Below are 57671 nucleotides of genomic sequence, written 5' to 3' on the forward strand. Positions count from 1 at the left end.
GTAAGGCGTCCCGCGACGGATTTTGCGGAAGTTTTCACGAATACGGTCGGAGACCACGATACTGTCGTTCAGCGAGTAACCGATCACCGACATCAACGATGCCACAATGGTCAGGTCAATCTCGATATGGAAAAGCGACAGTATCCCCAGCGTAATGATCACGTCGTGCGCCAGCGCGATGACCACCCCTGCTGCCAGTCGCCACTCAAAGCGGAAACCGACATAAACGAGGATAGAGATCAACGCCACCAGCAGCGCCATAGCGCCGGTTTGCGCCAGATCGGCGCCCACGCTTGGCCCCACGAATTCAATACGCTTCACGGCCGCGTTCTGGTTGGTGGCTTCATTAATGATCGTCACCACTTTGCTACCCAGTACCTGACCGCCGGTTTCACCTTCGGTTGGCGGCATACGCACCATAATGTCGTGACTGCTGCCAAAGTTCTGCAACTGCGGCTCTTCATAGCCCGCTTTTTGCAGCGCTTCGCGCATCACGTCCATTTCAGCCGGTTTTTCCAGCGTGATTTCAATTACCGTGCCACCGGTGAAATCCAGCCCCCAGTTAAACCCGCGTACGCCCATAATGACAATGGCCGCGATCAGCAACAGCCCGGAGATGCCGAATGCCCAGAAGTCCCAGCGCATAAAGTCATAGACTTTACGGCCGTGGTTTAGTTGTTCAACAGTGTATTCCTGTGCCACATCGCACTCCTCAGATTGACAGCTTAGTGACGCGCTTGCCGCCATATAGCAGGTTTACGATAGCACGCGTACCGATAATCGCGGTAAACATCGACGTCGCCACACCGATACCGGTCGTAATCGCGAACCCTTTAATTGCCCCGGTACCGACAGCATACAGAATGATGACTTTAATCAGCGTCGTGATGTTCGCATCGAAGATGGAACTGAACGCGCCGGCATAGCCTTCGTTTATCGCCTGCTGTACCGTGCGGCCATTACTCAACTCTTCTTTGATACGTTCGTTAATCAGAACGTTGGCGTCGACCGCCACCGCAAGGGTTAACACGATACCCGCAATCCCCGGCATACTGAGCGTTGCCCCCGGCAACAGCGACATGATGCCGACAATCAACACCAGGTTAGCCACTAACGCGCTGGTCGCAATCAGACCAAACTTCTTATAGAAGAAGATCATGAACAGGATGGAGACCACCAGACCGGCCAGACAGGCTTCCAGGCCCTGCTTGATGTTCTGCATACCCAGAGTCGGGCCAATGGTGCGCTCTTCAACGATCTGAATCGGCGCAATCAGGGCGCCCGCACGCAGCAGCAACGAGAGCTGACGCGCTTCGTTCGGGTTGCTGATACCGGTAATACGGAAGCTGTTACCCAGCCGAGACTGGATGTTGGCAATGTTAATCACCTCTTCCTGTTTCACCAGTACGGCGCGACCGTTAGCGTCTTTCTTACCGCTGTCTTTATACTCCACAAACAGGGTCGCCATCGGTTTGCCGATATTGTCCTTAGTGAAGTTAGACATGATATTGCCGCCTGCGCTATCCAGCGAGATGTTAACCTGCGGTTGGTTATATTCATCCTGGCTGGACGTCGAGTCGGTGATATGGTCGCCGGTGAGAATCACGCGTTTGTACAATACCACCGGCTGGCCTTCGCGGGTCTGTTTCACTTCGGAATCGCCCGGTACGCGCCCGGCAGCAGCGGCGGCCTGGTCAACGTTGGTATTCACCAGACGGAATTCCAGCGTCGCGGTCGCGCCGAGAATTTCTTTCGCGCGAGCGGTATCCTGGATACCCGGCAGCTCAACCACAATACGGTCTGCGCCCTGGCGTTGTACGACAGGCTCCGCGACGCCCAGTTGGTTAACACGGTTACGCAGAATATTAATGTTCTGCTGAACGGCGTATTCACGCGCTTCGCTCAGGCGCGCATCGGTCATTACCGCGCGAAGTTGATTGCCGCTCTGGCTGGAAATCACCAAGTCACGATGACGCGGCGTCAGATAGGCGATCGCCTCATCACGCGCTTTGCTGTCACGGAACGTGATGCTCAACCCATAATTATTTTCTTTACGAACGGTGGTATAAGGAATGCCTTTTTCACGCAGATCGCTGCGCAGGCTATCGATATTTTGTTCCTGGAGTTTACCTAACGCGGTATCCATATCCACTTCCATCAGGAAGTGAACGCCGCCGCGCAGATCAAGACCGAGCTTCATCGGATCGGCGTGAATAGCCGCCAACCAGCGCGGCGTAGCCGGCGCAAGGTTAAGCGCCACGACATATTTATCCCCCAGCACGCTCATCAGCGCTTCACGGGCGCGTAGCTGGGTATCGGTGGTGTCGAAGCGCGCAAGAATAGCGCCCTCTTCCAGTGCCACAGACTTAGCGGGAATTTTTTCTTCTTGTAACGTTTTCTGGACCTGGATCAGCGTTTGCTCACTGGCGGCGACGCCGCGCACGCCAGTGATTTGAACAGCCGGATCCTCACCATACAGGTTGGGAAGTGCGTAAAGCAGGCCGACGATAATTACGACGACCAGCATGATGTACTTCCACAAAGGATAACGGTTTAACACGGCAGTTCCCTTTGGGAAAACGAAATATTACAGCGCCTTCATGGTGCCTTTCGGCAGAACGGCAGCTACGAAGTCACGTTTGATAACCACTTCCGTGGTGTCATTCAGCGCGATGGCAATGTAGCCGGCTTCCGCTACTTTGGTCACTCGACCGACCAGACCGCCATTCGTCAGAACTTCATCACCTTTCGCAATGGAGTCCATCAGCTTTTTGTGCTCTTTGGTGCGCTTCTGCTGCGGGCGCAGGATCATGAAATAGAAAATCAGACCAAACACCACCAGCATTAAAATCAGAGACATCGGGCTGCCCTGCGCTGGAGCACCTGTTGCCGCTACCGCATCAGAAATAAAAAAGCTCATTCAAATTCCCTCATTATTAAAATTAATCAACGTTCAAAGGTGGAACGGGTCGCCCCTGACGTTGGTAAAACTCGGTTACGAAGCTCTCTAATTTACCCTCTTCAATAGCCTTGCGTAAACCCGCCATCAAACGCTGGTAGTAACGCAAGTTATGAATGGTATTGAGACGCGCACCTAATATTTCGTTGCAACGGTCGAGATGATGCAAGTAAGCGCGTGAATAATTGCGACAGGTGTAGCAATCGCACTCGGCGTCAAGCGGGCTGGTGTCGCTTTTATGCTTTGCATTACGAATCTTCACCACGCCGTCGGTCACAAACAGATGACCATTACGGGCATTTCGCGTTGGCATGACACAGTCAAACATATCAATACCGCGACGCACCCCTTCCACCAGATCTTCCGGTTTACCCACGCCCATCAGGTAACGCGGTTTGTCAGCCGGGATCTGCGGGCAAACGTGCTCCAGAATGCGGTGCATATCTGCTTTCGGCTCACCGACAGCCAAACCGCCGACAGCGTAGCCATCAAAGCCAATCTCTACCAGACCTTTCACCGAGATATCGCGTAAATCTTCGTAAACGCTGCCCTGAATGATGCCAAAAAGCGCATTCTTATTGCCAAGGCTATCAAAACGGTCGCGGCTACGCTTCGCCCAACGCAACGACATCTCCATCGAGCGTTTAGCATAGTCCCAGTCTGCCGGGTACGGCGTACATTCATCAAAGATCATCACGATATCGGAACCGAGATCGTACTGGATCTCCATCGACTTTTCCGGATCGAGGAAAATCGGATCGCCGTTGATCGGGTTACGGAAGTGCACGCCTTGCTCGGTAATCTTACGAATATCGCCGAGGCTGAAGACCTGGAAGCCGCCGGAATCGGTGAGAATCGGCCCTTTCCACTGCATGAAATCGTGCAGATCGCCATGCAGCTTCATGATTTCCTGACCCGGGCGCAGCCACAGGTGGAAAGTGTTGCCGAGAATAATCTGCGCGCCGGTCGCTTCCACTTCTTCCGGCGTCATGCCTTTTACCGTACCGTAAGTACCCACAGGCATAAAGGCTGGCGTTTCCACTACGCCACGATCAAACACCAGACGACCGCGACGCGCGCGACCATCGGTGGTATCTAACTCAAATTTCATTATCACTCCTGCGTCAGAAAAACAGTCCGACGTTTAACGACTCGCTACGGAATGATTCCATAGCTAATAAATTCCCGAAGGCGTCATCGGCGCAGCCAGTTTGGGGTCGACCAGCGCACAGCCACCGGAGCGTACACGCAGTACGTGAGGATGGCGAGCACTGCCCGGCGTCAAAATGGCAAGTGAGATAGCCTTCTTACGGACGCTCAGAAATAGCCTGCGGATTGTACGTGATAAACATCGCGTCCCCGTAGCTAAAAAAGCGATATTTTTGTTCTACCGCAGTCTTATAGGCATTCATGGTGTGTTGATAACCGGCAAATGCGGAAACCAGCATAATCAACGTCGATTCCGGCAGATGGAAGTTGGTGATCAGCGCATCAATCACTTTGTATTGATAACCTGGATAAATAAAGATTTGCGTATCGCCGAAGAACGGCTCTATCAAATCGCTTTTTGCCGCCTGCGCCGCGCTTTCCAGTGAGCGTACCGAGGTCGTGCCGACGGCGATAACCCGGTTGCCGCGCGCTTTCGCCGCCAGCACCGCGTCGACCACCTCTTGCGGCACCTCCGCATATTCGGAGTGCATGATGTGATCTTCAATGGTATCGACACGCACCGGCTGGAAAGTGCCCGCGCCTACGTGTAGCGTAACAAACGCCATTTCGACACCTTTCTCACGAAGCGCCGCCAGCAGCGGCTCATCAAAGTGCAGCCCCGCGGTCGGCGCGGCGACGGCGCCCGGTTTTTCACTGTAGACCGTCTGGTACAGTTCGCGGTCGGCGTCCTCGTCCGGACGGTCGATGTACGGCGGCAACGGCATATGGCCGATGGCGTTGAGAATATCCAGCACCGGACGCGGGTCATTAAACTCAACTTCAAACAGAGCGCCGTGACGCGCGGTCATGGTCGCGTGAATACTTTCGTCGTCGCCCAGTAGCAGTTCCGTGCCCGGTTTTGGCGCTTTAGAAGCGCGAATATGCGCCAGGATGCGTTTATCATCGAGCATACGTTCGACCAGCACTTCTATCTTGCCGCCGCTGGCTTTACGGCCAAAGAGCCGCGCCGGGATCACGCGGGTATTATTGAAGACCAGCAAATCGCCAGGGTTGAGCTTATCGAGCAGATCGGTGAAAGTACCGTGCGTCAGCGCGCCCGTCGGCCCCTCTAATGACAGCAAACGGCAGCGACTGCGTTCCGGCTGTGGGTAGTGGGCAATCAGGGATTCGGGTAGTTCAAAGGAAAAATCGGTAACGCGCATGACTCTGACTCAGACTAAAATAAGAGGCGGGTAGTCTAGTGCCGGGGCGTTCCCGCTGCAACCGTTACCCGCTTTTTGGACAGAGAATCAATAATGAATTTTCTTGCTCACCTGCATCTGGCGCACCTTGCCGACAGCTCGCTTTCCGGTAATCTGCTGGCCGATTTTGTCCGCGGTAACCCGGCAACGCATTATCCTCCTGACGTGGTAGAGGGTATTTATATGCATCGGCGTATTGACGTCATGACCGACAACCTGCCGGAAGTTCGTGAGGCGCGAGAGTGGTTCCGCCATGAAACGCGGCGCGTGGCGCCCATTACGCTGGACGTCATGTGGGATCATTTTTTATCGCGCCACTGGACGCAAATCTCCCCTGATTTTCCACTTCAGGCGTTTGTCGGCTACGCCCATGCGCAGGTCGCGACGATTCTGCCCGACTCCCCACCGCGCTTTGTCAACCTGAATGATTATCTTTGGTCAGAAAAATGGTTAGAGCGGTATCGCGATATGGATTTCATTCAAAACGTGCTGAATGGCATGGCGAATCGCCGTCCCCGGCTGGATGCCTTGCGTGATTCCTGGTACGATCTGGACGCGCACTACGACGCGTTAGAAGAGCGCTTCTGGCATTTTTATCCGCGTATGATGGCACAGGCCGCCCGCAAAGCGCTGTGACGGCCTGATAGCGAGGGCGTGCGTCAGATCCGCCGTTGGCAGAAAGATGGTTCGCTGTCATAAAGGGGTCATCATTACGATTTATAATGACCCGATCGATAGGCAAAAGCTGTCTCATTGATTGTCAAGACCGCATTGTTTTGTCGCTTCGCCCTCCCTATACTGCCCGCGTTGCGTTCTAAAACCCTTAATATTGCAGGAGAATTATTATGGTACTGGTTACTCGTCAGGCCCCGGATTTCACCGCTGCGGCGGTACTGGGTAGCGGTGAGATTGTTGATAAATTCAACTTCAAACAGCACACCAATGGTAAAACGACCGTTCTGTTCTTCTGGCCGATGGACTTCACTTTTGTTTGCCCGTCTGAGCTGATCGCCTTCGATAAACGTTATGAAGAATTCCAGAAGCGCGGCGTTGAAGTGGTCGGCGTTTCTTTCGACTCTGAGTTCGTCCACAACGCATGGCGTAACACCCCTGTCGATAAAGGCGGCATTGGCCCGGTGAAATACGCAATGGTCGCCGACGTGAAGCGTGAAATTCAGAAAGCTTACGGTATCGAACATCCGGACGAAGGCGTTGCGCTGCGCGGCTCTTTCCTGATTGACGCTAACGGTATTGTTCGCCACCAGGTCGTAAACGATCTGCCGCTGGGTCGTAACATCGACGAAATGCTACGTATGGTCGACGCGCTGCAGTTCCACGAAGAGCACGGCGATGTCTGCCCGGCGCAGTGGGAAAAAGGCAAAGAAGGCATGAACGCCTCTCCGGACGGCGTGGCTAAATACCTGGCTGAGAACATTTCCAGCCTGTAAGTCAGTGCATTGATAAAAGGCTCGCAATCGCGAGCCTTTTTTATGCGTGAGGTGTTACGAACCACCTCGCCTCAACGATTCATCCATACCGTCGCGGAAATCGCGGGTAAACGAAGTCTTCCCTCGCGGATGTCACCGCTTCCCGTTTTACATTGCCATCCGGCCACGTTCAGCAACGGCAACGCTTCCAGCGCCACTTCACAGGCCTCGCCCCGGTTAATCGCCACCAGCGCCCGCTGCTGCTGATAAACTCGCACGAATACCACTACGTCACCTTCGGCATACAGCGCCTGGCATCCGCCACGACGCAGCGCCAGGCTGCGCTGCCGCAGTTTCGCCATACGCTGGTACAGCGCCAGCAAGTTGCCGTCCTGCTTGCGTTCATCCCACGGGAACGGTTTGCGGCACATGGGGTCATTTGCGCCGTCCACGCCGACTTCATCGCCGTAATAAATACATGGCACGCCGGGCCAGGTAAACAGCCAGACCACCGCCAGCGGCAGGCGCGCCGCGTCTTTACCGAGCAAGGTTTTAAAGCGCGCAGTATCATGGCTGTCGAGTTGATTAAACATGCGTAGTTGTTGCTGATGTGACAGCCCGGCGCGGTAGTTATCCATCCACACGATACAGGTCCTGGCATCAATATGCTGTGGTTCGTAAGCGATATCAGTATTGGCGAGAAATCCCCACAGCGGGAAGGTGAAGCCGCGATAATTCATGGCGGCATCTTCCGCATCGGCCTGTAGCCACTGCCGCGCATCGCCGAAATGTTCCCCCACAATATAGGCTTCGGGCTGCGCTTCTTTTGCCGCCCGGGTAATACCGGCGACGTGATGCAAATTATGACGCGCCCCGCCCGCCTCGCCCAGCATATGTACGACATCCAGCCGCCAGCCGTCCATATTCCACGGAGCCTTTAGCCAGTGACGAACGATACTGTCCTCACCGCGATAGATCTCATCCACCAGCGTTTCTGATTGATAATCGAGTTTCGGCAGGCTCGGATAACCCAGCCAGTCCAGCGCCACGCCTTGTGGTGAAAAGGAGTACCAGTCGCGCCACGGCGAGTCCGGGTGATGGCACGCGCCGCCAGTGCTGCGGTTATGCCTGTCAAACCACGCATGCGAGTCGCCGCTATGATTAAACACGCCATCCAGCACCAGCCTCATGCCCTGCGCCTGGGTTTCACGCCGCAGGCGTAGCAGCGCCCGATCGCCGCCAAATTGCGGATCGACATGGCGATAATCTTCCGTGTCGTACTTATGGACGCTCGGCGCGGTAAATACCGGATTCAGATATAGCGCTGTGACGCCCAGTTTTTTCAGATACGGCAGCTTCTCACAAATGCCATTCAGACAGCCGCCGTAAAAGGTGGAACCGCCCGCCTGGGGGGTTAAAGGATCGTCCCAGTCGCGCAGCACAATCTCCTGACCTGCGGCATGATGGTAATACACCCGGTCCTGATCGGCTTCACGCGTCGCGCTGCGGGCAAAACGATCCGGGAAGATCTGATAAAAAATTTGATCGGCGACCCACTGCGGTCCGCTATCCGGCACATCAACCGCAAATTGTTCCAGACGCGCAGGCGGAAAACAGCTAAATCCCTGTGGCGTAAACCAAAGCTGGCGGTCGTGCCAAAGCAATTTAAAGCTGTAACGGCGACGGGGCTGCCCTAACGCGATATTGAGCGTCGCCCGCCACGCCGTCACGCCCGGCTGCGGCTGGCGGCGCTGTTTGCGCATCGCCAGTGAGATTTCTTCATTATCGAATTCTGAGCGCAACGTCACGCGAAACGGCGGATTTTCTCCGCTCAGCCACAGCGTAATGGTTAATTTATCGTTATGTTGCTTCACAAATGGGGCAACCGGTAAGTGCCAGGCATTCAACATCTCGTATCCCCTCTACTGAAAATGGGGCCACCTTGCCATAGAGATTTAAAGGATAACTCATCATCCAGGGGTTTATTAGGGGAGGAGACTCCAGGAGGAGAAGCGGCTCCACTTATCCGGCCTGCCGTTGCCTGCAGACCGGATAAGGCAGAGAAAAACGACTACGCCTGCGCCAATTGACGGTCGCGACGGCGTTTAAACATCCAGCCAATCAACAGCAGAACTATCCAGGCAAAGCCCACGTACAGTGAGATGCGGGTATCCGGATGGTAGCCGATAAGCGCAATAATGAAGACCAGGAAAATCAGGCCCGCTATTGTCGTTACGACACCGCCCGGCACCTTAAACTTCAGCGCTTTTACCTCTTCTGGCGGTAAACGACGACGGAAGGCGATTTGCGACAGCAGGATCATAATCCATACCCATACCGTGGCAAACGTCGCCAGCGAAGCAATCACCAGGAAGACGTTTTCCGGCATGATGTAGTTCAGGTAAACCGCAAACAGCAGCGCAATCGTCATCACCAGCACAGTGACCCACGGAATACCACGGCGTGACGTTTTGGCAAAGATTTTCGGCGCGCTCCCCTGCTCCGCCATACCATGCAGCATACGGCCTACGCCAAACACATCGGAGTTGATAGCGGAAAGCGAGGCGGTCAATACCACAAAGTTCAGAATGCTGGCGGCGAAGGTAATCCCCATATGCTGGAACGTCAGCACAAATGGACTGCCGTTTGTGCCGACCTGATTCCACGGATAGATAGACATAATGACGAACAGCGTGCCGACATAAAATACCAGGATACGCATAGGTACTGAGTTAATGGCGCGCGGAATGGATTTCTCCGGGTCTTTCGCTTCCCCGGCGGTGATACCGATAATCTCAATTCCGCCGTAAGCGAACATCACCATTTGCAGCGACATGATCATTCCCAGCCAGCCATTGCTGAAGAAGCCGCCGTTGCTCCACAGGTTATGAATGCCGGTCGGCTGCCCGCCGTTGCCAATTCCCCACACAATGATGCCGATACCCGCAACAATCATGATAATAATGGTGGCGACTTTGAAGAAGGAGAACCAAAACTCCAGCTCGCCGAACACCTTGACGCTCATCAGGTTGATGGCGCAAATGATCAGCACCACGCTAAGCACCCAAATCCAGTGCGGCACGGCGGGGAACCAGACTCCCATGTAAATGCCGAACGCGGTCACGTCGGCAATGGCGACGATCAAGATCTCAAAACAGTAGGTCCAGCCGGTAATGTAGCCCGCAAGCGGGCCGAGGTTTTCCTGCGCATAGCGCGAAAATGAGCTGGCGGCAGGGTTGTGAACGGACATTTCCCCCAATGCGCGCATAATGATATATGCCGCGACCCCGCCAATAATATAGGCCAACAGCACGCTCGGCCCCGCCATTTTGATGGCGTCCGCCGAGCCGTAAAACAGGCCGGTGCCGATTGCCGAACCTAATGCCATAAAGCGAATGTGCCGGGTGCTCAGCCCACGCTTTAGCTTATTATTGCTTTCCATCAATTTCTGACCTATCAACACAATAAAAAACCACGGGGCGTTAAGCCCCGTGGTGTACACATATGTCAGCGATTTTAGTGAGCGCTGGAGGTCACCTGCCGACCCGCCGCGCGATCCCAGATAATCGCCAGGATCACCATCACCACCGTTGGCATCAACCACGCCAGTCCCTGTTCCGCCAGCGGTAAACGCTGACTCCAGGCTGGCAGCATATCGCCAAAGGCAGATGCTTTGATGCCGTCAAGGATACCAAAAAGCAGACTGATAAACATGGCCGGCGCGATGATACGGGTGGAATTATGCCACCATGAGCGGGTAAAACTTAATACAACCAGTGCGATACACGGCGGATAGATAGCCGTCAGCACCGGAATGGAGATTTGAATCAGATGGCTCAGTCCAAGGTTTGACACCACCATAGAGAAGCCGCCGAGAATAAAGACCAGCGTGCGGTAAGACAGCGGAATATACTGCGCGAAAAACTCAGCGCAGGCGCAGGTCAGCCCCACCGCCGTCACCAGACACGCGATAAAGATCAGCGCCGCCAGCAGGAAGCTTCCCGCGCCGCCAAAGGTATGCTGAACGTAGGCATGAAGAATTGCCGCGCCGTTCGCTGACTGATCGACCAGCGTCGCGCTATCAGAACCTAAGCGGAACAAGGCAAGGTAAAGCAGCGTCAGCCCCACACCCGCCATCAGGCCGGCCCAGACCGTGTAACGCGTCAACAGGCGCGCTTCGGTCACGCCGCGAGAACGCGCCGCGTTCACAATAACGATACCAAACACCATCGCGCCAAGCGTATCCATCGTCAGATAGCCGTTCACAAATCCGTTAGAAAAGGCCGCATTCTGATAAGCGTCCAGGGCGTTGCTGATTGGACCGGCAGGCCAAACGATAGCCGCGACGGAAAGGATGACCAGCGCAATAATTTTCAACGGCGCCAGGAAATTCCCCACCGTATCCAGCAGCTTACCCGGATAGAGGGAAACCAGAATAACGATAGCGAAATAGACCACGCTGTAAATCAGCAACGGCATTGCAGAATCGCCGGTCAACGGAGCGATACCGACCTCAAACGACACCGTCGCGGTACGCGGCGTCGCAAATAACGGCCCGACGGCCAGATAGCAAACGGTCGCCAGCAGGAGTCCCGCCACTTTGCCAATCGGCGTACTGAGGCTGTCTACGCCGCCGCCGACTTTCGCCAGCGCCACAACAGTAAGAACCGGTAGCCCTACGGCGGTAATCAGAAAGCCAATAGCGGCTGTCCAGACGTGTTCACCCGCCTGCAAACCGACCATAGGAGGAAAGATAATATTGCCTGCGCCAACGAACAGCGCAAATGTCATAAAGCCCAGGGCGATGATATCGCGCGATTTTAACTGATGGGTCATAAAGTCTTACTGCCTGTGGATGGTGATGTTGTAAACATTAAAATTTTTGCCTTTCCCGGAGGATTATAAAGCGGCGTTTTTTATCAATTTCAGCGGGAAAAACTCCCGGACCGATGCGGCGAAGAATTGTTTTTCGATTTACCGCGCAAATGCAGTCGTAATGACAGCACCTGAAGCGCAATTTAAACGCTTATAACGTTTTAAAGCAAGGTGGGATCTAAAAACCAGATGAATATAGCGATATGAAATTTACAACCAGAATAAAACACCATTCTCATGAAAAAGTTATGGCTAATCATGCGAACAAAAAATCACCAAACGTTGAATGTTTCAACGAGCCCGTCTTAACTGCAAAGAAAATAAGCCAGCATCCGCTGGCTTATGGAAAGTTATACTTACGAAAGGCAATTAATCGCTATTTTTGGCAATTAAACGTTCCGGCAGCACAAAGCTAAATCGCGTTCCTTTGCCAGGCGAACTGTCGATTTCAAGGCGGCTTTCATGGTGATTCAACGCATGTTTCACAATCGCCAATCCCAGGCCGCTGCCGCCCGTTTGCCGCGAACGCGCTTTATCGACGCGGTAGAAGCGTTCGGTCAGACGAGGAATATGCTCGGCAGCAATCCCCGGACCGTTATCTTGAATGCAAAATTCAGCGCCATGCGCGGCACGTCGCCAGCTCACCGTAATATGCGTTCCCGCCGGCGTATGGTTTACCGCGTTATACACCAGGTTTGAGATCGCGCTACGTAGCTGCTCTTCATTGCCCAGAACGCTAAGACTATCGTCGACCTCAAACGTAAAGGTATGTTTCTGCTGGCTGAGCGTCTGCGCTTCACGCTCCACGACCCGCAGCATCATTGGTACATCCACTTTTTCATTTAATAACAGCGCCGGGGCCGCCTCAATTTTAGACAGCGTAAGCAGTTGTTTTACCAGCCCTTCCATACGATACGTTTGCTCGCGCATCGTATGCAGCGCTTTCTCTCGCGTCGCCCCCTCCAGCGCCTGTTCCTGCATCATTTCCAGATAGCCTTGCAATACCGTCAAGGGCGTACGCAACTCATGGCTGACGTTGGCGAAAAAGTTACGTCTGGCGCCTTCAAGCTGATGCATTTGCGTCACATCGCGCGCCACCATCAGGAGTTGTTTATCGGTATAAGGCATGACGCGGATCTCCAGATGCCGTCCGGTATTGAGCACCAAATGAAGCGGACGGGTGAAATCACGCGTTTTTAAATACTGGGTAAACTCCGGATAACGCAGTAGATTGAGAATATTCTGCCCGTTGTCATCCGGCCAGCGTAGCCCCAGTATCTGTTGCGCCAAACCGTTACACCAAAAAATGCCGCCCTCTTCTGTGGTCAGTACCACGGCATCAGGCAGCGACTCCGCGCCACTGCGAAAACGTTTAATCAGGTTCCCCAGCTCGCGGCGACGCTTCTTATTTCGCAACTGCATCTGGTGTAAACCGTATAACAGCGGTTCCCAACTTCCCCGTCCCGGCGGCGGCGTCATACTTCTGTCGACCCAAAGCCACCAGGAGAGGCGTAACAAATTCCAGAAATGCCAGACAAGCAGTCCCGTCACCGCCGCCAGTAAAAACCACGGCAGATAACCAAAAAAAGCGCTAAGGATAAGCGCGGGGATGCAACAGAGCACCAGCTCCAGCACCAGCCTTTTCCATGACAGCCGTTCCAGCACGCGTCATACTCCCTCAAGAATGGAAAGCCTTCTCCGCCAGAAACCTGTGTTCTACTGGCGGAAAAGGCATTAAAAGCGGGTCGAAAAACGATACCCTGTCCCGCGTACCGTTTGCACCATCCGGTCGTGGCCGCTGTGCTCCAGCGCCTTACGCAAACGGCGAATATGCACGTCGACCGTCCGGTCTTCAACGTACACATTGGTGCCCCAGACATGATTGAGTAGCTGTTCGCGGCTGTAAACCCGTTCCGGGTGCGTCATAAAGAAATGGAGTAATTTAAATTCGGTCGGCCCCATATCCAGCGGGCTGTCGCCGGTCATCACGCGGTGAGAGCCGGGATCAAGGCTCAGTCCCTGCATCTCGATCACCTCTTCAACCGCCATCGGCGAGATGCGCCGCATAACGGCTTTAATGCGCGCCACCAACTCTTTGGGGGAAAACGGCTTGGTAATGTAATCGTCAGCGCCGGTTTCCAGCCCGCGCACACGATCTTCTTCCTCACCTCTCGCGGTCAGCATAACCACCGGAATATCCCGGGTCAGGGCTTCACGTTTGAGATGTTTAATAAACTGTAACCCTGACCCACCGGGCAACATCCAGTCAAGAAGGATGAGATCCGGCCAGGGTTCATTAAGTTTATTCACCGCACTGTCATAATCTTCGGCTTCTACGGGCTGAAAGCCATTTTGTTCGAGCACGAAGCACACCATTTCACGGATCGGCGCCTCATCTTCTACGACCAGAATACGTCTCGCCATAATTTGCCCTGTTAGTCGTTAGTTATCAATGCCGCGCCATTATGCGTCAGATTTATGACAGATTTATGAAAAAAAAAGGCGGCATTGATAGCATGTTGATGATTTATGACACCGGTGAAACCGTGCATTACCGTGTACCGGCGGTAAATTGCGCCCAAAAATGGAGGGGATGACGTGTATAATCCCGTTCACGCTTTTTTTGCATGGAACAATTATGCGCATCCTCCACACCTCTGACTGGCATCTGGGACAAAACTTCTACAGTAAAAGCCGCGCCGCGGAGCATCAGGCTTTTCTGGACTGGCTGCAGGAGACCGCGCAGGCCCATCAGGTGGATGCCATTATTGTCGCTGGCGATATTTTTGATACCGGTTCGCCGCCAAGCTATGCCCGAGAACTTTATAACCGTTTCGTCGTTAATTTACAGCAAACGGGCTGTCATCTGGTGGTGCTGGCCGGTAATCATGATTCCGTCGCCACGCTAAACGAATCGCGCGACATTCTGGCGTTTCTCAATACAACCGTGATCGCCAGCGCGGGCTATGCGCCGCGGCTACTTCATCGTCGCGACGGTTCTCCGGGCGCCGTACTGTGCCCCATTCCCTTTTTGCGCCCGCGCGACATTATTACCAGTCAGGCGGGATTATCCGGCAGCGAGAAACAGCAGCAACTTCTTCATGCGATTGCCGATTATTATCAACAGCAATATCGGGAAGCATGCCAGCTACGCGGCGAACGAAAGCTGCCGGTTATCGCGACGGGACATTTAACCACCGTCGGCGCCAGCAAAAGCGATGCGGTTCGCGACATTTATATCGGTACGCTGGATGCCTTTCCGGCGCAGCATTTCCCCCCAGCGGATTATATCGCATTAGGACACATTCACCGCGCGCAATGTGTCGGCGGCACGGAGCATATCCGCTATTGCGGCTCGCCCATCGCCCTCAGCTTTGATGAGTGCGGCAAAAGCAAATGCGTGCATCTGGTGACCTTCGACCAGGGGAAATGGCAAAGCACCGAAAGTCTGGCTGTCCCCGTGACTCAACCGTTGGCGGTTTTAAAAGGCGACCTGGCATCAATTACCGAACAGCTTGAGCAGTGGCGCGGCGTTGAGCAATCGCCCCCCGTCTGGCTGGATATTGAAATCACCACCGATGACTATCTGCACAATATCCAACGCAGAATACAGACGCTAACGGAGTCGCTACCCGTAGAGGTATTACTGGTGCGCCGTAGCCGCGAACAGCGCGAGCGCTCGCTGGCGAACGAACGGCGGGAAACATTAAGCGAGCTTAGCGTGGAGGAGGTTTTTGCGCGGCGTCTGGCGCTGGAAGCGTTAGATCCCCCGCAGCGCGAGCGCCTGAATCAGCTCTTTTCCAGCACGCTCTACGCGTTGAATGAGGAGCATGAGGCATGAAAATTCTCAGTTTGCGTCTGAAAAACCTGAACTCGCTGAAAGGAGAATGGAAGGTCGATTTTACCGCCGAACCGTTTGCCAGTAACGGGTTATTCGCCATTACCGGCCCGACCGGCGCGGGAAAAACCACCTTGCTTGACGCCATCTGCCTGGCGCTGTACCACGAAACGCCGCGCCTGAATACGGTATCGCAGTCGCAAAACGATTTGATGACGCGCGATACGGCGGAATGTCTGGCCGAAGTGGAGTTCGAGGTAAAAGGCGAAGCCTGGCGCGCGTTCTGGAGCCAGAACCGAGCCCGAAATCAGCCTGACGGCAATCTCCAGGCCCCACGCGTAGAGCTGGCGCGGTGTTCAGACGGAAAGATCTTTGCCGATAAGGTAAAGGATAAACTGGAGATGATCGCCACGTTGACCGGGCTGGACTACGAGCGCTTCACCCGTTCGATGTTGTTATCACAGGGGCAGTTCGCCGCCTTTCTTAACGCCAAAGCGAAAGAGCGCGCAGAGCTTCTGGAGGAGCTCACCGGCACTGAGATTTACGGGCAGATCTCCGCACAGGTATTTGAAAAACATAAATCAGCCCGTCTCGAACTGGAAAAGTTACAAGCGCAGGCCAGCGGCGTCGCCCTATTGGCGGACGAACAGTTACAGCAACTGGAAGCTAGTTTGCAGGCGCTTACTGACGAAGAGAAACGCCTGCTGGCCGACCAGCAGGGACAGCAGCAGCACCTTCACTGGCTGACCCGAAAAAACGAGCTCCACACTGAATTACACGCCCGACAGCAGGCGCTGTACGCGGCGCAAGAGGCGCGAGAAAAAGCGCAGCCGCAGCTCGCGGCGTTGACTCTGGCGCAACCCGCTCGCCAGTTGCGCCCGCATTGGGAGCGCATTCAGGAACAAACCCGCGCCGTTGAGCGTGTTCGCCAGCACAGTGATGAAGTGAATGCTCGCTTACAAAGCGCGTATCGCCTGCGCCAGCGTATCCGCGCCTGCGCGCATCGACAATTCACGCAACTGAACGCCACAGGGCAGCGGTTGAAGACATGGCTGGCGGAACACGACGGCATCCGCGTCTGGCGCAGCGAACTGGCGGGGTGGCGAGCATTATTAACACAACAATCCCACGATCGGGCGCAACTGAGCCAATGGCAACAGCAGTTGCTGAGCGATACGCGTCAGCGTGATGCGCTACCGCCGCTCACGCTCGACCTCACGCCACAGGCGCTGGCGGAAGCCAGAGCATTGCATACCCGACAGCGTCCGCTACGCCATCGTCTCGCCGCGCTTCAGGGGCAAATTATCCCGAAACAAAAGCGTCAGGCGCAGCTACAGGCAGCTATCGCGCGTCATCATCAGGAGCAGACGCAATACACCCAACGTCTGGCGGATAAACGCCTGAGTTATAAGACTAAAGCGCAGGAGCTTGCGGACGTTCGCACTATTTGCGAGCAGGAGGCGCGCATCAAAGATCTGGAAAGCCAGCGGGCGCACTTACAGTCCGGCCAGCCATGTCCGCTTTGCGGCTCGACGACGCACCCGGCCATCGCCGCCTATCAGGCGCTGGAACTGAGCGCGAATCAAACCCGCCGCGACGCGCTGGAAAAAGAGGTCAAAACGCTGGCGGAAGAAGGCGCCGCGCTGCGAGGACAGTTAGATGCCTTAACGCAACAATTACAGCGGGATGAAAGCGAGGCGCAGTCGTTGTTGCAGGAGGAGCAAGCGCTTACTGAGGAATGGCAAACGCTGTGCGCTACGCTGGGCGTTCAGCTCCAGCCGCAAGAAGACCTCGCGGGCTGGCTGGCCGCCGCGGAAGAGCATGAGCAACAGTTGGATCAGCTCAGCCAGCGTCATGCTCTACAAACGCAAATCGCGGCGCATACTGAACAGGTAGCGCGCTTTACCGCGCAGATTGCGCAGCGTCAGGCGTCGCTGATGGCTGATTTGGCGCAGTATACGCTTTCCCTTCCAGCGCCAGAAGACGAGGCCGCATGGCTGAATGAGCGCGCCGACGAAGCGAAAATATGGCAACAGCGTCAGACCGAGTTCGCGGATTTGCAAACGCAGATCGACAGGCTTGCCCCGTTGCTGGAAACGCTACCGCAAACGGATACCGCGGATTCCGACGACGACGTGCCGCTGGATAACTGGCGGCAGGCGCATGATGAGTGCGTGTCATTACAAAGCCAGTTGCAAACCCTGCAGGAACAGACGACGCAGGAACAGCAGCGCGCCGCCGAGGCGATAGCGCACTTTGATGCGGCGTTAAAAAATAGCCCGTTTGACAGCCAGGCAACGTTCCTGGCGGCGTTGCTGGATGAAGAGACCGTGACCCGTCTGGAAAAACAACAACAAACGCTGGAAAGTCAGCTACAACAAGCGAAGGCGTTAAGCGCGCAGTCCACGCAGGCGCTGGCTGACCATCAGCAACAGCCGCCCGCCGGTCTGGACCCAACGTGTACGGCGGAGCAGCTCGCGCAGCGGCTGGCGCAGTTGGCGCAACAACTGCGTGAAAACACGACACGCCAGGGGGAAATCCGCCAGCAAATTAAACAGGATGCAGATAATCGGCAGCGCCAACGGGCGCTGATGGCGGAAATGAAACAAGCCTCTCAGCAAGTGGAAGACTGGGGCTATCTCAATGCGCTGATCGGCTCTAAAGAAGGTGATAAGTTCCGCAAATTCGCCCAGGGACTGACGCTGGATAATCTGGTCTGGCTGGCGAATCATCAGCTCACCCGCCTGCATGGCCGCTATTTATTGCAGCGCAAAGCCAGCGACGCGCTGGAACTGGAGGTTGTCGATACCTGGCAGGCCGACGCCGTGCGCGATACGCGAACGTTATCAGGCGGCGAAAGTTTCCTGGTCAGCCTGGCGCTGGCGCTGGCGTTATCAGATTTGGTCAGCCATAAAACGCGCATTGATTCTTTGTTCCTCGACGAAGGCTTCGGCACGCTTGATAGCGAAACGCTGGACGCCGCGCTGGATGCGCTCGACGCGTTGAATGCCAGCGGGAAGACCATCGGTGTGATTAGCCATGTGGAAGCCATGAAAGAACGTATCCCCGTGCAGATAAAAGTGAAAAAAATCAATGGGCTTGGTTATAGCAAACTGGACAAAGCGTTTGCTGTGGAGTAACGCGAGTGTCATCCTGCGCACAGCATACTGTCATGACATAGCATAATAATGAATACACAAAGACGGATAAGGAATGGTATTACCTCGCGCTTATCCGCAAGCTATACGTTGATTGGCTGTGACAATTCACAGCCACAGCGCGCAACATGCGCCTTTATTTTCGGCAGGTGGTATGAAAAAAGTTATTTTTTCTTTGGCGCTGGGTACGTTCGGCCTGGGGATGGCCGAGTTTGGCATTATGGGCGTGCTGACGGAGCTGGCACGCGATGTCGGGATAACGATTCCCGCCGCCGGGCATATGATCTCGTTTTACGCCTTCGGCGTCGTGCTGGGCGCGCCTGTTATGGCGCTCTTTTCCAGCCGCTTTTCGCTTAAACATATACTGCTGTTTCTGGTCACGCTGTGCGTGATGGGCAATGCCATATTTACCTTTTCCTCGTCATATCTGATGCTCGCCGTCGGCAGACTGGTTTCCGGCTTTCCGCACGGCGCCTTTTTTGGCGTCGGCGCCATTGTCCTGTCAAAGATTATCCGCCCCGGGAAAGTCACCGCCGCCGTCGCGGGTATGGTTTCAGGGATGACGGTGGCGAATCTGGTGGGCATTCCGGTCGGCACTTACCTGAGCCAGGAATTTAGCTGGCGCTACACCTTTTTATTGATCGCGGTTTTCAACATCGCCGTGCTCACCGCGATTTTCTTCTGGGTGCCGGATATCCGTGACAAAGCCCAAGGCAGCCTGCGCGAGCAGTTCCACTTCTTGCGTAGTCCTGCGCCGTGGCTCATTTTCGCCGCCACGATGTTCGGCAATGCGGGCGTTTTTGCCTGGTTCAGCTATATCAAGCCATTTATGATGTACATCTCCGGTTTTTCGGAGACGAGCATGACGTTTATTATGATGCTGGTCGGGCTGGGGATGGTGTTAGGCAATCTGTTAAGCGGCAAACTCTCCGGCAGATATACTCCGCTGCGCATCGCGGTAGTGACTGACCTCGTTATCGTGCTCTCTCTCATGGCGCTCTTTTTCTTCAGCGAATACAAAACGGCATCGCTGACTTTCGCGTTTATCTGCTGCGCTGGTCTGTTTGCGCTCTCTGCGCCGCTGCAAATCCTGCTGCTGCAAAACGCCAAAGGCGGCGAACTGCTGGGCGCGGCGGGAGGGCAAATCGCGTTTAATCTCGGTAGCGCGATTGGCGCCTGGTGCGGCGGGCTGATGCTGACACTAGGTTTTGCGTACCACTATGTGGCGCTTCCCGCCGCCCTGCTCTCGTTTTCCGCCATGTCGTCGTTGCTGGTATACGGACGTCTAAAACACAAGCAGCCATCGGTCACGCCGGTTGCCGGATGACGCGCCATCCGGCTAGCAACGTTACGCCAGCGGCCACAGCCAGGCCGCGCCGCGCACGCCGCTCGAATCGCCATGCCGCGCCTTACGTACCGGCGTCTCGCACTCGCCGCCAAAAACAAACGATTTCATCAGCGACGGAACCGTCTTGTACAGGCGCTCAACATTGCTCATACCGCCGCCCAGCACAATGACATCCGGATCCAGAATATTCACGACATGAGATAATGCTTTCGCCAGCCGTAGCTCATAACGGCTTAACGCCAGTTCCGCCACGGCATCCTGCGCGTCGACCAGACGAATAATCTCATCGCCTTTTAGCGCGTTACCGCTCAAACGCTGGTAATCCGTGGCGAATCCCGTACCGGAAATAAAGGTTTCGATACAGCCTTGTTTACCGCAATAACAGGGAATTTCTTCGCGGTAACGCAACTCATCGTCATCCATCCACGGCAACGGATTGTGGCCCCATTCACCTGCCGTACCGTTGCCGCCGATGTGCGCCCGGCCATTTAGCGCTACGCCCGCGCCACACCCGGTACCGATAATCACCGCAAATACCGTTTGCGCCCCCGCCGCCGCGCCATCCACCGCCTCTGATACCGCCAGGCAATTGGCATCGTTGGCTAACCGCACTTCACGCTTCAGACGACGGCTCACATCGCTATCGAACGGCTGGCCGTTAAGCCACGTAGAGTTAGCGTTTTTTACCACGCCGGTGTAAGGCGAGAGAGAACCGGGAATGCCAATGCCAACGCTACCGGTCTGGCCGGTCGCCTGTTCCGCCATGTCGACCAGCGTAGCGATGGTTTCTATCGTTTGCTGATAATCCTCCCGCGGCGTAGGCAGACGATGGCGAAACCGCTGCTCTCCTGCATCATCAAGCGCAATGACTTCCGTTTTTGTGCCGCCTAAATCGATACCAATACGCACATACCGCTCCTCATTTTTTGGGAATATCAACAGGGTAGAATTCACCGTTCTGATTGGCAATGCAAGCCTGCCGACAATTCGTTACTATACCGCCTGGATTTAACGACAAGGCCGTGGAAATTATCATGCTGTGGTTCAAAAATTTAATGGTTTACCGTCTTAGCCGCGATATCACATTACGCGCCGAAGAGATGGAGAAACAGCTCGCCTCAATGACGTTTACCCCATGCGGTAGCCAGGATATGGCCAAAATGGGCTGGGTTCCGCCGATGGGCTCTCACAGCGATGCGTTAACGCACACCGCCAATGGCCAAATTATTATTTGCGCGCGCAAAGAAGAGAAAATCCTGCCATCGCCAGTGATCAAACAGGCTCTGGAGGCGAAAATCCAGAAACTGGAAGCCGATCAGGGACGCAAGCTGAAGAAGACGGAAAAAGATTCCCTGAAGGATGAAGTGTTGCATTCGTTGCTGCCGCGCGCGTTTAGCCGCTTCAGTCAGACAATGATGTGGATTGATACCGTTAACGGCCTGATTATGGTTGACTGCGCCAGCGCGAAAAAAGCGGAAGATACTTTGGCGCTACTGCGTAAAAGTCTTGGCTCGCTGCCGGTCGTCCCGCTGGCGCTGGAAAATCCGATTGAGCTGACGCTCACCGAGTGGGTGCGCTCCGGTACGGTCGCTCAGGGTTTCCAGTTGCTGGACGAAGCCGAATTGAAAGCGATGCTGGAAGATGGCGGCGTGATCCGCGCGAAAAAGCAGGATCTGGTCAGCGACGAGATCGCCGTTCATATTGAAGCGGGTAAAGTGGTCACGAAGCTGGCGCTCGACTGGCAGCAGCGCATTCAATTCGTCATGTGCGATGACGGCTCCATTAAGCGTCTGAAATTCTGCGATGAGCTGCGCGACCAGAACGAAGATATCGACCGGGAAGATTTTGCCCAACGTTTTGACGCGGACTTTATCCTGATGACCGGCGAGCTGGCGGCGCTGATTCAAAGCCTGGTGGAAGGATTAGGCGGCGAAGCGCAGCGCTAACCAGATGGCCCCTCTCCGCCGGAGAGGGGACTCACCGTTACAAATAGCGGCACAGATACGAGGTGGGCTCAGCAACCTGGAGATGAAACTCGCTGTGGCCAGGCACGTTAAACACCTCACCGGCTGTATACACTTTCCATTCGACAGTTCCCGGCAACAGTACCTTCAACGCGCCGCTCACAACCGTCATCTCTTCGGGTTCGGCGGTGCCAAATGTATACTCCCCTTCCGCCATCACACCAACGCTGGCCCGGCCGGTGCTACTGCTGGTAAATCCAATAGACTTCACTTTCCCGGAAAAGTATTCATTGCTTTGTAGCATAATCAGGCCCCGTCTCATTATTAAATTAACACCCAATATAGAGTCCTGACGTTCGGCCTGTCACGTAAAATTAGACAAGCAGTTCTGAAGCTAACCGCGCAATCAAAACATTAGAGAGTAAAACCGGCACATCCAGCGCCTGCTGTAAAATATCCCGATGACGCTGATGAAAACCCAGACAATCCAGCATAATGACGTCCGCGCCTTGATCCAGTAGCGCCTGCCCGGCATCAATTAACTGTTGCTCAGAACCGTGAACCGGATTCGCCAGCGAATACACCGGCGGCATTTGCAATACCTGCCATTTTTTCTCCTGGGCCGCCAGAAGTTCTGCAACAGGCACAATCACGCCCACCTGATGCCCATCCACAATAGAGGCGACAAGCGGTGGAATAATACGCAGCGGTTCAAGCAAAATAGAATTACGGGCTGCCATACTTTTAATCGCCGCGGTGCTCATCAGTATAATGACGTCATAACCCTGGTTATCCAGCACCTCGACAACGCTCTGTAAATCTCGCTCCACCTTCTGGCGGGAAACATGGGCTATCTGGTTATCATTTAGCAACGTCAAAAGCGGATCGTCGCCAGGCTCTACAGCGTAATCCGCCATAACGTCTTCCCGGCTCATTTTTCCCAGCAGGCTATGATGGGTGATGTGTTGTTCGTCGATGTATTCCGTCAGAAGCGGTAACACTTCGCTCATTGGCACAACGCCGATTGTGAGGATTGCCAACGACGCACTCATTTTTATTCCACCTTATTACTTCGTCGTAATTCCCGGGCAAATATTCACACGCTCACCGCGCTACCTGCCCTACAAATCTCAGAAAGCGTAGCAGCAGATGAGCAACGTATTGTGTAAAGATTCCAAATAACTCCAATATTGTATTGTTATCGCTTAATTTACGGTTTTAGTTGCCAGTATCAATGTTTCAAGAATGTGATGGAGATACAATTTAGGGGTACTCAGAATCCCTTCCGAGTGGTTCATGCGTCTATGATTTATCCGGATCTTCGTAACGTTTTTTCGCATCCATCGCTTCTTCTGCGGTCGGATGCTCGCTGATGAGCGAATCAGGTTTCGGATGGTCAGCCCGTAGCTGATACCACGTCACCGTCTGGCCCGGCGTGCCTTTTTCAATGGTGACGATATAAGCTTCCCGCGGATAAGGTGGTCTGGTTGGCATAACGTTTCCTTTATTCTGGGTGAGCGTTAAGTATAGACATCTCCCTGTAACCGTTGCGTCGACGGCGGCAGCGCCGCAATAATTTCAGAAACGACCTGGGCCGGCGCTTTCGTCGCGTCAATAATGTAATGCGCCGTTTCGCGATACAACGCGTCACGCTGCTCAAGCACTTCCCGAACCTCTTCGCTCAACGGCTTGCCGGTGAGGGTCGGGCGCAGATCCGCTTCAGGTTCAGCCTCAAGCCGGTTAACCAGCGTGGATACCGGCGCGCACAGATAAATCACTACGCCAACACGGTGCATATAACGTCGGTTATACTCCGTGAGAATAATACCGCCTCCCGTCGCCACGACAGTCGAAGGCGCGCTTACCGCCTCCAGGGCCGCGGTTTCCCGGGCGCGGAACCCTCCCCAGCCTTCTTTTTCAACGATATCAGCGACGCTCATCTGCACGTGCGATTGCAGCCAGCGGTCGGTATCTGCAAACCGAAAACCGGTTGCCTGCGCCAGCGCCATACCGATGGTGGTTTTCCCACAGCCCCGCGGGCCAACAAGATAAAGAGGTTGCATCATAGCAGGCGTTCCCCCAGGAACTGCGCATACGCAGGATTTGATATCAGCAATGTTATAATCATATCATCTAACTAGTACAACGCATAAATGTAAATAATAATTTACACAAAGGTACTAAAGTCACAATATTAGTACTATAGCAAGAATCAGAAATGAATAAACTGTAAATTTTTCATTACAGGATTTATTTTTTACGCTGGCTTTCCAGCCACCACTTATCCAGCTCGGCGGCAAAATGCTGACGATCGCGCGGCGAGAGAGTGTTTGGCCCCCCCGTTTGTACGCCGCTGGCGCGTAGCGTGTCCATAAAGTCACGCATCGTCAGACGTTCGCGAATCGTGGCGTCGCTATAGCGTTCTCCCCGGGGATTAAGAGCCGCAGCGCCTTTTTCCAGCACTTCAGCCGCCAGCGGAATATCCGCGGTAATCACCAGATCGCCCGCTTCGCATTGACGCACGATTTCATTGTCCGCCACGTCAAACCCGGCGGCCACGCGGAGCGTGCGGATAAAACGCGAAGGCGGCACGCGCAAGGCCTGATTGGCAACCAGAATAAGCGGCAACTGCATCCGCTCGGCGGCGCGGTACAAAATTTCTTTAATGACATTCGGACACGCATCCGCATCCACCCAGATGGTCATAATGTCTCCCGTACGGTATACAATCTTTTATTGTCTCGCGCTTTAGTCTTTCATCAAAGTGCTGTTTCTCCTTCTGCCCGTTTTCAATCCGCGTTAAGCTAACCATTCCCCATAACACACAAACATAGGGAGTGACGAGATGGAGAAGAAAATCGGTTTTATTGGCTGCGGTAATATGGGCAAGGCTATTCTTGGCGGACTGATTGCCAGCGGTCAGGTACTTCCCGGCCAGATCTGGGTCTACACCCCCTCCCCCGATAAAGTTGCCGCCCTGCATGACCAGTACGGCATTAATGCAGCGCAAAGCGCGCAGGAGGTCGCTCAGGTCGCGGATATCGTTTTCGGCGCGGTAAAACCGGGCATTATGGTGAAAGTGCTCAGTGAAATCTCCTCCAGCCTGAACAAAGACTCGCTGGTGGTCTCTATCGCCGCAGGCGTAACGCTTGATCAGCTTGCGCGCGCGCTGGGACACGACCGTAAAATCATTCGCGCTATGCCGAATACGCCGTCGCTGGTCAACGCAGGAATGACCTCCGTCACGCCCAACGCGCTGGTCACACCGGAAGATACGGCTGATGTGCTGAATATTTTCCGCTGCTTTGGCGAGGCGGAGGTGATTGCTGAGCCGATGATCCATCCGGTGGTTGGCGTGAGCGGATCTTCGCCGGCCTATGTCTTTATGTTTATCGAGGCGATGGCGGACGCAGCCGTTCTTGGTGGTATGCCTCGCGCTCAGGCTTATAAATTCGCCGCGCAGGCCGTCATGGGGTCGGCGAAAATGGTACTCGAAACCGGAAAGCATCCCGGCGAACTGAAAGATATGGTGTGCTCGCCTGGCGGAACGACGATTGAAGCCGTACGCGTTCTGGAAGAACGTGGCTTCCGCGCTGCGGTAATAGAAGCGATGACGAAGTGTATGGAAAAATCAGAGGCGCTCAGTAAATCCTGAAGCCCGGCTGGACGTCATGCCGCCACTTCGGTGCGGTTACGTCCGGCATTCTTTGCTTTGTAAAGCGCCATATCCGCAGACTTTAGCCATTCCCGATAATGACCGATTTGTGGCGTTAACGGCGCCACGCCCACGCTGATACGTAACATGACCTGCGGCGCGCCCGGCAAGCGTAAGGTATTTAGCCGTTCATGCACTCGCGACATGGCGGTAATCGCGCTGTCTGCCGGCGTTCCGCACATAATCACCGCAAATTCGTCGCCGCCAAAGCGCCCGATAATATCACTCCCGCGTAGCGTTATCTGTAATTGACGCGTCAGGGCGATAATAGCCTCATCCCCAACATCATGTCCCCAAGTGTCGTTAATGCTCTTAAAATGATCGATATCGATAATCAACAATGTCGCCTCCCGATGGTGGCGTCGGCTGTGATCGAATTCATTACGTAATAAAATTTCCCAGTGGCGTCGGTTATAGACGCCGGTCATGCCATCCCGCGAACTCATCGCCTGCAAGCGTCGCTTATGTTCCGCTAATTTAATGGCCGTTTGATAACTTACCCAGGCGAACAGAAGCGGATACAACATAATGACGGGCAAAGAGAGTGTGACTTCCAGCGACGAGCTTCGCATCGCGACGGGTAGCCCGGTAAGCTGCAACGTCACCAGACATGACGCCAGCAAAAGGCCCATTCCGACAGTGAATAGCCGCCGCCCGCCAGCGCCCATCAGATTCATGCTCATCATCATAAACAGCGCGGCGGCAGGCAACATATTGACGCCCATCAACGCGATCCACATGCCGGAGAGGATCGCATCCACTTTCAGGTTGTAAATTTCCTGGCGTAGCGGATCAAGGGCTTTCGCCGCCCACTGCCACGCCAGATGCGGCCAGACAAAAGACCAGCCGACCAGCAATAGCCACCAGCCGCCAAAGACAGGTTGCGACACTAACACGGCGGCCACCGGTAAAAACATCCCCCCTAACCCCACCGCGCGCGGTAGCCTGATGCGCCGGGCGAAGCGCAATCCGGAGCGCTGACGATCATCAGGAGGGTCAGGCGGCGTTACCGCCTGTTCAACCGCTTTTCGGTAAAAATTTTCATCATTCATTATTTTTGGGAACATTTAGAAACAATTTTCCCAAATTATAGAAACAGAGCGCATGGAGGGAGTATGAAATTTCGGGTGAGTGTTTTTCAGGACTCACCCGATAGCACTACGCCGCTTTTTTCAGGCAGGCGCTCATAAACTTGCTACGGTCATCGCCTTTCAGGGATTGTTCCGTCGCCTGAACATTGCATTCACGCATTTTCTGCTGTTGCGGCGTCAGGCTTTTCTCGCCAGGGGCTGACTGACTGTTTTTCAGGCAGTCGCTAAGGTAAGTTTTACGCGCATCGCCTTTCAACGCTTGCGCTGTCGCCTGCTGATTACAGGTCGTCATGCGCTGCTGTTGCGGCGTTAACGGTTTCTCGGTTGCGCCGACGGCGGTTAAAAAGACCAGGCCAAAAAGTAAAGTCACCAGTAATGTTATTTTCATAGCACCATCCTTTTGTCAGTGTACACATTACACGTTGTCCCTTTGGGAAATATCCCAGGGACTTTATATAAGTCTGGCTGTTACTGGCAAAAATACCACCCGGCTGTAAAAGTATTACTTACCGTTAGCAATAGATGTTTTATTGATTGACAAACCGTAGGCTAATGTGCAATTCGATTATCCACAGTCACACTGGCAGGATGCAGAAGAACAGCGCATAACGTTACACTGTTATTACCATAGCCGCTTCGTTTTTATTTTGCTCTGTATTACCCAGAAGAAAATAAAAACGAAGCGGCTATGTTATTTCATAAAAGTAACGTTATAACAACTGTGTTGTTTTAAAATACGATTAGTGCCGGGGGTGTCTCAGCAACTTTTTTACATATTGGCGCAGCAATTCCGTATCGTGATCAGGAACGCTGGCATCCGGCTTTACGCCTTCAAGTGCCCCCTCTACCTGACGTATCAACATCTCCTGCTCGTTTTGCGCCATGTTACGTAACATTGCTGTGACGATAATCTCTAACGCTTCTACCTGAGCAACCAGTTCTTTCGACTCTTCTTCTTTTTGGGCTAGCTTAAGCAACAACTCTGCTATGAGATTTTTCATGACCATATTTCCTTATTAGTTCCAGGGTGACGTTATCACTATGAAGAACCACTGCCTAGAGGCTGAAAGTACTATTTTTATGATACAGGAAGAACTTTACACAAATAATTATCACTGTCGCCGCAGCGAAACGTTTCTCAGACCGAAAACGAGACGATAATAAACCATCAAAAAACAATAATCACGCTATATCATAATTTAAGGTTATGCCATCTATAGAAAAACTTCACGGATAAAGAATATATCTTTTAATTTAAACCATATCGTAACGGCAGAAGCGCCGTTACGATGCACCGCTATTGGCCTTTCGCTTTTTGCGCGTTACGCCGACGACGTAACGCCAGGGTCAGTTGCCCGATATTGATCAACACGATCGCCGCCGTAGCGATAAAAACCCAGCGGAAACCGGCCATCGCCGATACCGTCGCGCCCATCAACGGCCCAACCACGTTGCCCAGGTACATAAATGACTGGTTGTAGCCAAAAATACGTCCGGTAATTTGGTCACTGGAGTATTTCACCAATAACGTTTGTACGGCGGGTAACATCGCGCCATCGGCAAAGCCCAACAAGAAACGCAACAGCCCCAACTGGAACGGCGTGGTGACCCAGGACATCGCGAAGAAAAGCAGCACTGCGCAGATAAGCGTGGCCATCAGAATTCTTTCCGTGCCGATTCTGTCGCCAAGTTTTCCCAGGCGAGGCGCGGAGATAAGCGCAGAGATACCGGGCACCGAGGCAATTAACCCGCTAAGAAAGGCGATGTTATTACTGTCCGGCATCATTGATTTGATAAACAGCGCCAGGATTGGACTGATGGAACCATTACAGAGTTGAATGACCATCGTGGTAAAAAACAAACTGATCACCAGCGCAGGATAAGGTAACGACGCAAAAACGGCTTTACCGCTCAGGCGTTCGCTTTTCTTGATGACCGGACGCACGCCTTCTTTAATTAAAAATAGCGTGACCAGAAAGCTCACCACCAACAGCATGGCGGTAATCAGAAATACCGCCCGCAGCCCGATATGATCCGCGACAAAGCCGCCCATTAACGGCCCGCCGATAACGCCGCTGATCTGCGCGGTAGAAAGCGTACTGAGCGCCCAGCCGCTACGTTCGCGCGGTACCTGAGAGGCTACCAGCGCCATGGCATTGGGGATATAGCCTGACGTTAACCCCATGATTCCGCGCAACAGGAAAAGTTGCCAGACATGGGTCGCAAATGCCTGCAGTAGAATAGCTATCGCCATCCCGAGCGACGCGCGCAATAGCATCAGTTTACGCCCTTTACGATCGGCGAGACTGCCCCACATCGGCGACACAATGGCGGAAATAAGAAACGTGATGCTAAACGTTAACCCGGACCACATTGATAACGCTTCATGGGAAGAGACGCCAAGCTGGGAAATATAAAGGGGTAAGAATGGCAGGATTTGGCTGATTGCCAGCCCGGTAAAAAAACATCCAAACCAAACGGAAATTAGATTAACTTTCCAGGATTCCATAAGACTCGTAACGGTAAGTAGCTGAAAATACGCGTTAGCTTAGCAAGTTCTCTTTTTCCTGGTGGTTCCAGAGGTGCGATACGTCACACTTTGCTATTTTGTCTCCCCGTTCATCATTTTTGTGAAACATGTCACATTATATAGCCGCGCAAGGCAGACGTTTATGCTTTAACGACACACGCCGTAGCCCCGCATTCCAAGATGAAAATGGTTAGCATGCGCAGCGTTATAGTCAGGCCCGAGCCCATTGCCATAATAATGGCAACTGGCGTTTAACATAGCGCGTAACCAGGGCCCCGTCTCCTGACGCCCCCAGCCGCGCAGGACAGTGATTTTTCGGCCATCTGATAGCTGAAACCCGCTGACATCCAGCGCTTCTGCGCTGGCATGTTCACTGCGACGCGCATCCGGGCGGTGATAAATATTACGGCAGGCATAGCTACCCAGATGTTCGATGCGGGTCAGGCGGCGCTTCATCCACGTTTCTGTTAAAGGTTTTGCCTGCTGTTCGACAAACAGCGCGGAGCGCAGCGCCAACGGGCAGGAGGCTAAAAAACTGCTGCTCAGTTTGACCTGACCAAAATCTCTGACGCGCACAACATGGGACAAGGGACATTCACCAGCGCTATCCGCAACAGGTTGTGATGAAATTAATCCCTGTTGATTGGCCGCCGTCAAAAGCTCCCGGCACTGCGACGGCGTCAGGCGCTGTAGTTTGAAGGTAGTGATCCAGCCTGGCGGATCGGCAAGTTGTAGCGGAGCAAAAGGATTATAATAAGAGGGAAGATAACGATATCCCAGCCCGCCAATACCGCCCAACAGCACAATAATCAGAAAACCCTTACCTCTCACGCGGCCTCCGTTCTCACATCCCATAAACATTATGGCAGAACCCCGCGAAACCCGCGTTTTGTCGTGGTAATGTATACGCTTTGCATTCGATGGAATGGGTTTTTAAGATGGCGAAATTGCGGGTAGGAATAGTATTTGGCGGTAAGTCGGCGGAACATGAAGTGTCTTTGCAATCAGCGAAAAATATCGTTGATGCGATCGATAAAACCCGCTTCGACGTGGTGCTGTTAGGGATAGATAAGGCGGGACAATGGCATGTTAACGATGCGGAAAATTATTTGCAGAATGCAGACGATCCGGCACATATCGCGCTACGTCCTTCGGCAATCAGTCTGGCCCAGGTGCCTGGCAAACATCAACACCAATTGATTAACGCCCAAAACGGGCAGCCGCTACCGACGGTAGATGTTATTTTTCCTATCGTCCACGGTACGCTGGGCGAAGACGGCTCATTGCAGGGGATGCTGCGCGTCGCAAACTTACCGTTTGTCGGTTCAGACGTGCTGAGCTCCGCAGCCTGCATGGATAAAGACGTAGCCAAACGACTGCTACGCGATGCAGGACTGAATATCGCCCCGTTTATTACACTCACCCGAACGAATCGTCACGCGTTTAGTTTTGCCGAGGTTGAATCCCGTCTGGGACTGCCGCTGTTCGTTAAGCCCGCCAATCAGGGCTCTTCGGTCGGCGTCAGTAAAGTCGCTAACGAAGCGCAATATCAGCAGGCGGTCGCGCTGGCTTTCGAATTCGATCATAAAGTGGTGGTGGAGCAAGGGATCAAAGGGCGCGAGATCGAATGCGCCGTATTAGGTAACGATAACCCACAGGCCAGTACCTGCGGCGAAATCGTACTGAACAGCGAATTTTACGCCTACGATACTAAGTATATTGATGATAATGGCGCACAAGTTGTCGTGCCTGCGCAGATCCCTTCCGAGGTGAATGACAAGATCCGCGCGATCGCGATCCAGGCTTATCAGACGCTGGGATGCGCGGGTATGGCGCGTGTCGATGTCTTCTTAACGGCAGACAATGAGGTCGTGATTAACGAGATTAATACGCTGCCAGGTTTTACCAATATCAGTATGTATCCAAAACTCTGGCAGGCGAGCGGATTGGGCTATACCGATTTGATCAGCCGTCTGATTGAGCTGGCGCTGGAACGCCATACGGCGAATAACGCCTTAAAAACCACGATGTAATAGCGCACGCCCGATAGCGCAACGTTTATCGGGCGTCTTTTACCTCACCATCTTCGCGCCGGCGAATGATGAACCCCGCCAGCCAGAAGCTAATAATCCACGTTACCAGCCCAACACCATAGGTTTGCCATCCTTTCGCCTCAAATCCCAGCAATCCTACGACACCATTCAAAATAAAGATAAGGCCAATAGAGAAGGCATAGTAGTGCCAGTCACGACGAATTTTTACAGGCAAACGCATAACGACTCCGACGTATTAACAGCAACAAAAACGTATTTTTGCATACTTCTGGCGAGCGAGTCTGTGGGGGATACGGAATTTCTTAAATGTTAATTGATTTTGATAAAAGTGATCGTTTTGTGACAACTAACAAAAATTTACGCGATGGATACATTCCGTATGTGAAATTACCATGATTCTGATATTGACAAACACAATGACCTGTCAGACTTCACAGTAAGCCGATGGCATAACGCCAGATCGTAGCCGATCATCCTGGAGGTCTTTATGGCTGATTTCACTCTCTCAAAATCGCTGTTCAGCGGGAAGCATCGAGAAACCTCCTCTACGCCCGGAAATATTGCTTACGCCATATTTGTACTGTTTTGCTTCTGGGCCGGAGCGCAACTCTTAAACCTGCTGGTTCATGCGCCGGGCATCTATGAGCATCTGATGCAGGTACAGGATACAGGTCGACCACGGGTAGAGATTGGGCTGGGCGTCGGGACGATTTTTGGCCTGGTGCCCTTCCTCACGGGCTGCCTCATTTTCGCCGTTATCGCCGCGTTTTTACGCTGGCGTCACCGTCACCAATAAACCTTAGCGCGCTGGAGAAAATATCCCAGCGCGAAATTTATCGCCCCATACACCGCGCCCGCCGCTCATCAACTCGTTTAGCAAACCAGGCGGTCGTCAGCTTGCGCGTGATCTTCGGGCTTTCCAGTTGAATACCGGGCAACATTTCCCGCGCAAGCGTCTTGCCCGTTTTGACCTCGGCCAGTTTATAGACTTTCTTGTAGAGCGCCGTTTTTTCAAACGCCAGGCTATCGCCTTTCTCCAGTTGGCTGCGAATTTCACGCTCACTCATTCCCAACTGCCCTGCCAGTTTGCGCACCGCTAACTCTGTTTTGCCCGGCTCCTTGCTGTTATAACGAATCAGATCGCCATCCAGCGCCAGTTTTACCCCACTGGCTTTACTGACGGCATTCTGGAACGCAGCGTTACGGCTGGCGTACCATCCCGCGTTGAAGTCGGCGAAGCGGAAAACAGGCGCGCTGTAGTTCGCCGGGTAATTCAGCAAATGGTAGGTTCCAAACCACAACCCGCCACGGCGCGTAAAGACCTCCTGACGTACCGTACCCGTCATCTTCCACGGATAGCCTTTCGCGTGCTGTTCGGCAAAGGCAATGCTGACCTGCATCGGGCCGCCCGTATGCACCGGGTTATATGAGCCAAATAGCGTCTGCCCCATAGGGACCATATTGATAAAATCGTCAAAAATAGCGCTAAGCTGTTTTTCGGTTTTTACCGTGTCCAGGCGTTCGCTATAGCTCTTGCCGTTGGGGGAGTTAATTTTCAGCGCGGTGTGCACCAGAAACAGCGGGATGCGTAGTCGTTCAGCGCGGCGATCAATCTCCTGCCAGGCGATTTTACTTAGCCCCGGCACGACAGGATCCGCCTGATAACCGGACTCCTGCTGGGCGACAGCCAGCACCGAACAGATATTTTCTACCGTCGGCGCCAGCCCCTGGCTCTTAAACGTTGTCGCGATATCTTTCGCCCAGGCCTCTCTGTCTTTGACAGTGGCTGGCATTTTCTGACGTACTACGCTTGCCACGTCGACAGGCTTCTCGCCCTTGCTCACCGGCTGCCCGGATTGACTACTACAGCCAGCCAATATGGCGACCGCCAGAAAAGGCAGAGGATAAAGACGGGACGCCGCCGACATAACGTTTCCTTCTGTTAGCTAAAAGAGTGGGTCACTTCCTGAACTGGCTGACCATCCAACTGGCGTTCAAAGCTACGTAAACGTTTATAAATAGACATCAGCTCCACCAGCGTCGTCCAGGAGTTAATCAAATACTGGAACGAACCGCGCACCTGGCCAAACACGTTGGTGATTTGCGTCATCAGCCCCAGCGTAATCGTACCGGCAACAATGGAAGGAAACAGCAGGAACAAACCGAAAACGTTATCGACCTGCAAATAGAGAATGCGCGCGATGTTGAAATACATATAGTGAAAGTAGAGACGGAAGTAGTTATGGCGCACCGCGCTAAACAGTTCACGGACGGTGGGCGGCGTGGCGCGGCTGGCGTCATCTTCACCGTAGACCAGCTCCTTACGATAAGCGGCTTCCACTCGCTGATTTTTAAATTCCAGCCCCGGCAATTTGATCCCGACGACCGCCAGCAGGCCCGTCCCCATTAATGACCAGACTATAGCGGCAATGACCAGGCCGTAAGGGATATGCCCTACGATGGGTAAATTCGGCACATGCGCTGACAGAGTGACCAACACCGGCAGAAAGGCGATGAGCGTCATGATGGCATTGATAAAACTCACGCCCATGTTCTCCAGTGTAGAGGCAAAACGCATGGTGTCTTCCTGCACACGCTGGGCAGCCCCTTCGATATGGCGCAGGTACTGCCAGTGCGCCATATAGTGCTCATTCATTGCGGTACGCCAGCGAAATACATAGTGGCTGACAAAGAAGTTGTTCAGCACGCCGATCACCACGGCGATAAGCGCAATACCGAGAAACACCCCCACTTCATGATAAAATTGACCAAGAGTGACCTTGTGCGGCGAGCTGAGCGCCGTTTGAATCAAATCATAGAATGGTGCGTACCAGGCGTTAACCGCAACGCCAACCTCCACCAAAAACCAGGTGACAAAAATAATGAGCGAGGTGCCAAGTATCGACCAGTACTGCCAGCGGTGCGGGCTATAGATGAACCAGAACGTTGCAAATAATCCCACGCAAATCAGGTAATAAGCATAAAAAATCAGATAGTCCAGCGACCAGAAGCGCGCTGCGCTGATAGGCACTTCATCGGATGCCCCTACAAGTCGCGCCACCCAATCTCCTCCTCCTGCCTGCCAGAAAATGACGGCGATCAGCGCCCAAACAAACGCCGACATGAAAAACGGCCCTGGCTTTGGGAAAAAAGATTTAAACATCATGCTCTCCTGCTAACTTCTTATCTTTATTACGGCTGCTGTGACGGCGGCAATAGCACGCCATGCCCACGCAAATGAAAGGGCTAAACCAGGCATTGTGACCTACGTTGTGACGCTTAGTTCGCATTTCTGCTCAACAGAATTGTTTCGACGAGTTTCATACACAGCAGGCACGCTGACGCTATCAGGTTATCACAAGCGCTCTATCACAAAAGTAAACATTCTCCATCACGAAAACCCGCCGTTACGTTTTTTCACCCACTTTTTTCTCTTTAACGTTTTGCAATGTGCCGCCGGGTAGTATAAATACGCATAACCACCGTTATTTCACTTATGGACATCACCGTTGAAACGTAGTCTGCTTTTTACTGCCATGCTGTTTGCGGCATCCCTTACTTCTGTCCAGGCGGCTCAGCCGATTGCCGATCCGGTTTTTGCCTCTGATATCGTTGATCGTTATGCCGAGCATATCTTTTATGGTAGCGGCGCCACGGGCATGGCGCTGGTGGTGATCGACGGCAATCAACGCGTATTTCGTAGTTTCGGTGACACCAGACCGGGCAATAATGTTCGTCCACAGCTTGATTCGGTCATTCGTATCGCTTCGCTCACCAAGCTAATGACCAGTGAAATGTTGGTAAAATTGCTCGATCAGGGAACGGTAAAATTAAACGATCCTCTCAGCAAATATGCGCCTCCCGGCGCGCATGTCCCGACGTATCAAGGCACGCCGATTACGTTGGTCAACTTAGCGACCCACACCAGCGCGCTTCCGCGAGAACAGCCCGGCGGCGCGGCGCATCGTCCGGTATTTGTCTGGCCAACCCGCGAACAACGCTGGAACTGGCTCTCCACAGCAACGTTAAAAGTCGCGCCCGGTTCACAGGCGGCCTATTCCAATCTGGCGTTCGACCTGTTAGCCGACGCGCTGGCGACCGCCTCCGGCAAACCTTATACGCAACTGTTTGAAGAAAAGATTACTCGCCCGCTGGGAATGAAAGACACCACGTTTACCCCTTCTCCCGATCAGTGTAAGCGTCTGATGGTGGCAGAAAAAGGCGCAAGCCCCTGTAATAATACGCTGGCTGCCATTGGCAGCGGCGGGGTCTATTCTACGCCAGGAGATATGATGCGCTGGATGCAACAGTATCTGTCGTCAGATTTCTATCACCGTAGCCAACAGGCCGATCGTATGCAAACGTTGATTTATCAGCGCACACAGTTAAAGAAAATCATTGGGATGGACGTACCGGGTAAAGCCGACGCGCTCGGTCTGGGCTGGGTCTATATGGCGCCAAAAGACGGACGTCCTGGCATTATCCAGAAAACAGGAGGCGGCGGCGGTTTTATTACCTATATGGCGATGATCCCGCAATATAATATTGGCGCTTTTGTGGTCGTAACCCGTTCCCCCCTCACTCGTTTTACCAATATGAGCGACGGGATTAACGATTTGGTTACTGAGCTAAGCGGCAATAAACCGATTGCTATTCCTGCATCCTGAGTCGTCGCGCCTCGCGCTATATCAGACGAGGCGCAACATTCTTGTTAATATTCGGAGGGCAAACGGTTAATACTGATCAGTTTGCCTTTATTCATTTCAATGTAATTACCCTTACGCAGGGCCGCGAGAACTTCCGCCACCACCGATCGCGATACGCGCGTTCGTTGATGAATATAATTCATAACACCAATACGTGAGCGAAGTTCTTCATCCCACTCAATCATTGTCATTAACGTCGCACGAATTTGGTCGTAAGAATTATTACCAATGAGCTGCTTGTCACGAAGTTCCAGTACCTGGCTTTTCCATACTATCCAACAGAAGGCTTCACGCCACAGTTGGTTTTGCTCAATGATGGCGAGAGTTTGTGATGATGAGAGGCGATAACCGATGCAACCGCTCTCCGCAATTAATTTATATTGTGCCTCTTTTTTCGCCACACCATCGGCTAAGCCGAAAATAAAGGGGGCCTGCACAATACCAATAAGAACTTTATCACCGCGAACTAACGAAACAACCCCCTCTAAAATAACAAAGGTATGGGTATTACTTTCATCAGGTGAACAGATAATCTCTTTATCGTTAACAAACTCGAAACGCGTACCATGCTTAGAAAGGCATTTATCGAGTCTGTAGAATTCCTGTAGTGGCTTGCTTAAAGATAACATATGCATTCCTTGCAATAATGCCCGTCAAGTCCTTGACGGGCATTTTTCAGTTTAAATTACCTTTATTTCTCCTGAGAGAAAATGATTACCAGGTATATTTAACACCAACGTTTGCAGACCAGTCTTGATCAACATCACCGCCGCCGAGGTAGTTAGCATCGGTGTAGGCGCTGAAGTTCTTCGTGAAGCTGAACTGAGTACCCAGACCAACACGTACCGCAGAACCTTCTACGCCGTTGTCGATAGAGTCGCCGTTTACGTCAGCATCGTTGTTGGAGTCGTCGTAAACGTAAGCCAGTTTGAAGTACGGGGTCAACGCCTGATCTTCGCTGTAAGTGAAGGTATAACCTGCATCTACACCGAGTTCATAACGCATGCTGTCGTAAGACTGACCGTCAACTTTCATGTCGTTGCTCAGCTGGTAGTCGTCGCCAGACTGGAACAGACCGGATACGCTGCCGTAAGGCGTTACGTAGCCTGCATCACCCAGCTTCAGATCATAACCCAGTTTCAAGCCGAAGCCCCAGGCGTCAGAAGAGGTGTTGCCGTCAACGTAAGTACCGTCGCTCATGTTAGCAGACAAATCGTTGTTGAAGTGAGAGTAGCTCAAGTTACCGTCAACAAAGATGTTGTTTGCGAAACGAGCGGAAGAGTAGATGTAGGCAGACTGGCTGTCCTGATCCACCTGACCGGTACGATCGCTCAGATCGCCTTTCGCGAAACCTGCTGCCGCACCAACGATCCACTTAGCGTTGTTACCGTCAACTTTGGTATCAACACCGACCATGATGCCATTAACATCCTGATCGTAGTTAATGGTGCCGTTGTCGCCGTTGAAGTTACCGCCGAAGTAGCTTACCCATGCGCCGCCGTTATCCGCCAGGCCATGACGAGCGTTGGTCAGACGAGTACCAACGGTGTCTTGTTCCAGGTTCCAGATATTGGTGTTCGCAGAAGGAATGCTCAGCGCCATGTTAGCGTAGTCGGTCAGTTCCATCTGTTCCAGCACGACAGTGTTGCCTTCCTGCTTAGCCTGATAGGTGTAAGCACCCAGGTCAGCTTTGTTTGCTGCAGAGAAGGTAGCGTCGGTGTTTATGTCATTGACATAAATCAGCTCGTTACCTTTGTAATCCGCAACAGAACCGGCACCAGTAGCGTTGTCGATGCGCACTTTATAGTTACCAGTGGCCGCTACAACGTTGTCAGTGGTGCTACTTGCATCAGCCTCGTCACCATTGTTGATATCGCCGTTACCATTGATAGTCAGGTGACCGTCAGAGTTCATCGCAACAACGCCGTAACCGTAGTTAGCCTGAGTAGTATCCCAGGTACGGTCGTTCACCAAATCGGCATTTAGGGTATAGTCATTGCTATGAATGTTGAGCACACCAGCATAAACATTGCCATTATTATCCGCAACGTTACTGCTAGTCAGTTCTAACGTATCAGTATCAATGACGCTATCTGCGTTTGTATTGCTGGTTTGAATATCTAACATACCACCGTGAGTTACGGTAATAGTATTAGCATACAGTGCATCATCACTCCATGCACTGCTGACATCATCAGCCAAAGTAACTGTACTGAAAGTATCAACGGTCAGGTGATCAGTATCAACATAGCCACCTTCCCCGATGTTCATAGCTGAACCACCGTTTAGAGTAATGGTATCAGCGGTTAACTTGGAGCCATTAGCAACATCAACCTGAGAGCCGCTATTTACTGCTAAGGTATCTATTACAGATGTTTTTGTGGTATCCCACTCAGATCCATTATTCAAGCTGACGTCAAAGATACCGCTCTGGAAGGAAGCAGCACTATTAACACGTCCCCAGGCATCATAATTAGTCGAGTCTGGATCTAAGCTATTGGCATCAACATCATAGAATTGCACTGGATCCATTGACTGTGAATCATTAAACGCCGCACCAACCCATTTAGTGTTATTCAGGGTCAATGTCAGGTGATCAACGTTTTGATCATCATCTGCCCAACCACCATTCGTATAGACGGTAGTGGAATCATCGACTAAACGGCCGTCAGAATAGAAATTATAATTCCAGGAGCTCTGAAGGACGACATCCCCCAGTAACTGCGAGTCGGTAAACGTAACGTTGTTTACCATACGGTAATTTGAATAAGGATCGTCAACAAAAGCTAAAGCAACATCATCTTTATTCCAACCATTGCCATTATAATCGCTTGGTTCACTTGAATTGCCAAAATGGCCTTGTTCTTCATCTTCGGACCAAGAACCTGAAGTTACAGTTGAATTCGCTACGTTAATAGTGTTATCCCACTGATGTGCTTCGGTTGTATATGTTGAATTGCCAAGATCTTTTTGGTAAAGAGCAATACCAGCCACATGAGAATTGTTAGTAATATTAATATTACTTTCAACATCAAGGGTTATAGCAGTGCCTAAACCAGCCGTAACCAATTTGTCATAATCGGTTTTGACTGTTTTTCCATCAGAATCGAGATAGGTATCAGTGAAGTAAAACGCCTCAAAGTCATCATCGATTGTAGAATTAGAAATGTTTAGATTAAAAGTATCATCATCAACCCAATCATGGGTCGTATAATCACTACCGTTAGTCCAAACATATTGACCGTAGCCAATCTGGTAAGAAGTAATCATACCATGAATGGTTGAGTTGGTAACATCCAATGTATTCGCAGTATCATTGGCGTAATCATGATTCAGATAAAAAGTTGAAATGACGCCATTTACAGTGTCACCAGTAAATTTTGTATCAAAATAGCCGCTATCACTAGCTGGGGTGTTGTAGACATAACCACCATAAGTTAGATAGTCATGATCGTTGGTATTATCCCAGCCAAAAACAGTGGCTGCATCGTCATGGTACCCAAAAGTATCATATGTAGTAGCATTCGCCTGAGAAGTGATTGCCAGAGTGCAAGCCAATGCTAATTGTGAGACTACAAGTTTCTTTTTCCAGGAGTGCATTTGTCATCCCTCCTCAGGGACGTAATATAGTTGATCCATCAATTATCAATGCATAAAAACATACAGATGTTTAGCAAGAAGGATTATGCGGCGTCATTGCTAAAAGGTTCAATTATTCTTTATCCTCAGTCCGGATTCGGACATGAATTAAAAAGACGTAATAAAAGGAAATTTTATAATTGAAAAGCATTCTTTTTCATGGCCTTACAAGAAAATAAAAAAACAAAACACATATAAGATAAATATGGATTAAAGAAAAACAAAATAAACATGAATAATGTTGAAACCCACATTTACTTAAATGACGATGAAATAAAACTAAAAACAACGTAAAACTAATTCTTATTTAAAATGATATAGTGCCTGAGGTATTAATCTTCGGTATATAAAAGAAGCGCCATGTTCTGCCGCCGCCGGGGCTGCGCCTGCTACGTTAAGGACCGTTTTCGTAAAACATCTGCCTGCAGATTCAGGTATACTGGGCCTTCGATTCCACAAACATCAGGCAGACCATGACAGACCTTATCCATCGCCCTCGCCGCCTGCGCAAATCCGCTGCGCTGCGCGCTATGTTTGAAGAGACAACACTTAGCCTGAACGACCTGGTGTTGCCGATCTTTGTTGAAGAAGAACTCGACGATTACAAAGCTATTGATGCCATGCCCGGCGTAATGCGTATCCCGGAAAAGCAGCTGGCGCGAGAGATTGAACGTATCGCAAATGCTGGCATTCGTTCCGTTATGACCTTCGGCATTTCTCACCATACTGATGACACCGGCAGCGATACCTGGAAAGAAGACGGCCTGGTGGCAAGAATGACCCGCATCTGTAAGCAAACCGTGCCGGAGATGATCGTCATGTCCGACACCTGCTTCTGCGAATACACCTCGCACGGCCACTGCGGCGTGTTGTGCGAACACGGTGTGGATAACGATGCGACGCTGGCCAACCTCGGCAAGCAGGCCGTTGTCGCGGCGGCGGCTGGAGCAGATTTTATTGCGCCCTCCGCGGCAATGGATGGACAAGTCCAGGCTATCCGCCAGGCGCTGGATGCCGCCGGTTTTACCGATACGGCAATAATGTCCTACTCCACTAAGTTCGCCTCTTCTTTCTACGGCCCCTTCCGTGAAGCAGCGGGTACCGCGTTAAAAGGCGACCGCAAGACGTATCAAATGAATCCGATGAACCGCCGTGAAGCGATTCGCGAATCACTGCTCGACGAAGCCCAGGGCGCGGATTGCTTGATGGTGAAACCGGCCGGCGCGTATCTGGACGTGCTGCGTGAAATCCGCGAACGCACAGAGTTGCCGCTTGGCGCTTACCAGGTGAGCGGTGAATATGCCATGATTAAATTTGCTGCTATGGCTGGCGCCATCGATGAAGAAAAGGTCGTGCTGGAAAGTCTGGGCTCGATTAAACGCGCCGGCGCCGATTTGATTTTCAGCTACTTCGCGCTGGATCTGGCTGAGAAAAATATTCTGCGTTAATTCTGTTACAGGGCGGCGCGCTGCCGCCCTTTCCCGACGTTACCCCACTATTCAGTCGCTGACGCTAACCCGTTGCCGGACGCGGCTTATCCGGCTTACGGCTATTCCTCGATCGCCTGGCGAATTTGCTGCAACGACGCGGGATCGTCAATGGTTGTCAGATCGCCCGGATCGCGGCCTTCGCAGATCGCCTGGATCGTGCGGCGAAGCATCTTTCCGGAACGCGTTTTGGGGAGCTGCGAGACAAACCAGACATGCGCCGGACGACCAAAGTGACCGATCTGGTTGTCCACCAGCGCCATAATCGCGTTTTCCTCATCGCGCGCCGCCTCGCGATCCGCCAGCGTATCGCTCTGCTTCGGAATGACAAACGCCACCGCTACCTGCCCTTTCAGAGCGTCTTTTATCCCCACTACCGCCACTTCCGCTACGTTCGGGTAGCTGGAGATACTTTCTTCTATTTCTCGCGTCCCCAGCCGATGACCCGCAATATTAATCACATCATCGGTACGGCCCAGAATAAAGTAATACCCCTCGGCGTCGCGGATTCCCCAGTCGAAGGTGGCATAAACCTGACGGTTAAACAGCGACCAGTAAGTCTTCACAAAACGCGCATCGTCGCCCCAAATAGTCTGAATACAGCCCGGCGGCAGCGGCCCTTCAATCACCAGCATTCCCTTTTCATTTATGCCGCAGGGCTCGCCGGTGACTTCATTGAGTAGCTGGACGTTATAACCGTACATCGGCACGCCGGGACTTCCCAGACGCGACGGTCTGTCGTCCAGCGCGCGGGCCAGCGCCATGATCGGCCAGCCGGACTCCGTCTGCCAATAATTGTCGATGACCGGTACGCCCAGCGTTTCCGTCACCCAACTGGCCGTCGGCTCGTCCAGCGGCTCACCGGCCAGATAAAGCGCCTCCAGCGAGGAGAGATCGTGATTGCGGATTTGCGCCGTCGGGAATTTTTTCAGCACGCGAATCGCGGTCGGGGCGGAAAACATCCGGTTAACCTGGTATTTCTCGACAATTTTCCACCAGACCCCGCAGTCCGGGTACGTCGGCAGTCCTTCGTAAACAATAGTCGCCATGCCTGCCAGCAGCGGCGCGTAAACGATATAGGAGTGGCCGACGACCCAGCCGATATCCGATGCGCAAAAGAATACGCCGCCCGCCTTGCCGCCAAAAATGGTGTCCATCGAGGTTGCCAGCGCCACCGCATAACCGCCGACATCGCGCTGGACGCCTTTCGGTTTGCCGGTAGTGCCGGAGGTGTAAAGAATGCACGAGGTTTCATTGGATTCCAGCCACGCCACCGGCACGCTCGCGCCGAGATGCTGCTGGCGCAACGTGGCAAAATCCAGATCGCGCCCATCCACCCACGCCATTTTCGCCAGCCCTCTGTCCACCAGCAGAACGTGTTTCGGCTGATGCTGCGCCTGCGCAATAGCGTCATCAAGCAGCTTTTTATACGGCAGAATTTTACCGCCCCGCGCTCCGGCATCCGCCGACACAATCAGCGCCGGTCTGGCATCGTCAATCCGCGCCGCCACGCTGTGCGAGGCAAAACCGCCAAAGACCACCGAATGGATCGCGCCAATGCGCGCGCAGGCCAGCAGGGTTATCTGCGCTTCGGCAATCATCGGCATATAGACCAATACGCGATCGCCACGCTGCACGCCCAGCGACAGCAGCATAGCGGCCACAGCGTTGACTTCATCATGCAACTGGCTGAAGGTAAATGTGCGCTCTTCATCGGTCTCTGATGAGACGGCAATCAGCGCCAGCGCCTCCGGCTGTTTATCCCGCCAGCGGTCGACGGCGTTATGACATAAGTTAGTGGTGCCGCCGCAAAACCAGCGGGCAAACGGTGGGCGGCTATGATCCAGCGTCTGCGTAAACGGCTGTCGCCAGTCGATACGCCGGGCCTGCTCGGCCCAGAACGCCTCCGGTTCGTTAATGGAACGCTGATAAAATTCGCTAAAAGACATCACGCTCTCCTGTTGAACTTACGCCTTACTGCTGGCTGGCTCAGATGACATATAAATCGAGGTATTCGTTAACCGGCATCTGCTCCAGGCGGGCTCTGTCCAGGGAGACATCCAGAATGCGTTGCTGCTGGCGAGTCGGGAACTGACGCGCCAGGTTAATTTTAAATTTTTCGATAAGCTTCGGAATACCGTCGGCGCGGCGACGCGCATGACCAATCGGATACTCCACGACAACCTCGCCAAAGCGTGAGCCATCAGTAAACTCCACGGTGATCGCATTGCCGATAGCACGTTTTTCCGGGTCGTGATAGTCGGCGGTAAAAGCCGGGTCCTCATAACACACGATTTTCTCGCGCAGGGCGTCAATACGCTTGTCCTGCGCCACCTCGTCTTCATAATCCGCCGCGGTTAACCGTCCGAACAGCAGCGGCACGGCGACCATATACTGGATACAGTGATCGCGGTCCGCCGGGTTATTGAGCGGGCCTTTTTTATCGATAATGCGAAGACAGGCTTCGTGGGTACGGATGGTCACTTTCTCGATATCCGCTGCCGTTTTGCCCGCGGCCTGCATCTGCTTATACAGCGTCATCGCCGCTTCGACGGCGGTTTGCGAGTGGAATTCTGCCGGGAAAGAAATTTTGAATAGCACGTTTTCCATCACGTAGGAGCCGTAAGGACGCTGGAAACGGAACGTTTCACCTTTGAATGAAACGTCGTAGAAGCCCCAGGTTTTGGCGGTGAGCGCCGAGGGATAGCCCATCTCGCCGGTTTTCGCCATCAGCGCCAGACGTACCGCGCGCGAAGTCGCATCGCCCGCCGCCCAGGATTTGCGCGTACCGGTATTCGGCGCATGACGATAAGTGCGCAACGACTGCCCATCCACCCACGCCAGCGATACCGCGTTGAGGATCTCATCGCGCGTCAGCCCCAGCATTTCAGCGACCACCGCAGTCGAGGCCACTTTCACCAGCAGCACATGGTCAAGCCCGACACGGTTGAAGGCGTTTTCCAGCGCGATGCAGCCCTGAATTTCATGGGCTTTGATCATCCCGCTCAATACCTGTTTCATGGTCAGCGGCGCTTTGCCGGCGGCGACGGCGTTGCGTGACAACCAATCCGCAATCGCCAGAATACCGCCGAGGTTATCGGAAGGATGGCCCCACTCGGCGGCAAGCCAGGTATCGTTAAAATCGAGCCAGCGGATCATCGCGCCAATGTTAAAGGCTGCCTGTACCGGATCGAGCTGGAACTGAGTGCCCGGCACGCGTGCGCCGTTGGGCACCACCGTGCCTGGTACGATCGGCCCAAGCAATTTTTTACAGGCCGGGTATTCCAGCGCTTCCAGACCACAGCCGAGCGTGTCGAGCAGGCAATAATGCGCGGTGTCGTACGCCACCTTTGAGGTGATCTCGTAATTCATAACGTAATCAACGATATCAACGATTTCACGGTCAAAGTCTGGGCGGATGTTCAGTTCTTGGGTAGACATAGGGTACGTTTCCTGCGTTTTATTTTTAATAAGAGTGAGTTAGCAACGATCGTCTATCGAGACAAACGGACGATCTTCCGGCCCGGTATAGTTGGCAGAGGGACGAATAATTTTGTTGTCCTGACGCTGTTCAATAATGTGCGCCGCCCAGCCGGTAACGCGGGCGATGACAAACAGCGGGGTGAACATTTCGGTAGGGACGCCCATCATGTTGTAGGAGACCGCCGAAAACCAGTCGAGATTCGGGAACATCTTTTTGGTCTCCCACATCACCGTTTCCAGACGGTCGGCGATGTGGTACATCTTCAGCGAGCCGCCTTCTTCTGAAAGCTGTTTCGCCACCCGTTTGATCACCTGATGGCGCGGGTCGGCGATGGTGTAAACCGGATGTCCAAAGCCAATCACCACCTCTTTGTTTTCCACGCGTTTACGGATATCCGCCTCTGCCTCGTCCGGCGTTTCATAACGCTGTTGAATTTCCAGCGACACCTCATTCGCCCCGCCGTGTTTCGGGCCGCGCAGCGCGCCAATCGCGCCGATAATCGCGGAGTAGACATCCGAGCCGGTTCCGGCAATCACCCGGCTGGTAAACGTCGAGGCGTTGAACTCATGCTCGGCGTACAGCACCAGCGAAATATGCATCGCCTTTTCCCAGCTTTGGGTTGGCTTTTCACCGTGCAGCAGATGCAGGAAATGGCCGCCGATGGAATCATCGTCGGTTTCCGGCTGAATACGTTCGCCGTTGTGGCTGTAGTGATACCAGTAAAGAAGGATAGAGCTGAGCGAGGCCAACAGCTTATCGGCAATATCGCGCGCGCCGGAGACGGTATGTGCCTCTTTTTCCGGCAGGGTGCAGCCCAGCGCGGACACGCCGGTACGCATCACGTCCATCGGGTGCGAGGCCGCCGGTAACGCTTCCAGAACGGTACGGACATTGGCGGGTAATCCGCGCAGCGCTTTTAATTTGCTTTTATACGCGTTCAGCTCGTCGCGGGTCGGTAATTTTCCGTGGATCAGTAAATGCGCGACTTCTTCAAATTCGCAGTGCTCCGCCAGATCGAGAATGTCGTAACCGCGATAGTGCAGATCGTTACCGCTTTTTCCCACGGTACACAGAGCGGTATTTCCGGCAGGTACGCCGGAAAGCGCGACCGATTTTTTAGGCTTAATGACATGCGTGTTGTTTTGCAGGATCGTCGTGTCTGTCATATTGTCCTCGTCATTATTGTAATGTGTAGGGTATTGAGGCGTGTAGGCCGTACCGTAGGCGGGTTAAACGTAGTGCCATCCGGCATTGCCTGAAGGCGGCTTCGCCTTATCAGGCCTACAGGCTACGATTTTTTATTCCTGTACAGCGCGTCCAGCTTCTCTTCGAACTGGTAGTAATTGATGCTTTCGTACAGCTCGTTGCGGGTCTGCATGATGTCGATCACGTTCTTTTGCGTCCCTTCCTGGCGCAGCACGGTATAGACTTTTTCTGCGGCGCGGTTCATGGCGCGAAACGCCGACAGCGGATAGAGCGCCATCGCCACGTGTGCGCTGCGCAACTCGTCGGTCGTAAATAGCGGCGTCGCGCCAAACTCAGTGATGTTGGCGAGGATCGGCACCTGCGCCACGTCGGCGAACTGGCGGTACATCGACAGTTCGGTGATCGCCTCCGGGAACAGCATGTCTGCCCCCGCGTCCACGTAAGCCTGCGCGCGATCGAGAGCCGCCTCCAGCCCTTCCACCGCCAGCGCATCGGTACGCGCCATGATCACAAAGTTCGGATCGGTGCGCGCATCCACTGCCGCCCGAATTCTGTCTACCATCTCCTCTTTCGAGACGATCGCTTTGTTTGGACGGTGTCCACAGCGCTTAGCGCCAACCTGGTCTTCAATATGCAGCGCGGCGGCGCCCGCTTTGGCTATGGATTTTACCGTCCGCGCGACATTAAAGGCGGAGGAGCCAAAGCCAATATCCGCATCCACCAACAGCGGCAGCGGGCAAACATCCGTGATGCGCCGGATATCGGTTAACACATCATCCAGCGTAGAAATCCCCAGATCCGGCAGTCCGAGCGAGCCCGCCGCTACGCCGCCGCCAGAAAGATAGATAGCCTGATACCCGGCCCGTTGGGCCAACAGAGCATGGTTGGCATTAATAGCGCCGACAATTTGTAATGGATTCTCTTTAGCGAGCGCGGCGCGAAATGCCTGCCCCGGCGAATGTAAAGACATATCTCGTCCTCATGTTAGTAAATTGTTACTCAAGATGTATTCACCAAAGCAAAGGCTATGCCAGGCAAAGAGGCTGCGAGAAAATTAAATACAATGAGATTTAAAAACAGGTAATTACAGTCATTCCTGTTATGAATAAGCGCGATTAAGGGAAAAGAAAAACGTGTCAGCTAACGTTTCATGAAACGAATCGCTCTGTTTCATTGCAACATTTATGAAACACGTTTAAAACAAAAAATCGCCCCTTAAAGATGAACCTACTGCGATGACGACTGCTCACAGCGCTCCGCGCGATAATAGCGATAAACCGGTGATCTGGACGGTCTCCGTAACGCGTCTGTTCGAACTGTTTCGGGATATCAGCCTGGAATTCGATCATCTGGCGACCATCACGCCTATTCAACTCGGCTTTGAAAAGGCGGTGACCTACATTCGCAAAAAACTGGCGACCGAGCGCTGCGACGCGATTATCGCGGCGGGTTCGAACGGGGCCTATTTAAAAAGTCGCCTGTCAATACCGGTGATCCTCATCAAGCCCAGCGGATTCGATGTATTACAGGCGCTGGCGAAAGCGGGAAAGCTCACCTCGTCTATCGGTATCGTGACCTATCAGGAGACCATTCCGGCTTTACTTGCCTTTCAGAAAACGTTTCACCTCCGTCTTGAACAGCGAAGCTATGTCACCGAAGAGGACGCGCGCGGGCAAATTAACGAACTTAAGGCCAACGGTATTGAAGCCGTCGTCGGCGCGGGATTAATTACCGATCTGGCGGAAGAAGCGGGAATGACCGCCATCTTTATTTATTCCGCGGCGACCGTTCGTCAGGCTTTCCATGATGCGCTGGATATGACCCGTCTGACACGGCGCCAGCGCGTGGATTACCCATCCGGCAAGGGATTACAAACCCGGTATGAACTGGGCGATATACGCGGCCAGTCGCCGCAAATGGAGCAGCTCCGCCAGACGATTACGCTCTATGCTCGCTCCCGTGCGGCAGTGCTGATTCAGGGGGAAACAGGGACCGGAAAAGAGCTGGCGGCGCAGGCGATTCACCAGACGTTTTTTCACCGCCAGCCTCACCGTCAGAATAAGCCATCCCCTCCCTTTGTCGCCGTCAATTGCGGCGCGATTACCGAGTCGTTGCTGGAAGCGGAACTGTTTGGTTATGAAGAGGGTGCGTTTACCGGTTCACGACGAGGAGGCCGGGCGGGGCTATTTGAAATCGCACACGGCGGCACGCTGTTTCTGGATGAAATCGGCGAAATGCCCTTGCCCTTACAAACCCGACTTTTGCGCGTACTGGAGGAAAAAGCCGTCACTCGCGTCGGCGGACACCAGCCGATCCCGGTGGATGTCCGGGTGATCAGCGCCACGCATTGCGATCTGGATCGGGAAATAATGCAAGGACGTTTTCGCCCCGATCTCTTTTATCGCCTGAGTATTCTGCGCCTGACGCTTCCTCCTTTGCGCGAGCGGCAGGCTGATATTTTGCCGCTGGCGGAAAGCTTTTTAAAACAGTCGCTGGCAGCGATGGAAATTCCGTTTACCGAATCGATACGTCATGGATTGACACAGTGTCAGCCGCTTTTGCTGGCCTGGCGCTGGCCCGGTAATATTCGCGAACTGCGTAATATGATGGAGCGCCTGGCGCTTTTTTTAAGCGTCGATCCCGCGCCAACGCTGGACAGGCAATTTATGCGGCAGTTATTACCTGAGCTTATGGTGAACACAGCAGAGCTGACGCCTTCAACCGTGGATGCGCACACGTTACAGGATGTACTGGCGCGCTTTAAGGGCGATAAGAGCGCCGCGGCGCGTTATCTGGGGATTAGCCGCACCACTCTGTGGCGTCGTTTAAAAGCTGGTGCCAAAGACCAGTCGGATAATTAAGACAAATGACAGCGTCCTGAATGCCTGATGGCGCTACGTTTACTGCAGGCCGTCATCCGGCAAAACGGATGCCGGTTGCCAGGAATAAATATACCCGCCGGAAACCCAGGCGGGTATTTTTATGATGCAACGCTTTTATTTCTTTTTATAAATATCAGCCGTACCATGAATTTTATTTTCTGTCTGCCCGGACGTCAGCACCACCACATCCGCCCCTTTTTCATCCGCCTTTTTGATTAAATCTTCTCTGGCGTCCAGCGGCGACATTTCCCCGGTGGTGGAAATCGTGCCAATTTTCGTGTATTCGGAGGCGACTTTATCAAAGTCCGTTTTTTTCATGATTTCTGCGGCATAAACGTTTGTCACGACAAACGCTAATGCGCCAAGCATAACCTTGTAGCCAGTTTTCATAGCAAAACCCTCGTTTTATTATTACGCCATCATCGCTTTATCAGAACAAAAAGGCCGTTCGGACTGATTAAATAAGTAGTGTAGATTGCTGGAAAAATCCAGTCAGCCCCCGCTCTGTCGGCGTAACAACGCGGATTAAAACGCCTCTGCTTTGTGATCTCACTCGCAATCATCTGGTTTGACTATTAATAAGATGAAGGTTATTTCTTGAGGCTAAGAGAAGAGTTGTCTATGGAGCCGTTTCATGCCGTTGTGCTTACCGTCAGTCTGTTTGTGTTAACCTTTTTTAATCCCGGCGCGAATCTGTTTGTGGTGGTGCAAACCAGCCTCGCATCAGGACGCCGGGCGGGAGTCATCACCGGCCTGGGCGTCGCCACGGGAGACGCCTTTTATTCCGGGCTGGGGCTTTTCGGTCTGGCGACGCTCATTACGCAATGCGAAGCGGTATTTTCTCTTATCAAAATTGTCGGCGGCGCCTATTTATTATGGTTCGCCTGGAACAGTATTCGCCACCAGGCGACGCCGCAAATGAGCACGCTCCAGACGCCGATTGCCGCCCCGTGGACGATTTTCTTTCGCCGGGGATTAATGACCGATTTATCCAATCCGCAAACCGTACTGTTTTTTATCAGTATTTTTTCCGTAACGCTTAGCGCAGAAACGCCCACATGGGCAAGGTTAATGGCCTGGGCCGGAATTGTGCTGTCATCCGTTATCTGGCGTATTTTTCTCAGCCAGGCCTTTTCGCTCCCCGCAATCCGCCGCGCTTATGGACGAATACAGCGCATTGCCAGCCGTGTTATCGGCGCCATTATCGGGATGTTTGCGCTCAGACTTCTCTATGAAGGCGTGACGCACCGCTAGTTTGCCCGGTAGCCTTTGCTACCGGACGATAAGCGTTATCAAAACGCCCATGACACGCTGCCTACAATGCTACGCTCGGCGCCAAAATAACAATAAGAGAGCGAATTACAGGCAGCGACATAGCGTTTGTCCGTCAGGTTATTTACGTTGAGCTGGGCGCTCAAGCCATTTAACCCAATGCTGGATAAATCATACCCAACCACCATGTCGACCAGTGTATAGGACGGCAACGTGTGGGTATTCAGGCGATCGCTGGTCACGCCGTTGACGTACCGGATGCCGGAGCCCAAAGTCAGCCCCTCTAACAGACCGCTTTTCACATCGTAGCTTAGCCAGGCGCTGGCCTGGTTCCGTGGAGCATAAACCGCGCGCTTCCCCTGCTCTTGCGGGCTACTTTTCTTATAACGGATATCAGTATAGGTATACGCCGCCTGCAAACGGACGCTATCCGACAAATGGCTAATGGCCTCCAGTTCAACCCCTTTAGACTCAATTTCACCAATCGAGCGGTACGGATCGGTAGGTTCTTCTTTGGTCGCGATATTGGTCTGGTTAATACGATACACGGCGGCGCTAAACTGGCTGTTCCCCCCCAGCGGTTCGTATTTTACCCCCGCCTCCCACTGCTTGCCTTTCATCGGTTCCAGCACATTGCCGTTTTCGTCGGCGAAGCTGGTCGGCGTAAACGCGGTAGAATAACTGAGATAGGGGGCGACGCCATTGTCGAACAGATAAAGCAACGCGGCACGGGTGCTGACGTTGTTTTTATCGAGATCGCTGCGTGAATCATGAAGTTTGTCGATGTTAGACACGCTGACCCGATCGTAACGACCGCCCAACGTAAAGCGCCAGCGATCCCATGACATCTGATCCTGTAAATAGTATCCGGTCTGCCGCAGCTTATGTTTTTCACGGCTATACAACGTAATGTAATCCGGCTGAGCGCCATAAACAGGGTTGAAAGCGTCAATCGGCGGAAACGCGCCATAATAGCCAGTAGTATGATTACTGCGATCCTGATAATCGATCCCCACCAGCAGACGATGATTAATCGCCCCGGTATCCACGCTGCCGTCGAGCTGATTATCCAGCGCGATAGCCGACATTTTCTCCCCGGAGCCGGAATAGCCGCGATTCAGCGCCGTTTCATTCAACCAACCTGCGGCATAGACCTGATTCAACGTCACTTTGGTATGCAAATAACGCAATTTTTGCCGTACCGACCAGCCGTTATCGAACAGATGCTCAATGTTATAACCCACCATATTTTCACGGCGATCGTATTTGTCGTAGTCATCTTCACCTTCAAAGAAAGTGTTAGAAATTTTTCCGCCGTTATAAGGTACAACCGTGCCTTGATAAGGCAGTCCGGAGTGGCTACCGCCTTCCGGATCACGGTGCAGATAGGCCATAAGATCAAGACGCGTCCGATCGGTAATTCGCCAGGTCAGGCTCGGCATCAGCGCATAACGTTCCTCTTTCAAGGGGGTAAACTGCGAATCGGCGTAACGTGTCATGCCGCTAAGACGCGCCGCCACACGTTCATTGTCATCCAGTGGGCCGGTCACATCAAAAGCCGCCCCGCGCTGGTTGTGATTGCCGGCAAACAGCTTCACCTCTCCCCCGGCATCAAACGCCGGTTTTCGCGACGTCAACGCGACAATGCCGCCTGGCGATGAACGTCCATACAGAACGGACGCCGGGCCGCGTACCACCTCGATATCTTCCAGAAACCAGGGGTCAACCACCAACGAACTGTGCGAATTGGTGTCGCCCATCATTTTTAACCCGTCGAGATAGACGTTATCCAGACTACCGTCCGAAAAACCACGCAATACGATGTAATCAAAGCGGTTAGAGGCACCTATCTGATTACTGTATACGCCTGGGGTGTAGCTGACCGCCTGACGCACGCTGGTTGCGCCCTGCTCTTCAAACTGCTGGCGGGTAATAATGGATACCGACTGCGGCGTTTCAATATCTGGCGTCGCCAGCTTAGTCGCGCCACTCTGAACGGGCGAGGTGACAATGACCGTATCATTTTTTGTGGTTTCCTGGGCAAAAAGAGGAAAAGTCGCGCCGCCGATAGCTCCGCCTATCAATAGCGCCATACGCGTTGTCGCAAACATGAACATCTCCAAAGGCATCTTTATTGTAAATAAGAATTATTACCTTTTAGAGATAACGGACCACTATGCGTAACGCCAGATTGCCTATGCGCAATGATAAAAAATCACCCAAAGCGGCAGAAAACCGGGTTAGCGGCGGATATTACCGCTCTGGCGGGGCGCGTTACGCACAGTGGCGGGACGCCGTCAGAGACGCGTCACGCAGCTCGCCGGGCGAGCAGCCATAACGCCGACGAAATGCCGTCGCAAAGTTTGTGGCATGTTGATAGCCTGACATCCAGGCGGCCTGCTGCACGCTGTATCCCTCCATCAGATAACGACGCGCGCGCGCCAGGCGGCAATCACGCAGATAATCAAACACGGTACACCCATAGGCATGGCGAAACTTGCACCGCAGGCTACTTGGACTCATTGCCGCCCGACGCGCCAGTTCGTTCAGCGTGTAGGCTTTTTCCGGCGTCTGCTCCAGTAAACGCCGAATGAGCTCCAGCCGCTGGTATTCACCGGTGACGGGAAGCCCGCGTTTTTGCGTTGCGGGCTGACATAGATTTAGCGCATAGCCCAACAATTGCAGCATGATGCCTTCCAGCATTAACTGGCGTGACGCCGCATGAGGTCCGGGCTGCTGCGCATAACGTAGCCCCGAAAGCAGAAACTCCGGCACCTGCCAGACCCTCGCCGAGGCCGCGCGATGTTCCCACTCGTCTGCCAGCGAGACAGGCAAACGCTCCCGCCATCCGCCGTCCGGGTACATTCCCAGCGACAAGGTGCGCAATTTACTGTCTGCGCCGTGATGGGCGCGTATCGTCTGCTGCTCACTCAGTTGCGAGCAAAACGCCATCCCCGCGCTCAACAAAAAGGTCTGCTCATTGACAGCCAGCGCGACGTTACCTTCCAGCACCACCAGCATATACAGCGGACTGCTATGGCGAGAGGTGGTTTCATAAGGTTGTAACACGTGAACATCCGAGCGTGTAATGCAAATCCCGCCGGGAAGCGCTATCTCTTCGATATCGCCATGAAGTACGGGACTACTCTGCGTATACTGCGGTAACGCAGGGAAGCGGTAATCAATGCCATAACGCTCGCCAAACGCGATGAAATCGCTGACGGAAAAGATCTTTTTCATCGCCGGGGCGGCGGAAGAGTGACAGGAGATCGGAGACATTATCAATACCGTTTATCTGCGTTATACCAGAGCGTTAGCCACTGTGTAACCATATCACTGCGGCCCGGGAACGACAATAAAGATGAGAATAATTATCAACCGCTATTGAGGGGAGAGATAAGGCGAGCAAAGGTGATCGATAAACGCCGATCTGTCGATAAAAACGCGCTTTCGCGAGAGACGAAAGCGCGTCCGGGGGATATCAGTCAGGAGCGAAATCCTGCGGAGGTCATGAGCAGTCTGAATAACATTCCGACGCCCGCCAGCAGAAGCACGCTGGCGCACCATATCGCGACCATCCATACGACTCGCCGCGACCATTTTTTCACTTTAACCATCAGTGATATCCCTCTCCATGTCGCACTTTTCCACGGAAGACGTAGTAGCTCCAGAAGGTATAAGCCAGAATAATCGGGATGATTATCAGCGCCCCAACCAGCATGAAGCTTTGACTTTGCGGCGGCGCGGCGGCGGCATACAGCGAAATATCCGGTGGAATAATATTCGGCCAAATACTGATGCCTAACCCGCTGAACCCCAGAAAAATCAACCCTAGCGTGAGAATAAATGGGCGCGCATGGGATTCTGGTTTTTTCACGCTGCGCCATAGCCAGATGCTAAAAGCCAACACCAGCACAGGCACCGGCAGGAAGTAGTATAAATTGGGCAGCGTGAACCAGCGCTCGGCGATGTCGTCGTGGGTGAGCGGCGTCCACACGCTGACGCCTCCCATCACCAGCAACAAGACGATCAACAACGGGCGCGACAGCGCGCACATCCGGCTATGCAGCGGATCTTCGCTTTTCATAATCAGCCAGGTAGCGCCCAGCAGCGCATAGGTGACGACCAGACCGACGCCGCAGAACAGGTTAAACGGCGTCAGCCAGTCAAGCTGCGAACCGCTAAAGGTTCGCCCTTCCACCTGAAAACCGCTCACCACCGCGCCCACCACAACCCCCTGGGCAAAGGTCGCCAGGATTGACCCGACGATAAAGGATTTATCCCAGAACGCGCGATGCGACTCGGTGGCTTTAAAACGGAATTCAAAAGCGACGCCGCGAAAGATAAGACCAAGCAGCATAACCACCAGCGGGATAGTCAGCGCGTCGGTGATGACGGCATAAGCCAACGGGAACGCGCCAAAAAGCCCGGCCCCGCCCAGCACCAGCCAGGTTTCGTTCCCGTCCCATACCGGCGCGACCGAGTTCACCATAACATCGCGATCGTGTTTATCACGAATAAACGGAAACAGGATACCGACGCCCAGATCGAAACCATCCATCACGATATACATCAGCGTGGCGAACACGATAATAGCAAACCAGATAACCGGAAGATCGATGGTCATTCGCGTTTCTCCTGCTCAAGCGATTCTCCCACGGCAGAGATAGGACGCGCGGGTCTGCCATCGGTTTCAGCGGTCGGTGTCTCCGCCGGCTGCGGCCCTTTCTGGATAAGGCGAATCATATAAATATAGCCAACCCCAAAGACCAGGGAATAGACCACAAAGAAGGCCAGCAAACTGATGCTCATCTGCAAGGTGCTGTGCGCGGAAACCGCATCACGCGTTCGCAGCAGGCCATAGACCACCCACGGCTGACGTCCTACTTCAGTCGTCACCCATCCGGCAAGGATGGCGATAAGCCCGGACGGCCCCATCCACAGCGCAAAGTGCATAAAGGGCCGCGAATGATACAGTCGGCGTCGGTAGCGTAGCCACAGGCTGGCCAGCCCCAGGAAGATCATCAGTACGCCCATGCCCACCATCAGACGGAAAGACCAGAACACCACGGTAGAGTTGGGGCGATCCTCTTTGGGATAATCTTTTAGCGCAGGCACCTGTTTGTCCAGGCTATGCGTCAGGATCAGACTGCCCAACGCCGGGATCTCAAGCGCATAGCGGGTCCGTTCCGCCTCCATATCCGGCCAGCCTACCAGCGTAAGCGGCGTTGGCTCGCCGGGCGTATTTTCCCAGTGCCCCTCAATCGCGGCAATTTTGACCGGCTGATGCTTCAGGGTATTAAGGCCGTGCATATCGCCAATCAATGCCTGAACGGGCGCCACCACGACCGCCATCCATAACGCCATTGAGAACATACGGCGGATAGCCGGCGTATCGTTACCTTTCAGTAAATGCCAGGCAGCGGACGCGCCGACAAACATCGCGCTACTTAAAAACGCCGCAACGGACATATGCAACAGGCGATACGGGAACGACGGGTTGAAAATCACCGCGAACCAGTCCACCGGGACCACCTGACCGTTGTGAATTTCAAATCCCTGCGGGGTATGCATCCAGCTGTTAGACGCCAGAATCCAGAACGTCGACATTAACGTGCCCAACGCCACCATACAGGTAGACAAGAAATGCAGACCCGGCCCGACTTTGTTCCAGCCAAAAAGCATCACGCCTAAGAATCCCGCTTCCAGGAAGAATGCGGTGAGCACTTCATAGGTTAATAAAGGCCCGGTGATACTGCCGGCGAACTGGGAGAAACCGCTCCAGTTCGTTCCGAACTGGTAAGCCATGACCAGACCGGAGACCACGCCCATCCCGAAGTTGACGGCAAAAATTTTGAGCCAGAACTGATAGAGCGAGCGCCAGACAGGATTACGCGTTTTTAGCCATAGACCTTCCAGTACCACCAGGTAACTGGCTAAGCCAATCGTAATCGCGGGGAAAATAATATGAAAAGAGACGGTAAAGGCAAACTGGAGTCTCGCTAAAAAGAAGGCATCAAACTCCATGTTCCCTCCCGTTTATATATAGTCACTTCGTGTAAAATATTCACTGTTCGCAACCAGGTTGAAACGAAACGGTTATTTTCCCCAAACGTAAAAACGTCGGGGAATATCCAGATAAATTACGATTTTTTTTGCGGCTGGCTGTCAGGCTTATCGCCCGACTCTGGTGCTTCGGAGGGGTCGTCTTTTTCGACAGCGAAACGGTAGTATCTATTTAGCATAACATGTCTCCCTTAGTTACATTCACTTGGCAATATCTACCTGGCCGTTATAAAAATAACGGCAAAACAAAAAAACAGCGTCTTCAAGACTATTTGCAATTTCAGCAAAATACGCGTAGCTGAAAGTTAAGAATAGACGTAAAACGATAACCTTCAAGTCAACGCGGTTTACGGGACGGGGGATTAGCACAGGGAGAATGACCGCAACGCTCGCTGCGCGGCGGCCATTTTATATGGTCTATCAAAAAGATAACCGTTAAGGTCTATTCAAACCCGTTAGTTTACCTTCCCCTCAATCAAGCCATTGATCGTAGAAAATACCGCCGGCGCGCTGGTCGCTTCCGCAAACTCGACATTGATATTTTGCCGACGCAGCATATCGAAGAATTTACGTTGCGCATCAAGAATAACCTGATCGCCTACGCGCATATTTTCTGCTTTAGTTTCAACCAGTAAATAAACGCTGTCGGCGTCCTGACGCTCAATACGGTACACAAAATCCGGCGTAGTAGAACCCCCCGTATATTTGGGGATCTGAATGGCCCGCTTAGGCAGTTTGCCAAACACCGAAACCTGTTGCGGATAATCGTATTTTAATAGCGGCAATTCTGGATCGACGCTGTCATAACGCAACGGCGGTATTTGATAGAGAGAACGGGGATCGTCTATCGCATTCTCATCCACATTTTTCCCCACAATTTCAGCGCTAATCTCCTCTCTGAACTGCCGTGCCGTGGAATCAAATACCGACGTTGAAGCCTGAAAATCGAGAGGCAGATAATCGTGGCGCTGCGCAAAATGCGCATTAATCCGCGTCTGTAATGCGCGGGTCATATTGTCCAACGAGATCTCGCTTAAATAGCGTGAATCTCCGTGCAAAACATCACGCAGCATCGCCATTAACACCGGGTGCAGGACGTTAACCGGCAGACTGGTGCGTAACGCCAGTTGCTTAAGAAAATGGCCATATTTCATGCCTGCCATAAATTCGCTGGCGGCTAATTCGCCTTCCCGCTGCGCCACTTCAAAACGGCCATTATCTTCATTCGATACCAGCCGTTGTTGCACCTGGCTTGGCTTCTGGCGTATATACAGCGCCGGATCGCGCAGCACCTCGGCGGCAATTTGTTCCAGAGACGCGCCGCTACGCTCGAATTGCAGCATATAACGGCGGGAAAACTGCTCCCAGATACTGCTAAGTTGTTCCCAATTCTCTTTGCGTAACCTGACTCGCAGTCGAGAGGCGGGCTTATTGTCACGAATGCGATCCGCTCGCACCCGCGCCTGCGTCAGCTCAGGGTAGAACTCCAGTAGCCACGCAAAACCACTTTTGGTTTCCCCGTTAAGCGTGACGCTGGGTTTAAACTCATTACTCCGGTT

The 57671-nt window shown here is 53.1% G+C and carries 51 protein-coding genes and 1 pseudogene (2 of these 52 only partly in view); 13 read left to right on the forward strand and 39 right to left on the reverse strand.

What is annotated here, in order from left to right; genetic code table 11:
• From secF to queA, 5 genes are all read right to left on the reverse strand, one after another.
• Positions 1–702, reverse strand: partial view of a protein translocase subunit SecF gene (secF, locus tag ACLJPQ_RS04405; protein WP_000046629.1) — the 5' portion only. Its footprint begins 270 nt before the window's first position; 702 of the gene's 972 nt are visible here — the first part of the coding sequence; its start codon is at positions 700–702; its stop codon lies beyond the left edge, outside the window.
• A gap of 10 nt (positions 703–712) precedes the next feature.
• Entirely contained in the window at positions 713–2560 is a 1848-nt protein-coding gene (gene secD, locus ACLJPQ_RS04410) for a protein translocase subunit SecD (protein ID WP_000934811.1), read from the reverse strand.
• A 27-nt stretch (positions 2561–2587) separates the two neighbouring features.
• Positions 2588–2920, reverse strand: coding sequence for a preprotein translocase subunit YajC (gene yajC / locus ACLJPQ_RS04415; RefSeq protein ID WP_000007628.1), 333 nt, complete (start codon positions 2918–2920; stop codon positions 2588–2590).
• A gap of 22 nt (positions 2921–2942) precedes the next feature.
• Complete coding sequence (gene tgt / locus ACLJPQ_RS04420) at positions 2943–4070, reverse strand: tRNA guanosine(34) transglycosylase Tgt (protein WP_000667305.1); 1128 nt, start codon at positions 4068–4070, stop codon at positions 2943–2945.
• Between the two features lie 196 nt (positions 4071–4266).
• The gene (queA, locus tag ACLJPQ_RS04425) at positions 4267–5331 is read right to left on the reverse strand and encodes a tRNA preQ1(34) S-adenosylmethionine ribosyltransferase-isomerase QueA (protein ID WP_001266530.1); all 1065 of its coding nucleotides are present in this window, start codon (positions 5329–5331) and stop codon (positions 4267–4269) included.
• A gap of 93 nt (positions 5332–5424) precedes the next feature.
• On the opposite strand from queA, the gene acpH reads away from it, so the two are divergent.
• Positions 5425–6006 carry an ACP phosphodiesterase gene (gene acpH, locus ACLJPQ_RS04430; RefSeq protein WP_001009858.1) on the forward strand — a complete coding sequence of 194 codons (582 nt, stop codon included), beginning with the start codon at positions 5425–5427 and terminating at the stop codon, positions 6004–6006.
• A 209-nt stretch (positions 6007–6215) separates the two neighbouring features.
• Positions 6216–6818 (forward strand): peroxiredoxin, encoded by a 603-nt coding sequence (locus tag ACLJPQ_RS04435; protein WP_000244731.1) that lies wholly within the window; start codon positions 6216–6218, stop codon positions 6816–6818.
• 71 nt (positions 6819–6889) lie between these two features.
• Here ACLJPQ_RS04435 and malZ read toward each other — a convergent pair whose 3' ends face one another.
• The 5 genes from malZ to phoB form a co-directional block, all read right to left on the reverse strand.
• Positions 6890–8707, reverse strand: coding sequence for a maltodextrin glucosidase (gene malZ, locus ACLJPQ_RS04440; protein WP_080184605.1), 1818 nt, complete (start codon positions 8705–8707; stop codon positions 6890–6892).
• Between the two features lie 161 nt (positions 8708–8868).
• On the reverse strand, positions 8869–10239 hold the full coding sequence (proY, locus tag ACLJPQ_RS04445; protein ID WP_001727981.1) for a proline-specific permease ProY: 1371 nt from the start codon (positions 10237–10239) through the stop codon (positions 8869–8871).
• Positions 10240–10313: 74 nt separating this feature from the next.
• Positions 10314–11633, reverse strand: a complete 1320-nt coding sequence (gene brnQ, locus ACLJPQ_RS04450) for a branched-chain amino acid transporter carrier protein BrnQ (RefSeq protein ID WP_000149625.1) — start codon at positions 11631–11633, stop codon at positions 10314–10316.
• A gap of 408 nt (positions 11634–12041) precedes the next feature.
• Positions 12042–13337, reverse strand: coding sequence for a phosphate regulon sensor histidine kinase PhoR (gene phoR / locus ACLJPQ_RS04455; protein WP_000893642.1), 1296 nt, complete (start codon positions 13335–13337; stop codon positions 12042–12044).
• Positions 13338–13406: 69 nt separating this feature from the next.
• Complete coding sequence (phoB, locus tag ACLJPQ_RS04460; RefSeq protein ID WP_000113918.1) at positions 13407–14096, reverse strand: phosphate response regulator transcription factor PhoB; 690 nt, start codon at positions 14094–14096, stop codon at positions 13407–13409.
• Positions 14097–14310: 214 nt separating this feature from the next.
• On the opposite strand from phoB, the gene sbcD reads away from it, so the two are divergent.
• From sbcD to araJ, 3 genes are all read left to right on the forward strand, one after another.
• Complete coding sequence (sbcD, locus tag ACLJPQ_RS04465) at positions 14311–15513, forward strand: exonuclease subunit SbcD (RefSeq protein ID WP_080184606.1); 1203 nt, start codon at positions 14311–14313, stop codon at positions 15511–15513.
• Positions 15510–18650, forward strand: a complete 3141-nt coding sequence (sbcC, locus tag ACLJPQ_RS04470; RefSeq protein ID WP_080184607.1) for an exonuclease subunit SbcC — start codon at positions 15510–15512, stop codon at positions 18648–18650. The genes sbcD and sbcC overlap by 4 nt, the downstream gene beginning before the upstream one ends.
• Positions 18651–18822: 172 nt before the next feature.
• Positions 18823–19995, forward strand: coding sequence for an MFS transporter AraJ (gene araJ / locus ACLJPQ_RS04475; protein ID WP_023182343.1), 1173 nt, complete (start codon positions 18823–18825; stop codon positions 19993–19995).
• Positions 19996–20016: 21 nt separating this feature from the next.
• Here araJ and mak read toward each other — a convergent pair whose 3' ends face one another.
• Positions 20017–20925 carry a fructokinase gene (gene mak / locus ACLJPQ_RS04480; RefSeq protein ID WP_001219277.1) on the reverse strand — a complete coding sequence of 303 codons (909 nt, stop codon included), beginning with the start codon at positions 20923–20925 and terminating at the stop codon, positions 20017–20019.
• Between the two features lie 125 nt (positions 20926–21050).
• On the opposite strand from mak, the gene rdgC reads away from it, so the two are divergent.
• Positions 21051–21962 (forward strand): recombination-associated protein RdgC, encoded by a 912-nt coding sequence (gene rdgC, locus ACLJPQ_RS04485; protein WP_000964305.1) that lies wholly within the window; start codon positions 21051–21053, stop codon positions 21960–21962.
• A 37-nt stretch (positions 21963–21999) separates the two neighbouring features.
• On the opposite strand, the gene ppnP is transcribed toward rdgC, so the two are convergent.
• The 5 genes from ppnP to ACLJPQ_RS04510 all read right to left on the reverse strand — a co-directional run bounded on the left by ppnP (position 22000) and on the right by ACLJPQ_RS04510 (position 24686).
• Complete coding sequence (ppnP, locus tag ACLJPQ_RS04490; RefSeq protein ID WP_000941953.1) at positions 22000–22284, reverse strand: pyrimidine/purine nucleoside phosphorylase; 285 nt, start codon at positions 22282–22284, stop codon at positions 22000–22002.
• Positions 22285–22354: 70 nt separating this feature from the next.
• A complete protein-coding gene (locus tag ACLJPQ_RS04495; RefSeq protein WP_001276437.1) occupies positions 22355–23032 on the reverse strand; it encodes an AroM family protein in 678 nt (225 codons plus the stop codon).
• 250 nt (positions 23033–23282) lie between these two features.
• Positions 23283–23474, reverse strand: coding sequence for a protein YaiA (yaiA, locus tag ACLJPQ_RS04500; RefSeq protein ID WP_001143161.1), 192 nt, complete (start codon positions 23472–23474; stop codon positions 23283–23285).
• A gap of 26 nt (positions 23475–23500) precedes the next feature.
• Positions 23501–24046, reverse strand: coding sequence for a shikimate kinase AroL (aroL, locus tag ACLJPQ_RS04505; protein WP_000983569.1), 546 nt, complete (start codon positions 24044–24046; stop codon positions 23501–23503).
• 184 nt (positions 24047–24230) lie between these two features.
• Positions 24231–24686, reverse strand: a complete 456-nt coding sequence (locus ACLJPQ_RS04510) for a YaiI/YqxD family protein (protein ID WP_000158137.1) — start codon at positions 24684–24686, stop codon at positions 24231–24233.
• A 139-nt stretch (positions 24687–24825) separates the two neighbouring features.
• Between ACLJPQ_RS04510 and proC the strand changes: the two genes are divergently transcribed.
• Positions 24826–25635: a pyrroline-5-carboxylate reductase gene (gene proC, locus ACLJPQ_RS04515; RefSeq protein WP_000412193.1), complete on the forward strand. Its 810-nt coding sequence runs from the start codon at positions 24826–24828 to the stop codon at positions 25633–25635.
• 14 nt (positions 25636–25649) lie between these two features.
• Here proC and adrA read toward each other — a convergent pair whose 3' ends face one another.
• The 5 genes from adrA to ACLJPQ_RS04540 form a co-directional block, all read right to left on the reverse strand.
• Positions 25650–26762, reverse strand: coding sequence for a diguanylate cyclase AdrA (gene adrA / locus ACLJPQ_RS04520; RefSeq protein WP_000484102.1), 1113 nt, complete (start codon positions 26760–26762; stop codon positions 25650–25652).
• A gap of 91 nt (positions 26763–26853) precedes the next feature.
• On the reverse strand, positions 26854–27174 hold the full coding sequence (psiF, locus tag ACLJPQ_RS04525; protein ID WP_000705165.1) for a phosphate starvation-inducible protein PsiF: 321 nt from the start codon (positions 27172–27174) through the stop codon (positions 26854–26856).
• A 352-nt stretch (positions 27175–27526) separates the two neighbouring features.
• A complete protein-coding gene (gene iraP / locus ACLJPQ_RS04530) occupies positions 27527–27787 on the reverse strand; it encodes an anti-adapter protein IraP (protein ID WP_001518423.1) in 261 nt (86 codons plus the stop codon).
• 296 nt (positions 27788–28083) lie between these two features.
• Complete coding sequence (locus ACLJPQ_RS04535) at positions 28084–29295, reverse strand: multidrug efflux MFS transporter (RefSeq protein ID WP_000446768.1); 1212 nt, start codon at positions 29293–29295, stop codon at positions 28084–28086.
• Positions 29296–29463: 168 nt separating this feature from the next.
• Complete coding sequence (locus tag ACLJPQ_RS04540) at positions 29464–30177, reverse strand: extensin family protein (protein WP_000480794.1); 714 nt, start codon at positions 30175–30177, stop codon at positions 29464–29466.
• A gap of 77 nt (positions 30178–30254) precedes the next feature.
• Between ACLJPQ_RS04540 and ddlA the strand changes: the two genes are divergently transcribed.
• Entirely contained in the window at positions 30255–31349 is a 1095-nt protein-coding gene (ddlA, locus tag ACLJPQ_RS04545) for a D-alanine--D-alanine ligase (RefSeq protein ID WP_001096588.1), read from the forward strand.
• Positions 31350–31374: 25 nt separating this feature from the next.
• Here the strand turns inward: ddlA and ACLJPQ_RS04550 are convergent, their stop codons facing one another.
• A complete protein-coding gene (locus tag ACLJPQ_RS04550) occupies positions 31375–31590 on the reverse strand; it encodes a DUF2754 family protein (protein ID WP_001239242.1) in 216 nt (71 codons plus the stop codon).
• A gap of 267 nt (positions 31591–31857) precedes the next feature.
• On the opposite strand from ACLJPQ_RS04550, the gene ACLJPQ_RS04555 reads away from it, so the two are divergent.
• Positions 31858–32166: a YaiY family protein gene (locus ACLJPQ_RS04555; protein WP_000763139.1), complete on the forward strand. Its 309-nt coding sequence runs from the start codon at positions 31858–31860 to the stop codon at positions 32164–32166.
• 37 nt (positions 32167–32203) lie between these two features.
• Here the strand turns inward: ACLJPQ_RS04555 and yaiW are convergent, their stop codons facing one another.
• Together yaiW and sbmA are read right to left on the reverse strand one after the other, a co-directional pair.
• On the reverse strand, positions 32204–33298 hold the full coding sequence (gene yaiW, locus ACLJPQ_RS04560) for a surface-exposed outer membrane lipoprotein YaiW (protein WP_080184608.1): 1095 nt from the start codon (positions 33296–33298) through the stop codon (positions 32204–32206).
• Between the two features lie 14 nt (positions 33299–33312).
• Positions 33313–34533, reverse strand: coding sequence for a peptide antibiotic transporter SbmA (gene sbmA, locus ACLJPQ_RS04565; RefSeq protein WP_000477024.1), 1221 nt, complete (start codon positions 34531–34533; stop codon positions 33313–33315).
• Positions 34534–34879: 346 nt separating this feature from the next.
• Between sbmA and ampH the strand changes: the two genes are divergently transcribed.
• Positions 34880–36037: a D-alanyl-D-alanine-carboxypeptidase/endopeptidase AmpH gene (ampH, locus tag ACLJPQ_RS04570; protein WP_000830777.1), complete on the forward strand. Its 1158-nt coding sequence runs from the start codon at positions 34880–34882 to the stop codon at positions 36035–36037.
• 44 nt (positions 36038–36081) lie between these two features.
• On the opposite strand, the gene iprA is transcribed toward ampH, so the two are convergent.
• Together iprA and ACLJPQ_RS04580 are read right to left on the reverse strand one after the other, a co-directional pair.
• Positions 36082–36705 (reverse strand): hydrogen peroxide resistance inhibitor IprA, encoded by a 624-nt coding sequence (gene iprA, locus ACLJPQ_RS04575; RefSeq protein WP_000950242.1) that lies wholly within the window; start codon positions 36703–36705, stop codon positions 36082–36084.
• Positions 36706–36790: 85 nt separating this feature from the next.
• A complete protein-coding gene (locus tag ACLJPQ_RS04580) occupies positions 36791–39676 on the reverse strand; it encodes an autotransporter outer membrane beta-barrel domain-containing protein (RefSeq protein WP_080184609.1) in 2886 nt (961 codons plus the stop codon).
• Positions 39677–40188: 512 nt separating this feature from the next.
• Here ACLJPQ_RS04580 and hemB point away from each other — a divergent pair.
• Entirely contained in the window at positions 40189–41163 is a 975-nt protein-coding gene (hemB, locus tag ACLJPQ_RS04585) for a porphobilinogen synthase (RefSeq protein WP_080184610.1), read from the forward strand.
• A 101-nt stretch (positions 41164–41264) separates the two neighbouring features.
• On the opposite strand, the gene prpE is transcribed toward hemB, so the two are convergent.
• From prpE to prpB, 4 genes are all read right to left on the reverse strand, one after another.
• Complete coding sequence (gene prpE / locus ACLJPQ_RS04590) at positions 41265–43151, reverse strand: propionate--CoA ligase (protein WP_000010220.1); 1887 nt, start codon at positions 43149–43151, stop codon at positions 41265–41267.
• Positions 43152–43191: 40 nt separating this feature from the next.
• Positions 43192–44643 carry a bifunctional 2-methylcitrate dehydratase/aconitate hydratase gene (locus ACLJPQ_RS04595; protein WP_023206111.1) on the reverse strand — a complete coding sequence of 484 codons (1452 nt, stop codon included), beginning with the start codon at positions 44641–44643 and terminating at the stop codon, positions 43192–43194.
• Between the two features lie 39 nt (positions 44644–44682).
• Positions 44683–45852, reverse strand: a complete 1170-nt coding sequence (gene prpC / locus ACLJPQ_RS04600; protein WP_000132746.1) for a 2-methylcitrate synthase — start codon at positions 45850–45852, stop codon at positions 44683–44685.
• A gap of 122 nt (positions 45853–45974) precedes the next feature.
• Entirely contained in the window at positions 45975–46862 is an 888-nt protein-coding gene (prpB, locus tag ACLJPQ_RS04605; RefSeq protein WP_000052221.1) for a methylisocitrate lyase, read from the reverse strand.
• A gap of 265 nt (positions 46863–47127) precedes the next feature.
• On the opposite strand from prpB, the gene prpR reads away from it, so the two are divergent.
• Positions 47128–48753, forward strand: a complete 1626-nt coding sequence (gene prpR, locus ACLJPQ_RS04610; RefSeq protein WP_080184611.1) for a propionate catabolism operon regulatory protein PrpR — start codon at positions 47128–47130, stop codon at positions 48751–48753.
• Positions 48754–48888: 135 nt separating this feature from the next.
• On the opposite strand, the gene yahO is transcribed toward prpR, so the two are convergent.
• Positions 48889–49164, reverse strand: a complete 276-nt coding sequence (yahO, locus tag ACLJPQ_RS04615; protein ID WP_000848026.1) for a DUF1471 family periplasmic protein YahO — start codon at positions 49162–49164, stop codon at positions 48889–48891.
• A gap of 231 nt (positions 49165–49395) precedes the next feature.
• On the opposite strand from yahO, the gene ACLJPQ_RS04620 reads away from it, so the two are divergent.
• Positions 49396–50028, forward strand: coding sequence for a LysE family transporter (locus ACLJPQ_RS04620; RefSeq protein ID WP_023203395.1), 633 nt, complete (start codon positions 49396–49398; stop codon positions 50026–50028).
• 38 nt (positions 50029–50066) lie between these two features.
• On the opposite strand, the gene foxA is transcribed toward ACLJPQ_RS04620, so the two are convergent.
• From foxA to ACLJPQ_RS04660, 8 genes and pseudogenes are all read right to left on the reverse strand, one after another.
• On the reverse strand, positions 50067–52175 hold the full coding sequence (gene foxA / locus ACLJPQ_RS04625) for a ferrioxamine B receptor FoxA (RefSeq protein WP_001127717.1): 2109 nt from the start codon (positions 52173–52175) through the stop codon (positions 50067–50069).
• Positions 52176–52320: 145 nt separating this feature from the next.
• Positions 52321–53325 (reverse strand): ferrioxamine uptake transcriptional regulator FoxR, encoded by a 1005-nt coding sequence (foxR, locus tag ACLJPQ_RS04630; protein WP_000074598.1) that lies wholly within the window; start codon positions 53323–53325, stop codon positions 52321–52323.
• Between the two features lie 95 nt (positions 53326–53420).
• Positions 53421–53613, reverse strand: a pseudogene (locus tag ACLJPQ_RS04635) (hypothetical protein).
• Entirely contained in the window at positions 53532–53717 is a 186-nt protein-coding gene (locus tag ACLJPQ_RS04640) for a DUF2474 domain-containing protein (protein ID WP_305954967.1), read from the reverse strand. Before ACLJPQ_RS04640 ends, ACLJPQ_RS04635 begins: the two are co-directional and overlap by 82 nt.
• Positions 53663–54673 carry a cytochrome d ubiquinol oxidase subunit II gene (gene cydB / locus ACLJPQ_RS04645; protein WP_000151045.1) on the reverse strand — a complete coding sequence of 337 codons (1011 nt, stop codon included), beginning with the start codon at positions 54671–54673 and terminating at the stop codon, positions 53663–53665. The genes ACLJPQ_RS04640 and cydB overlap by 55 nt, the downstream gene beginning before the upstream one ends.
• The gene (locus ACLJPQ_RS04650) at positions 54670–56073 is read right to left on the reverse strand and encodes a cytochrome ubiquinol oxidase subunit I (protein WP_000393711.1); all 1404 of its coding nucleotides are present in this window, start codon (positions 56071–56073) and stop codon (positions 54670–54672) included. The genes cydB and ACLJPQ_RS04650 overlap by 4 nt, the downstream gene beginning before the upstream one ends.
• Before the next feature lie 116 nt (positions 56074–56189).
• Entirely contained in the window at positions 56190–56291 is a 102-nt protein-coding gene (ssaA, locus tag ACLJPQ_RS04655; protein WP_000934834.1) for a small effector SsaA, read from the reverse strand.
• Between the two features lie 276 nt (positions 56292–56567).
• Positions 56568–57671 carry the 3' end of a type III restriction-modification system endonuclease gene (locus tag ACLJPQ_RS04660; RefSeq protein WP_080184612.1) on the reverse strand. Its footprint extends 1869 nt past the window's final position, so the window shows 1104 of its 2973 coding nt (coding positions 1870–2973); its start codon lies beyond the right edge, outside the window; it ends in the stop codon at positions 56568–56570.

It is taken from the genome of Salmonella sp. SAL04213, from assembly GCF_046550535.1.
Lineage (GTDB): Bacteria > Pseudomonadota > Gammaproteobacteria > Enterobacterales > Enterobacteriaceae > Salmonella > Salmonella enterica.

What these genes read in the sequence shown, in the direction of transcription:
- yajC (WP_000007628.1), bottom strand. Translation starts at nt 2,920, where the DNA reads ATGAGCTTTTTTATTTCTGATGCGGTAGCGGCAACAGGTGCTCCAGCG.
- tgt (WP_000667305.1), bottom strand. Translation starts at nt 4,070, where the DNA reads ATGAAATTTGAGTTAGATACCACCGATGGTCGCGCGCGTCGCGGTCGT.
- queA (WP_001266530.1), bottom strand. Translation starts at nt 5,331, where the DNA reads ATGCGCGTTACCGATTTTTCCTTTGAACTACCCGAATCCCTGATTGCC.
- acpH (WP_001009858.1), top strand. Translation starts at nt 5,425, where the DNA reads ATGAATTTTCTTGCTCACCTGCATCTGGCGCACCTTGCCGACAGCTCG.
- ACLJPQ_RS04435 (WP_000244731.1), top strand. Translation starts at nt 6,216, where the DNA reads ATGGTACTGGTTACTCGTCAGGCCCCGGATTTCACCGCTGCGGCGGTA.
- malZ (WP_080184605.1), bottom strand. Translation starts at nt 8,707, where the DNA reads ATGTTGAATGCCTGGCACTTACCGGTTGCCCCATTTGTGAAGCAACAT.
- proY (WP_001727981.1), bottom strand. Translation starts at nt 10,239, where the DNA reads ATGGAAAGCAATAATAAGCTAAAGCGTGGGCTGAGCACCCGGCACATT.
- brnQ (WP_000149625.1), bottom strand. Translation starts at nt 11,633, where the DNA reads ATGACCCATCAGTTAAAATCGCGCGATATCATCGCCCTGGGCTTTATG.
- phoB (WP_000113918.1), bottom strand. Translation starts at nt 14,096, where the DNA reads ATGGCGAGACGTATTCTGGTCGTAGAAGATGAGGCGCCGATCCGTGAA.
- sbcD (WP_080184606.1), top strand. Translation starts at nt 14,311, where the DNA reads ATGCGCATCCTCCACACCTCTGACTGGCATCTGGGACAAAACTTCTAC.
- sbcC (WP_080184607.1), top strand. Translation starts at nt 15,510, where the DNA reads ATGAAAATTCTCAGTTTGCGTCTGAAAAACCTGAACTCGCTGAAAGGA.
- araJ (WP_023182343.1), top strand. Translation starts at nt 18,823, where the DNA reads ATGAAAAAAGTTATTTTTTCTTTGGCGCTGGGTACGTTCGGCCTGGGG.
- rdgC (WP_000964305.1), top strand. Translation starts at nt 21,051, where the DNA reads ATGCTGTGGTTCAAAAATTTAATGGTTTACCGTCTTAGCCGCGATATC.
- ppnP (WP_000941953.1), bottom strand. Translation starts at nt 22,284, where the DNA reads ATGCTACAAAGCAATGAATACTTTTCCGGGAAAGTGAAGTCTATTGGA.
- ACLJPQ_RS04495 (WP_001276437.1), bottom strand. Translation starts at nt 23,032, where the DNA reads ATGAGTGCGTCGTTGGCAATCCTCACAATCGGCGTTGTGCCAATGAGC.
- yaiA (WP_001143161.1), bottom strand. Translation starts at nt 23,474, where the DNA reads ATGCCAACCAGACCACCTTATCCGCGGGAAGCTTATATCGTCACCATT.
- aroL (WP_000983569.1), bottom strand. Translation starts at nt 24,046, where the DNA reads ATGATGCAACCTCTTTATCTTGTTGGCCCGCGGGGCTGTGGGAAAACC.
- ACLJPQ_RS04510 (WP_000158137.1), bottom strand. Translation starts at nt 24,686, where the DNA reads ATGACCATCTGGGTGGATGCGGATGCGTGTCCGAATGTCATTAAAGAA.
- proC (WP_000412193.1), top strand. Translation starts at nt 24,826, where the DNA reads ATGGAGAAGAAAATCGGTTTTATTGGCTGCGGTAATATGGGCAAGGCT.
- adrA (WP_000484102.1), bottom strand. Translation starts at nt 26,762, where the DNA reads ATGTTCCCAAAAATAATGAATGATGAAAATTTTTACCGAAAAGCGGTT.
- psiF (WP_000705165.1), bottom strand. Translation starts at nt 27,174, where the DNA reads ATGAAAATAACATTACTGGTGACTTTACTTTTTGGCCTGGTCTTTTTA.
- iraP (WP_001518423.1), bottom strand. Translation starts at nt 27,787, where the DNA reads ATGAAAAATCTCATAGCAGAGTTGTTGCTTAAGCTAGCCCAAAAAGAA.
- ACLJPQ_RS04535 (WP_000446768.1), bottom strand. Translation starts at nt 29,295, where the DNA reads ATGGAATCCTGGAAAGTTAATCTAATTTCCGTTTGGTTTGGATGTTTT.
- ACLJPQ_RS04540 (WP_000480794.1), bottom strand. Translation starts at nt 30,177, where the DNA reads ATGTTTATGGGATGTGAGAACGGAGGCCGCGTGAGAGGTAAGGGTTTT.
- ddlA (WP_001096588.1), top strand. Translation starts at nt 30,255, where the DNA reads ATGGCGAAATTGCGGGTAGGAATAGTATTTGGCGGTAAGTCGGCGGAA.
- ACLJPQ_RS04550 (WP_001239242.1), bottom strand. Translation starts at nt 31,590, where the DNA reads ATGCGTTTGCCTGTAAAAATTCGTCGTGACTGGCACTACTATGCCTTC.
- ACLJPQ_RS04555 (WP_000763139.1), top strand. Translation starts at nt 31,858, where the DNA reads ATGGCTGATTTCACTCTCTCAAAATCGCTGTTCAGCGGGAAGCATCGA.
- yaiW (WP_080184608.1), bottom strand. Translation starts at nt 33,298, where the DNA reads ATGTCGGCGGCGTCCCGTCTTTATCCTCTGCCTTTTCTGGCGGTCGCC.
- sbmA (WP_000477024.1), bottom strand. Translation starts at nt 34,533, where the DNA reads ATGTTTAAATCTTTTTTCCCAAAGCCAGGGCCGTTTTTCATGTCGGCG.
- iprA (WP_000950242.1), bottom strand. Translation starts at nt 36,705, where the DNA reads ATGTTATCTTTAAGCAAGCCACTACAGGAATTCTACAGACTCGATAAA.
- ACLJPQ_RS04580 (WP_080184609.1), bottom strand. Translation starts at nt 39,676, where the DNA reads ATGCACTCCTGGAAAAAGAAACTTGTAGTCTCACAATTAGCATTGGCT.
- hemB (WP_080184610.1), top strand. Translation starts at nt 40,189, where the DNA reads ATGACAGACCTTATCCATCGCCCTCGCCGCCTGCGCAAATCCGCTGCG.
- prpE (WP_000010220.1), bottom strand. Translation starts at nt 43,151, where the DNA reads ATGTCTTTTAGCGAATTTTATCAGCGTTCCATTAACGAACCGGAGGCG.
- ACLJPQ_RS04595 (WP_023206111.1), bottom strand. Translation starts at nt 44,643, where the DNA reads ATGTCTACCCAAGAACTGAACATCCGCCCAGACTTTGACCGTGAAATC.
- prpC (WP_000132746.1), bottom strand. Translation starts at nt 45,852, where the DNA reads ATGACAGACACGACGATCCTGCAAAACAACACGCATGTCATTAAGCCT.
- prpB (WP_000052221.1), bottom strand. Translation starts at nt 46,862, where the DNA reads ATGTCTTTACATTCGCCGGGGCAGGCATTTCGCGCCGCGCTCGCTAAA.
- prpR (WP_080184611.1), top strand. Translation starts at nt 47,128, where the DNA reads ATGACGACTGCTCACAGCGCTCCGCGCGATAATAGCGATAAACCGGTG.
- yahO (WP_000848026.1), bottom strand. Translation starts at nt 49,164, where the DNA reads ATGAAAACTGGCTACAAGGTTATGCTTGGCGCATTAGCGTTTGTCGTG.
- ACLJPQ_RS04620 (WP_023203395.1), top strand. Translation starts at nt 49,396, where the DNA reads ATGGAGCCGTTTCATGCCGTTGTGCTTACCGTCAGTCTGTTTGTGTTA.
- foxA (WP_001127717.1), bottom strand. Translation starts at nt 52,175, where the DNA reads ATGCCTTTGGAGATGTTCATGTTTGCGACAACGCGTATGGCGCTATTG.
- foxR (WP_000074598.1), bottom strand. Translation starts at nt 53,325, where the DNA reads ATGTCTCCGATCTCCTGTCACTCTTCCGCCGCCCCGGCGATGAAAAAG.
- cydB (WP_000151045.1), bottom strand. Translation starts at nt 54,673, where the DNA reads ATGACCATCGATCTTCCGGTTATCTGGTTTGCTATTATCGTGTTCGCC.
- ACLJPQ_RS04650 (WP_000393711.1), bottom strand. Translation starts at nt 56,073, where the DNA reads ATGGAGTTTGATGCCTTCTTTTTAGCGAGACTCCAGTTTGCCTTTACC.
- ssaA (WP_000934834.1), bottom strand. Translation starts at nt 56,291, where the DNA reads ATGCTAAATAGATACTACCGTTTCGCTGTCGAAAAAGACGACCCCTCC.